Consider the following 41,471-nt stretch of genomic DNA (forward strand, 5'->3'; position numbering starts at 1 on the left):
TGGTGGGCCCAGCTGGACTCGAACCAGCGACCAAGGGATTATGAGTCCCCTGCTCTAACCAACTGAGCTATAGGCCCTTTATAGCGGTTTGCCTTGCCAGAAACAAAGCGGGCGCCATTATACCGTTGAGGCATGGCGCCCGCTACTGTGGGGTTGGGTTTATCCGTTACCCTGGTCGTCGATAAAGCCGCGCAGGTGGTCAGACCGTGACGGGTGACGCAGTTTGCGCAGGGCCTTGGCTTCGATCTGACGGATCCGCTCCCGGGTGACGTCGAACTGTTTGCCGACTTCTTCCAGGGTATGGTCGGTATTCATCTCGATACCGAAGCGCATGCGCAGTACCTTGGACTCCCGTGCGGTCAGGCCGGCGAGGACAGAGCGGGTGGCCTCCCGCAGGCCTTCGGCGGTGGCGGAATCCACGGGCGAAAGGGCCTGGATGTCCTCGATGAAATCCCCCAGATGACTGTCTTCGTCATCGCCGATGGGGGTTTCCATGGAGATCGGCTCCTTGGCGATTTTCAGCACCTTGCGGATCTTGTCTTCCGGCATCTCCATGCGCTCACCAAGCTCTTCCGGGGTGGGCTCGCGGCCCATCTCCTGCAGCATCTGGCGGGAGATGCGGTTGAGCTTGTTGATGGTCTCGATCATGTGGACCGGAATCCGGATAGTGCGGGCCTGGTCCGCGATGGAGCGGGTGATGGCCTGCCGGATCCACCAGGTGGCGTAGGTGGAGAACTTGTAGCCGCGGCGGTATTCGAACTTGTCCACCGCTTTCATCAGGCCAATGTTGCCTTCCTGGATCAGGTCCAGGAACTGCAGGCCCCGGTTGGTGTACTTCTTGGCGATGGAGATAACCAGACGCAGGTTGGCCTCGACCATTTCCTTCTTCGCGCGACGGGCCTTGGCTTCACCGATGGATACCCGACGGTTGATTTCCTTGATGTCGGGGATGGCCAGGTCCACTTCGCTCTGCACGTTGGCGATACGCTTCTGCAGGCGCACGATTTCGTCCAGTCGCTCATTTATGGCTGCCGCGTAGGGCTTCTTGGAGCGGGCGATCTTCGGTGCCCATTCCAGATTGGTTTCATTGCCGGGGAAGGACTTGATGAATTCCTTGCGGTCCATGCGGCATTCACGCACACAGATCCGCATGATGGCGCGTTCGTTCTCGCGGACCACTTCGTTGGTGGACCGAACCACGTTGACCAGCTCATCAAAGGCCTTGTTGGCCAGCTTGAACGGAGCAAACACCTGGCCCAGCTCGTTGAGGGCTTCCTGTGTTTTCTTGTGGGCGCGACCGTGTTTTTCGAGGTTCTCTTCGGCAGCCGCCAGCTTTTCCCGCAGCAACTCGAAACGCAGCCGGGTTTCCTCGGGGTCCGGGCCGCTTTCCTTCTCTTCTTCGGAGCTGTCGTCATCATCGTCCGACGAGGTGTCGTCATCGGAGGAAGTGTCCGTGGTGTCTTCGCCCATGAAAGGCTCGGCGTCATCCGGGTCCAGGAAGCCGGAGACGATGTCGCTGATGCGGCCTTCATTCTCGATAATGCGGTCGTATGCCTGGATCACGGTGCCAGCGGTGCCGGGGAAGTGGGCGATCGCGGCCATCACATCGCGGATACCTTCCTCGATGCGCTTGGCGATAACGATTTCCCCTTCACGGGTCAGCAGCTCAACGGTACCCATCTCACGCATGTACATGCGTACCGGGTCGGTAGTGCGGCCAGCGTCGGATTCCACGGCAGCCAGGGCGGCCGCCGCTTCAGCAGCGGCGGCTTCATCAGCAGTGGAGTCGCCTTCGGTCATGAGCAGGGTGTCAGCGTCGGGGGTTTCCTCGCTGACCTGGATGCCCATGTCGTTAATCATGCGGATAATGTCTTCTACCTGATCCGGATCCGCGATATCCTCAGGCAGGTGGTCGTTGACCTCGGCGTAAGTCAGGTAACCTTGCTCTTTTCCTCGGGCAATGAGGTCTTTCAAACGGGATTTCTGAGAATTGCCTGACATAGACACCCTGTGAACTTGATGGTAAAAAGGAAAAAAGTTAAACAACCATTATAGCGGTCACGCCAGATGACTGCCACCGAATGGTTAGATGGTGATCAGTGGTCGTGGTTTCAAGTAGGCCCTGAAAAAATCCTTTGCTTCCAATCTTTTCTCACCAAACCTCCTGATTCTTTGAGCGTTCTGATCCGGTTTATCCGTGTTTCCCCTGATGGGATGATAATGACGCCTTGAGCTGTTGGCGTTCTTCCGGGCTCAGGTCCGCAAAGTTGAGCTCCCGGGCTTTTTCCGCCAGTGCCCTCAGGCGCTGTTTCTGTCTCGCCTCGTCATTGGGCGCCAGCAGTGCCCGTGCGCTTTTCAGTGCCTCCTGCCGTCCTGGCAGATGTTCGATGCCGTCGAACAGTGAACGGAATCTGGCCTGGTCCTCCGGCGAGCGCGCCAGCATCTGGTAGACTTGCCTGCGTGTGCGCAGCCCGTGCTGGTCGAGCCATGCGGCAAAGGTGGCGGCCTTGTCCAGTTGCCGGTCCTGGCGACACAGGTCCTTGAGCTCGGTGGCCATCTCCGGGGCGTCCAGCATTGCCAGGCACAGCATATGGTTCTTGCTGAGCCGTACTGGCACGCGCTCGGACGGCGTCGCTGGTGTAGCCGCAGAGCCGGCGCCCCGGTTGCTGCTATTGCGCTTGCTGTTGTTGTTCTGCCATGGGGCACGGGGTGGCCGGCACAATCGCAGCATTTCGTGCCACATGGCATCCCGCAGGCTGCCCCGGGGCATACGGCTCAGCAGCGGTTCAACCCTGGAGCGCAGCTCCCCCTGGTTCTCCGGCAGGCTCAGGTCCAGCCCCTCCTGCATCCGGTCAAACAGGTAGCGGGACAGGGGGCGGGCCTGCTGTATGCGCTTCTCGAAGGCCTCGGCCCCTTCCTTGCGGACCAGCGTGTCCGGGTCCTCGCCCTCCGGCAGCATCAGGAACTGCAGGTGAATGCCGTCTTCCAGCAACTCCAGGGCATTCTCCATGGCCCGGTCTGCAGCCCGGTGGCCGGCGGTATCGCCGTCAAAGCAGAACACCAGGTGCCGGGTCTGCTTGAGCAGGGCCGCAAGGCTGTCCTGATTGGTGGCGGTGCCCATGGCGGCAACGGCACAGTGAATGCCGAACTGGGCCAGGGCGATGACATCCATGTAGCCTTCCACCACCAGCAGTTTGTCGATGCGCCGCAAGGCCTGCCGGGCTTCGAACAGGCCGTAGATTTCCCGGCTCTTGTGGAAGGCGTCGGATTCCGGCGAGTTGATGTACTTGGCCTTGTCATCCCCCAGGGTGCGCCCGCCGAACGCCACCGTACGGCCTCGGGTATTGCGGATGGGGAACATGACCCGGTTGCGGAACAGGTCCCTTGGCCGCCCGTAGCGGTCAGAAACGGTGCCGGTTTCGATCAGTGGCTTGCGAAGCTCCTCGCTGGCCGCATTGTACAGGGCTGTGCCGGCCCCCGGCGCAAAGCCGAGCTGGTAAAGCTCAATAATAGCGTCGTCAAGACCCCTGGCAGCCAGGTACTCCCGGGCCAGCTGACCCTCGGTGCTGGCCAGCCGGTTGCGATAGAACTCGCGGGCATAGTCCAGGGCATCGGTCAGGGTGCGGCTCTGCCGGATCTGCTGGCTGGCGACCTTGTCGTAAGGCACTTCCAGGCCGGCACGGCGGGCCAGCTCCTCAACCGCGGCGGTAAAGTCCAGCCCCTCGAATTCCCGCACAAAGCTGATGGCATCGCCATGAGCGCCGCATCCGAAACAGTGATAGAACCCCTTGTCTGGCCGGACATTGAACGATGGGGTTTTCTCGTCATGGAAAGGGCAGCGCGCCTTGTAGTTGGCGCCGGCTTTCTTGAGGGTGATGCGGGAGCCGATGAGCTCGGCGAGGTCCGTCCTGTCCAGCAGGTTTTCAATGAATTGCTGGGGGATCAGTCCGCTCATGCCCACTCCCTAACCTGTGCTCCGGGCAGGATCGCCCGCAGCCACAGCAAAAAATGCCGTCGGAGCGATGCCCCGACGGCATTGGTATCACGCTGGCCTGTCAGTATGAGGCTGACAGACTCCTCGCGCCATGAACAGGTTCAAAACCCTGCGGAGCAGGATTCCGCTCTGTTCTCAGTACAGGCGCTCGAACTTGCGCTGTTCCCGCTGAAGCTTCTTGAGATGACGCTTGACAGCAGCGGCAGCCTTACGCTTGCGAACAGCCGTGGGCTTCTCATAGTGCTCACGACGACGTACTTCGGAGAGTACGCCTGCTTTCTCGCAGGAGCGCTTGAAACGACGCAGCGCTACATCAAACGGTTCATTCTCTTTCACTTTAACAGCTGGCATTAAAAATCACCTACCTTGAATTCGGTTTGAAATATTGGACAAATTTCGGCCAGTCCTATTTAAGGCCGGCAATGATAGCGCCAGTGGCCATCGATCGTCAATTGTCTGGTGAAACTATCGACAGTGTTTCTGATAGAATGCCGCCAATTTCAACAGACACCTGATCCGAGGTACCCGCCCCATGCTGATTCTGGGTATTGAAACCTCCTGCGATGAAACCGGCGTAGCCCTCTACGACAGCGAGCGGGGGCTACTGGCGGACGCGCTGTTCAGCCAGACTGACATGCATGCCGACTATGGTGGCGTGGTGCCGGAGCTGGCTTCACGCGATCATGTCCGCAAACTGCTGCCGCTCTGTGACGAGGTGCTGGCCCGGGCCGGTTGTGGGCGTGCCGATATCACGGGAATTGCCTACACGGCGGGACCCGGACTGGTCGGCGCGCTGATGGTGGGGGGCTCGGTAGCCCATGCCCTGGGGCTGGCGCTGGATATTCCGGTGCTTGGGGTCCATCACATGGAGGGGCACTTGCTTGCGCCCATGCTGGAGGACAACCCGCCTGAGTTTCCGTTCGTGGCGCTGCTGGTGTCCGGCGGACATACCCAGCTGGTAAAGGTGTCCGGCATCGGAGAATACGAATTGCTTGGCGAGTCGGTAGACGATGCCGCTGGTGAGGCGTTCGACAAGGCCGCCAAGATGCTGGGTCTGGACTATCCGGGCGGACCCAGGGTAGCTGCGCTGGCAGAGCAGGGGCGCGAGGGGGTTTATCGTTTCCCCAGGCCGATGACCGACAGGCCGGGTCTGGAATTCAGTTTCAGCGGTCTTAAAACCTACACCCTCAACACGGTGACGGCAGAGCAGGAAGCCGGCAACTGGACGGAACAGGCCCGCGCCGATATTGCCCTGGCCTTTGAAAGTGCCGTGGTGGATACCCTGGTCATCAAGTGCCGGCGGGCACTGCAGGCGGCGGGCTGTGACCGACTGGTCATGGCGGGGGGCGTCAGCGCCAACCGGCGGCTGCGGGCCGCACTGGAAGCCATGGCTGGCAAGCAGGGGGCATTGGTATTCTACGCGCGCCCCGAGTTCTGTACCGATAATGGCGCCATGATTGCCTACGCGGGCTGTCAGCGATTGCTGGCGGGTCAGAGGGATGGCGACCGGATTGTGGCAAAGCCTCGCTGGCCCATGGATACACTGCCAGGGCTTTCGGAAGAGTGTCTCGACGGGCTTGCGGGTCAGGCCTTATAGCCGGCTAGAAGCGGCTTTCCCGCCCCTGGGCCAGCCGGATCAGGTTATTGCGGTGACGGATGACGATAACAATCGCGAGCAGGCCGAACAGGGGCAGGGTTTCCGGTTCGAACAGGGCGCTGATGACCGGCCCTGAGCCAATCGCGATCACCGAGGCCAGGGCCGAGATGCGCCAGCGCCACATGATCACCAGCCAGATCACGGCCAGCAGGGTGGTGGTAAGCGGCGCCAGTACGAGGCCGCAGCCCAGGGCGGTGGCGACGCCCTTGCCCCCCTGGAACCGGTACCAGACCGGAACCATGTGGCCGGTGACGGCGCACAGGGCCACCATGGCCTGGGCGAACACAGAGAACCCGTAGTAACCGGCCAGCCAGACCGGGATCGCCCCCTTGAGGGCGTCCAGGACCAGGGTAAGTCCGGCCGGTATGGGTCCGCCACTGCGATACACATTGGTGGCGCCGGGGTTGCGGGAGCCCAGAGCCCGGGGATCGGTCAGGCCGGAGAAACGGCAGACAGGAATGGCAAACAGGATCGAACCGGCTGCATAGGCAAGCCCGCACAGGGCAATAAGCAGAAGGGGCTGGCTGGTGGCATCCATGATCGGGACAGGTCCTGTACGCGGTGTTTGAGTCGGAGTCACCGACCTTAGCCCGTTGTTGTCGGTGGTTCAATCAGCAAATAGGCGATGGTGGAGTGGCGCCGTGAATGACAGCGTATTGATCGAAGGCCTGGCCGTGGAAACGGTCATCGGTGTTTATGAGTGGGAGCGGGAGATCCACCAGGAGCTGCGTGTTGACCTGGAGATGGCGTGGGACAACCAGCCGGCTGCCGCCTCAGATGATGTTGCACAGGCGCTGGATTATGCGGCGGTGAGTGATCATGTCCGGGATTTTTTTGAGTCTTGCCAGCCAGCGCTGCTGGAAACCGCCGCAGAACAGCTCGCCGGCTCAATCATGTCGACGTTCTCCGTGCCCGGGGTGAGGCTAACCCTGTGGAAGCCCGGCGCCGTACCTGCTGCCCGTCAGGTGGGCGTGAGAATCCAGCGGGGCCGCTGGTGATGGCGGCTCGGGTACAGGTCTTTATCGGTGTTGGCAGTAACATCGACCGGCACCGTCATATCCGCGCTGGGCTCGAGGCCCTGTCAGAGACCTTCGGGAAGCTGGATGTGTCGCCGGTCTATGAGAGCGAAGCGGTCGGCTTCGACGGTTCGCCGTTCTTCAATCTGGTGGTGGGTGTCCAGACGGACAAGTCCGTCGCGGAACTGAGTCAATGCCTGAAGGCCATCGAACTGGCCAACGGTCGCCGGCCGGACGCCCGCCGGTTCAGTCCGCGGACGCTGGATCTGGATATCCTGACCTATGGTGATCTGGACCAGGACACGGACGGGGTGGAGCTCCCGCGTCCGGAGATTCTTTACAACGCCTTTGTATTGCGCCCACTGGCGGAGCTGGCCGGCGACCATCGCCACCCGGTGGACGGTCGAACCTACGACGAATTGTGGCAGCTCTACGACCGTGACCAGAAGCTCTGGCCAGCGGACTTCTGCTGGCCAGGGTGACGACGGTCCGGGCTACTCACCCCTGAACAGGCGCATCAGGCCCGCCGTGGAACTGTCCAGTTCCTCCGCGCGAATACCCTCGCCCAGCTGTTGCAGAATGGGTTTTCCCAGTTGTTTGCCCAGCTCCACGCCCCACTGGTCGAAGGAGTTGAGGTTCCAGATCACCCCCTGGACAAACGTGCGGTGCTCGTAAAGCGCCACCAGGGCACCCAGTACTTCCGGTGTGGCCTTCCTGAATACCAGGGTATTGGAGGGCTTGTTGCCGGGAATGACCTTGTGGGGTGCCAACTGGTCCACTTCGTCAGGCGACAGCCCCTGGCTCTCCAGTTCCTGGCGTGCTTCAGCCTCTGTCTTGCCCTGCATCAGGGCCTGGGTCTGGGCCAGACAGTTGGCGAACAGGGTGGCGTGATGCCTGGCCACCGGGTTATGGCTTTCCAGGGGAATAATGAAGTCCGCCGGTGACAGCACCGTACCCTGGTGCAGTAGCTGGTGGTAGGCGTGCTGCCCGTTGGCGCCGACGCCACCCCAGATCACCGGGCCGGTGCGATAGTCCACCGGTTCACCGTTGCGGTCCACCTGTTTACCGTTGCTCTCCATGTCCAGCTGCTGGAGATGGGCGGGGAGCTCCTTCAGGTATTCGTCATAGGTCAGGATGGCGTGGTTATCGGCATTCCAGAAATTCACGTACCAGATACCCAGCATGGCCATGACCACCGGCATGTTTTCCTGCAGCGGGGCCTCGCGGAAATGGTCATCCATGGCCCGGGCGCCGGCGAGGATGCGTCGGAAGTTGTCCATGCCCAGGGTCAATGCGATGGGAAGGCCAATGGCGGACCACAGGGAATAGCGGCCGCCGACCCAGTCCCACATGGGGAACACCGCCTCCGGGGCTATGCCGAAGTCGTGGGCTGCATCGGCATTGGCGGTAACCGCCACAAAGTGCCTGGCGAGGTCTGCCTCGGTGGCACCGGCGTCGAGCAACCACTGGCGGGCCAGCCGGCTGTTCTCCAGGGTCTCCTGGGTGCCAAACGACTTGGACTGTACCAGGAACAGGGTGGTCTCCGGCCGCACGCTGGCCAGTACTTCGCTGACATCGGTGCCGTCAATATTGGCCACGTAGTGACAGCGGATACCCTCACGGGTGTAGGGTTTGAGTGCCTCGGTCATCATCCGGGGACCAAGGTAGGAGCCGCCAATGCCGATGGAAACCACGTCGGTCAGGTGGTCGCCCCGGTAGCCGGTGCGCTCGCCCCCGTGCACCTGCGCCACAAAGGCTTCCATGCGGTCCAGGGTAGCGTGGACTTCCGGTACGATATTGATGCCGTCGACCCGGATATCCCGGTCCGAGGCCGCTCGCAGGGCGGTATGCAGCGCCGGCCGGTGCTCGGTGTTATTGATGGCCTGGCCGGTAAACATCGCTTCCCGGGCTTTCGGCAGCTGGCAGGCGTTTGCCAGGGCTGCGAGCAGTTCCGGGGTGGTGCGATCGATGCGGTTCTTTGAATAGTCCAGCTGCAGACCGGCAGCGGACAGGGAAAAGCGATGGAAACGCTCCGGGTCGTCCCGGAACAGCGTCCGCATGTGGACCTCGTCCAGTCGGGCCTGGTGTTCACGCAGGGCCTGCCATTCCGGTGTCCGGGTCAGGGGGGAACGTACCTGTACCATCTTGCATCCTTTCTTGGGGGTTAGCGTTCGATTGAGAGGTTATCAATCAATCGGGTTGTTCCCAGGAATGCAGCCGCCAGCAGGGTAAGCTGGCGGTCTCCGGGTGAAGCCGGTTTCAGGGTAAGGCTGTTAACGATATTGAAATAGTCGGGGCGGAAACCCTCCGCGGTCAGGGTTTCCCGGGCGGCCGCTTCCAGTGCGGCATAGTCATCACTGCCACCGAGCAGTGCGGCGCCGGTTTCCGACAGTATCCGGTGCAGGGCCGGTGCCTTCTGTCGTTCCGGGTCGGACAGGTAGCCATTACGGGAACTCATGGCCAGACCGTCGTCCTCGCGGATCGTGGGCAGGCCGATAACGTCCACCGGGATGAACAGGTCGCGCACCATCTTGCGGATAACCGCCAGCTGCTGGTAGTCCTTTTCACCGAACACGGCCACGTCGGGCTGGACCATATTGAACAGCATGGACACTACCGTGGCTACGCCCTCGAAGTGACCGGGCCGGCTGGCGCCGCAATGGCCTTCGCTGACTTCCGGAACGATTACCCGGGTCTGGCGGGCAAGGCCATCCGGATAAACCTCGTTGAGGGGCGGGGCAAACAGCAGGGTGTTGCCCTCGGCCTCCAGCTTGCGCTGGTCGTCAGCCAGGGTGCGGGGGTAGGCGTCCAGGTCCTCGCCGGCGCCGAACTGCATCGGGTTGACGAAGATGCTGGTGACCACAACGTCGGCCGCTTCGTGGGCACGGCGCACCAGGGCCAGGTGACCCTCATGCAGGTTGCCCATGGTGGGCACCAGGCCTACTCGCTTGCCCTGAGTGCGGTAGCTGCGGATGACGGCGCGCAGTTCCTTGATGGTATGTACGGTACGCATTACTTGAACGTATGCTCCTGGCCGGGGAAGGTGCGGTCACGGACCGCCTGCACATAGGCCTTGATGGCGCCGGGAATGCTGCCACCCTCTGCCAGGAAATTCTTCACGAACTTGGCCTTGCGGCCTTCCGGAATGCCCAGCATGTCGTGGAGTACCAGCACCTGGCCATCGGTGTCCTTACCGGCGCCGATGCCGATCACCGGCGCCTGTACCGCCTGGGTAATACGGGCTGCCAGTGGCGCCGGTACGCACTCCAGGAGAATGACATCAGCGCCGGCTGCGACCAGGTCACTGGCGTGCTCAATCATCAGTTCCGCCTGCTTCTCGTCCCGGCCCTGAACCTTGTAGCCACCGAACTTGTTGACGAACTGCGGGGTCAGGCCCAAGTGGGCGCAGACCGGAACACCCCGCTCACTGAGGGCAGTGATGGTGTCTTTCATCCAGTCGGTGCCCTCCAGTTTGACCATATGGGCGCCGGCCCGCATCAGCTCGGCGGCGTTATCCAGCGCGTCGGGAACTGTGCCATAGGTCATGAACGGCATGTCGGCCATGATCAGGGCGCCCCGGTTACCGGCTGCCACGCAGCGGGTGTGGTAGCACATTTCCTCGAGGGTGACGGGAAGGGTGCTGTCGTTACCCTGCAGAACCATGCCAAGGGAATCGCCAATAAGAATGGCGTCCACGCCTGCTTCGCTGACCACCTGGGCGAATGCGGCGTCATAGGCCGTGAGGACGGCGAAGGCCTCACCTTTTTCCTTATAGTCACGAAGGGTATTGATGGTTACCGCCATAACAGTGATGCCTTTGCTGTGATGGGTGGACCGGGGCTGTCGGCAGGATTGCCTGAAGCCATCCGGGACATGCAGGTTTGCTGTCAAGGTTAATGCGGGTGAGGTGGCGTGGCAAGGCCGGCAGTGGCTGACGGCTCCAGTCGTTTCAGACCGTTATCGGTGCATTCTGCAAGCAGCTGGCGGCAGGTTCGGCCATCCGGCAGGGTGACCCCCTGATCGATGTCCAGCATGGGGCGCAGCACGAAGTCCCGCTCCGGGATGCCCGGATGGGGTACTGTCAGCCTTTCAGTGGCGATAGTCTGGTCACCGTACAGCAGCAGGTCGAGGTCCAGGGTGCGGGGGCCCCAGTGGCGGAGCCGGACCCGGCCGTGGGCCTTCTCCAGTCGCTGCAGGTGGTCCAGCAGGACCGCCGGGGGAAGGCTGGTCTCCAGCAACACCACGCCGTTCACGAAGTCGGGCTGGTCCTGGGGACCCATGGGACGGCTTTGATAAAAGGGCGACTGCGCCAGCAGGGTGCTATCGGGCAGCGTGGCCAGGCCGGTGATCGCCCGGGCCAGCTGCTCCAGCGGGTCTTCCAGGTTGCTGCCCAAGCCGATCCAGGCGTGCACCCGCTCGCTCACGGGTTATTGCTCCTGGCCGCCGTCGGCCCTGACGGTTTACGGCGCCGCCGCTTCTTGCGTGGCCCCTGCTGGCCAAGCTGGCTGAGCATCTGTTCCCGGCCGCGATCGTCCGCCGCCTGGAAGTCGGTCCACCACTGGCCAAGGCCGGGCTCGATCTCGCCAGCCGCTTCGCGCACCAGCAGGAAGTCGTAGGCGGCCCGGAAGCGCGGGTGCTCCATAATGCCGTAGGCCCGCTTGCCCTGTCGGCGGGGCAGCCGCATCTGCAGCTCCCAGATCTCCTTCATGGGACCGGAGAAGCGCTTGGGGATGGACGTGGCCTGGATCTGCCGGCCGATAACCTTTCCGATGGACTGGTGCAGCGCCTGCTGAACCGGCTCGCCATTGTCCTGTCGCCGTTGCCATTCGGCCTGCAGGGCTGGCCAGAGCAGCGCGGCATACATGAAGTAGGGGGTGACCGACTTGCCCTGGTGAATCCGGGCGTCGGTATTCTGCAGTGCCCGCACAATCAGGTCGTCCGGTTGCCCGTTGTCGATGGCCTTCATGGTATCCGGGAACAGGGGGGCCAGCAGGCCGTATTGCTTCAGCAGGTACCAGGTGGCCTCGCCGTAACCGGCGGAGAACAGTTTCAGAACCTCTTCGAACAGCCGTGCTGGCGGTATATGGGTCAGTAGCGGGGCCAGTTCGCGGATCGGGGCCTCGGTGACCGGTTCGATGGTGAAGCCCAGCTTGGCGGCGAAGCGGACCGCCCGCAGCATGCGGACCGGGTCCTCCCGGTAGCGGGTTTCCGGATCACCGATCAGTCGCAGCTGGCGATTGTGCAGGTCATCGACACCGCCAGCGTAGTCGATAATGGTGAAGTCCCGAATGCAGTAGTACAGGGCGTTGACGGTGAAGTCCCGGCGCAGGGCGTCTTCTTCCTGGTTGCCGTAGACGTTGTCTCGCAACAACAAGCCGTGCTCGCTGGTCTTGCGGTCGTCATCGTCCTCGTCACTGTCGTCGCTGCTACCGGCGTTGCCACGGAAGGTGGTGACCTCGATGACTTCCCGGCCGAACAGTACGTGCACGATGCGGAACCGGCGGCCGATCAGGCGAGAGTTTCGGAACAGCTCGTGCACTTCTTCCGGCGTCGCATCAGTGGCAATATCGAAGTCCTTGGGGCGTTCACCCAGCAGGATATCCCGCACGCCACCGCCCACCAGGTAGGCCTCATAACCAGCATTATTTAGCCGGTTGAGTACTTTCTTGGCGGGCTCGCTGATCATCGACCGGGACACGTTGTGCTGGTCGCGGGGTATTTCCCGGCGCTGGTAGACCGGCGCCTGTGGTGGCCTGGACGGAAACAGGGCGCGTACTCTTTTCTGTATGTTTTTCAGCATTGAAATCCATGAACTGCTTGGGCCGCAGCCCGGATCCGGGGCCGGCCGTGATTTGACATTGCCAGCGAAGGCGTCATGTCTGTTGACGCCCGATACGGGCAGGAGGGAGAGTTTAACGGTTTGTGCAGGATTTGCCCATGCCGGTCAGGTTGCTGAAAACTTCGGCGCCAGAAAATCAAAAGGCGGGAACGCTGTAGCGAACCCGCCCGGGAAGAGTAGACGATCTGCATTGTTGTTGTTTTTAGCAATTTTTATTGTTGGCAGGCCAGTTGCCCGCTTGTGCCTCACAATGAGGCGGCAATCCTGCAAACGGAACGCTTTGAATACAGAGAGCGGTAGTGACTACACGATCACCGGTAGCAGTGGCAGTGGACGTCTGGAAGACGCTTCTTATCTACAACTGCGGCTCTCGCAAGCCAAGGCACCACTAAAAAGCTCAGCACCCAAAACACTCAGTTCGCTCACGCCCTGTTCTTGTTTTTGTTACCGGGCGCTTTTTCTGCAGCTTTTTGTTCTTGTTGTGGCGCTGCTTTGTCACATTGTTTTTGTTGTTGTGCGCTTAGGTTATTGCAGTGCTCGTGCCAGTTTTTGAAAATCCTTTAATAACAGAATGTTGAGAATTTTTAATGGGATTTGGGAATAAAAAATCCGCGGTTAGTGTTACTCATGTCTCGGTTTTCCAGTATGTCGTGTTTCGTGCGGTAACACCGGGTAACACTACACGTGTTACCGCCGTTGTTACCTCACCGGTAACACGGGTAGCGGGCAGGGTGTTACCGGATCAGGGGGGGCGTGGCGAGACGTGGCTGGGTGGGAAGTTAGGCGCGAGCATCAGCTCTTTTTGCGGGGGATGCCCAGGCGCTGCCGGCGTTCCCAAAGGGACTTGCGACTGATGCCCAGCTTCTGGGCCAGCTCGGTTTCACTCATGCGGTCCTGGTTCTCCAGCACAAAATGCTGGAAATAGTCTTCCAGTGACAGGTCACTGCCGGTATCGGCTTCCCGGGAGGGGGGCGGCGTCTGCTCGTTGTCACCTTCCACCAGGCTACTGGGAATGGCGTAGTCGTCGCCGGTTTCCATCTCCAGGTCCAGTTGCGCCGGGGTGATGATGTCGCCGTCAGCCAGGATCGAGGCCCGTTCAATGGCATTCTCAAGTTCCCTGACGTTACCCGGCCAGCGATGCCGCTCCAGGGCTTTCATGGCTTCCGGGCTGAGGCTGAGCGCCGGTTTGCCCATCCGCTCCGCCTGCCTGGCCAGAAAGCGGCTGGCCAGGCCCAGCACGTCACCCTTACGTTCGCGTAACGGTGGAATCCGGACCTGCATGACGTTGAGGCGATAGTAGAGGTCTTCCCGGAAGTCACCAGTGCGGGTCATCGCTTTCAGGTTCCGGTGGGTCGCGGCAATCATGCGGACATCGACCTTGCGGCTCTGGGTGGACCCTACCTTGCGTATTTCACCTTCCTGCAGTACCCGCAGCAACCGAGCCTGGGCCTCCGGAGGCAGTTCGCCGATCTCGTCCAGGAACAGGCTGCCGCCGTCAGCCGCCTCGATCAGGCCGGTGCGCCCGGAGACCGCGCCGGTAAAGGCACCTTTCTCGTGACCGAAAAGTTCAGACTCGATCAGACTTTCCGGGATGGCCGCGCAGTTGACGGAGATCAGTGGTTTCTCGGCCCGGGGTGAAAGCAGGTGCAGGGCCCGGGCGGCCAGTTCCTTACCGGTGCCGGATTCGCCCTGGATCAGTACGGTGGTTTCTGTGGGGGCCACCTTGCGAATCAGGGTGAATACCTGCTGCATGGCGTCACACTGGCCGAACATGATCTGGGCGGGGTCGCTTTCGCTGGCTTGATCACCGCCGGTATTGTCGTCGTCACCGGTTGTAACGGAGGCGCTTGCGGGCCGTTGCGCAAGGATGCTCTCTACTGCCGCGAGCATTTCATCATGATCAAAGGGCTTGGCGATGTATTCTACCGCCCCCTTTTTCATGGAATCGACCGCGGACCGCAGGGAGGCGTAACTGGTCATGATCAGTACCGGCACGCCGGGAGCGTGGCCGATAAGGCTGGTACCCGCTTCACCGGGCAGGCGCAGATCAGAGATGATCAGGTCAAAGGATGACAGTTCATAGTCGCCGGTCGCCGCTTCCACGGACTCTGCCACGGTAACGTCATAGCCGTTGTGCTGCAGCAGTTTGCGCAGGGCAGCGCGGATAATCTCTTCGTCTTCTACAATCAGTATGCGATGCATGGTTTCTGTCATGACCCTTGGTTATCCCCGTCCGTGCCCTCGTCTCCGGCGGCCTCGTAGGCCGGCAGTTTGAGGCGCACCAGCGTACCACGCCCACGGGACTTGTCGGCGGGGCTTTCCACATTGATGGTGCCGTAGTGTTCCTCAACGATGCTGTACACCAGCGACAGCCCCAGACCGGTACCCTGGCTGGCGCTCTTGGTGGTGTAGAAGGGCTCGAAGATATGATCGAGCTGTTCAGGGGGTATGCCTGTGCCCTCATCGGCGACCTCGATGATAGCGGAGTATTCCTCCCGGAATCCACCGACCCGGATGGTACCGCCTTCCGGCGAGGCGTCCCTGGCGTTGGCCAGCAGGTTGACGAATACCTGCACCAGTCGCTGCTCGTCACCCACTACCATCAGATCGTCGGGGCACTCGTTGAGGTAGTCAAGCCCGCGCCCCTTGTCACTCAGGGAGAGCAGGTTGATCGATTCGTCCACACAACGGCGTATCTGCACTGGCTCATAGCGGTTGGCCTGGGCATGGTTGCCCGTGCGGGCAAAGTTCATCAGTGACTGCAGGATGTTGGAAATGCGCCGGGTCTGCTGCTGAATCTGGTCCGCGGTTTCGAGGATATCGGGATTGTCGGTTTCCAGCTTGAGGTTCTGGGCCAGTGAGGAAATACCGGTCACCGGATTTCCCACTTCGTGGGCCACGCCCGCCGCCAGCCGGCCCACCGAGGCCAAGCGTTCGCTGTGCATCAGCTCGTCTTCCAGCAGCCGGGTCTCGGTCTGGTCTTCCACCAGGATGATGCTGCCACCCTCCGGGTGATCCGGCCCGGCCAGTGCAGCCTTGTGGAGGTTCAGCCAGTGGGGGCGTCCCCTCAGATCCAGTCGGTGTTTGTAGCGGCGCAGGTCCGGTCCGTGGACAAACTCGTCGAGCAGGTCCCTCCAATGGGAGGGCAGGGCCAGCAGGCGGGCCCCCACCACCTCGTCGGCGGAAATGCCGGTCAACTCGGCCATGGCCTGGTTCCACATCAGGATCTCGCCATCGTCGCCAACGGAACAGGCGGGGATGGGCAGGTTTTGCAGCGTCTGCCGGTAATGCCGGCGCAGGTTGTCCAGTTCACCTGCCAGGCCGGTCAGGCGATTCTCATACTCGCCCAGTGCACGCTCCACATACTGGATGTCCTGGGCGGTGCGGCTGCTGGCCATGGGCTTGAAGCTAAGGTGGCGCTGAACCAGGTCCTGGGCTACGGAGGGCCCCATCAGGCCCGAGAGATTGATCTCAATCTGGTCCCGCAGGCGTCGCAACTGATAGGGGCGATATTCCACGGGGGGCAGGTCCAGTTGCTCGAGGGCCCGGACCACTTCCCGTTTCGCCATATTGAACCCCAGCGGCTCCGCAAGCTGACGGACAAAGTCTGAAGAGGACGTTGCAATAAGTTCCCGGCGCTGGGGCCGGGAAAGTGCGCCAAGTGAACAGGCCTGGGCCGCGCTGGCCTCTTCCGGACTGGCGGGGCTGAGAATCGACACCAGGGTGAAGATGACGATGTTCACGCCCAGACTGATAAAGGTGAAGATGTGCCAGTTATCGTACTCCGGTGCCACAGGCAGTGCCGGCAGCCACGCCAGGGGATCGGCTGCGTGGGACAGGGGTAATACCAGTGTCAGCGCCCACAGGGCCAGGCCGGCGAGCAGCCCGCTGATAAGACCCTTGCGGTTGCCTTCCGGCCAGTAGATGACGCCCAGTGCTCCCGGCAGCAGTTGCAGCATGCCGGAAAGGGCCAGAATGCCCAGGGTGGACAGGTCCAGGTTACGGCCCATGGCCTCGTTGAAGACCAGGGCGGTGAGGATGATGACAGCAATCAGGATGCGCTTGGTCCACCGCAGCCACCGGTAGATATCGGACTGGTCCCTTGGCGTTCGCAGGGGCAGTACCACGTGGTTGAGGACCATGCCTGCGAGGGCCAGGGTACTGACAATCATCAGGCCGCTTGCCGCTGACAGTCCGGCAACATACATCAGCACGGTCAGCCAGGGTTTTTCCAGGGCCTGGGGGATGGTAACGGCATAGAAAGCGGGCTGGTCCCCGATCGGTATGGCCATGCCCCCCCAGAGAATCAGTGGTACCGGCAGGCCGAGCAGTAGCAGGTACAGGGGCAGGCCCCAGCTGGCCCGGGACAGTGCCCTGGGGCTCGGATTTTCGCTGAAGATCATGTGATACATATGGGGCAGTACCAGGGCGCCGGAGAACGACATCAGCATCAGGGCCCGCCAGCTGCCGTCCTCAATGCTGAGGGACAGCGCACTGACCCCGGAACCCGGCATGGCCAGCCAGTCTTCCAGGCCACCAAACCCGTCGAATACGGTAAACAGGATGGTTCCTCCCAGCAGGAGCAGGGCGGCCAGCTTGACCAGGGAATCAAACGCGATGGCAACCACCAGTCCCTGATGGCTGCCGGATGTCTGATCACGGCGGGCGCCGAACAGCATCGCGAACAGTACCACGATGAAACTGAACAGGGTGCTGATAGCGTGGGGAGAGGCGTCCGGGGCCAGCAGGCTCGCACTGGCCGCTACGGCCTTGATCTGCATGCTGAGCAGGGCCATCAGGGCGATGCCGGAGGTCAGTGTGACCAGGGTGCCGGCCCACTGGCTGCGATAACGGAACGCGAACAGGTCCGCCAGGGAGGTGAGCTGGTAGGCTCGGCCTATGCGCATGATGGGGTTCAGCAGGACAGGCGCCAGCAGGAAGGCGCCGCTGATGCCCAGGTAATAGGCCAGGAAACCGTAGCCGAATTCCGCCGCGACGCCGACCGCGCCGTAAACTGCCCAGGTACCGGCATAGACGCCGAGGCTGAGGGTATACACCAGTGGATGACGAACCCAGCGGCCGGGCAGGCGCCCTTTCTCGGTGGCGTGGGCAATACCGAAAAGTATCAGCAGATAACCCAGGCTGATGACCAGCAGTACCGGCAGGCTAAAACTCATTGGGATCCCGTCGCCATTCCAGCCAGACGCCAACGGCAATCAGGCTGCTCCAGAGCAGGTAGGGGGAGTACCAGGCGTTGCCCGGTGAGACCCACCAGTCCAGTATGTTGGGTGAAAATATGTAAACAGCCAGAACCAGCAGGAAAACCAGGCGATAGATATACATCGGGTGTTTATCCGGGCCGTCGATCCCGGGGGTTATACCACGGTGGGGGTGCGGCTGTCAGGTCAGGCACCTGCGGGACGAGCCGGTGGCAGGGTATCGGTGGTGTGATGGTGAGGAATGCTCGCCATGGACCAGTGCCCGAGCCCCCACTCGAGCACCGCCTGCGGGGGAGCATCGGCCAGTTCCGGCGGCGGCTGCTGCCCCAAGGTTTTCAGCGCCCGCCACAGGTTGCGCCCGGGTTGCCGGTCATCCAGGGCCGGCGCGTGGTTCTGTTTGCTGAGTTTCTGCCCCTGACTGTTCAGTACCACGGGAATATGGGCCCAACACGGTGGTGTCCCGCCGAGGGCATGGCATATCTGCCGTTGCTGGGCAGTGGTTTCCAGCAGGTCCGACCCCCGCACGACCTCAGTGATCTCCTGATCTATGTCATCCACAACCACCGCGAGCTGGTAGGCCACGAATCCCTCCTTGCGGATAATCACCGGATCGTCCACTTCCGCCCTTACCACCTGGCGCTGACTGCCCAGAATCCGGTCCTGCCAGCAGGCTTCCTCATCGTGCAGGGCGAAACGGATGGCCAGCGGCCGGTCTGAAGGTGGCGTGCCGCCATCGCGGCAGTGCCGGGGGTGACGACCCCCGTTGGCGGCCAGTTCCTTGCGTGAGCAGGCGCAGTAATAGGCGTGACCCTGTTCAATCAACTGGCTGGCGTAGTGACGGTAGACGTCCAGCCGGTCAGACTGGCAGCGCACATCGCCATCCGGGCGTAACTGGTGGCAGTGCAGGCTCTGCAGAATCTGGTCAGTGGCTTCAGGACTTTCCCGCAGCGGGTCAAGGTCTTCAATCCGGACAAGCCACGCCCCCTGCCCGCTGCGGGCCTCGAGATAGCTGGCCAGGGCCGTCACAAGCGAGCCGAAGTGCAGCGGGCCGGTGGGTGAGGGTGCGAAACGCCCGCGGTAAGTCGTGTCGGTCATGAAATCCATCAGGCGCGGGATGCCCGCGCCCGGATCAACAGCCGGTCAGATGCCGGTCTGGCGTTCGCGGATTTCCGCCAGGGTCTTGCAGTCGATGCAGAGGGTGGCGGTGGGGCGGGCTTCCAGGCGACGGATGCCGATTTCCACGCCACACTGATCGCAGAAGCCGTAGTCGTCCTTGTCGATGCGGTCGATGGTCTTGTCGATCTTCTTGATCAGCTTGCGCTCCCGGTCGCGGGTACGCAGTTCCAGGGAAAACTCTTCCTCCTGGGACGCCCGGTCACTCGGGTCGGCATAGTTGGCTGCATCTTCCTGCATGTGATGCATGGTGCGATCCACTTCCTCCATGAGCTCCTGGCGCCACTGCATCAACAGGTCGCGGAAGTGTTGCAGCATCTCAGGGCTCATGTATTCTTCACCCTTTTTGGCTTCGTAAGGGGTGAAGTTGGTAAAGCGCTCGCGTGCTTTCTCTGCGGTATTTGCCATGTAACCCGGCCTCTTATTGATACTCCAAAAGGACGCAGCTTTTCCGTGCTGTCCTGCGCCCGCCTGCATCAGGAGCTTCGCGGCTCCCCAGGAATCTGCGGAAAATAGCAGATCTGTTGCAGGGGCGCCAGCCTTGTTATGCGATCCTTGTTCAGCCTATCAACTGCCCCAGGAGACGTCATGGAATTTCCGGAAAATCTGATTGAAGGGCGCCTGGTCAAACGCTACAAGCGCTTTCTTGCCGATGTACGGCTGGCGAATGGCGAGATTGTGACAGCCCACTGTCCCAATACCGGCTCCATGCTGGGGTGCCAGCCGGACGACGCCCGGGTCTGGCTGAGCCCTGCGAGTAACCCGAAGCGTAAGCTGCGGTACACATGGGAACTGGTCGAGACTGAGCCGGGCGTGCTGGCGTGCGTCAACACCGGGCGTCCCAACATCCAGGCCCGGGAGGCCATTGAAGACGGGCGTATTGCTGCCCTGGCGGACTACCCTGTGGTAAGGCCGGAAGTGCGTTACGGCAGCGAAAACAGCCGGATCGACCTTCACCTTTCAGGAGATCCGGTAAGGCCCGACGCCTGGGTAGAGGTAAAGAACGTGACTCTGAGTGAAAATGGTATCGCCTGCTTTCCTGATGCCGTTACGCTCCGCGGCCAGAAACACCTGCGGGAACTGATGGCAATGGTAAAGGCCGGTGACCGGGCGGTGTTGCTCTTTTGCGTCAACCACACCGGGGCGAGGGAGGTACGGCCGGCGGATCATATCGATCCCGCCTATGGTGAGCTGTTGCGCTCGGCCGTGGAAGCAGGGGTGGAGGTCATGGCCTTGCAGGCGGACCTCGCCGGAGATCGTGGGCCCTCCGGCAGCCTGGCCCTGGTGAGGGAGCTGCCGGTGGTCCTGTAGTGAGGCCGAAGAGGGTTCCCATTAACGGATTATTGCAGGGCGGTCAGCCCGCGGAGGCCATACCGAAATGGGCCCGGATGCGCTGGGCCAGTTCGCCGGCAGCCAGTGCTTCATCGGTACGGATGTGAATGGTGTGGGTTTTTTCCACCTCCGAGAGCGGCTCTTCCCACTGTTTCTGTTGCTCCAGCAGGGTTTCATCGGCTTCCGAGGCATCACCTTGTCGGGCCCTTATCCATTCCCGGCGAATCGCTTCCGGGGCTTCGCAGTGGATGAGGGCAAACGGCAGGGCCAGGTTCTCTGCCACCGAATCCAGTAATTCCCGCTCGTTTTCCCGCAGGCAGGCGGCATCAACAATTACACCGAAGCCCGCCTGCAGCAGCTGGCGCGACAAGTCGGCCAGGCGGTGATAGGTCTGGCGGTTGGTCTCTTCACTATAAAGGTCCTGCCCTACGCCGGAGCCGGAACGATCCAGGGGACCCAGTCCGGCCATCCGCTTGCGCTCCACGTCGGAGCGCAAGCGGATCAGCCCGAGCTCGCTGGCCAGGGCATGGCTGACGGTGGACTTGCCGCTGGCGGACAAACCGGTAGTGGCCAGCAGGTAGGGGTTCGGGATTTCCGTGTAATGCTCGGCCAGGTTGGCGTAGTCCCGATACTTCTGCAGCAGGCCTTCTTTCTCGGCGTCCGACAGTCCGGGGTTGCCCCGGGTGAACAGGGCGATCTTGGCCCTGACCATGGCGCGATAGGCCTTGTAGAGCGGCAGCAGTTCGAGGCCGTCATAATCGCCCCGCCACTCCAGGTAGGCGTTCAGGGTATGGCTGGCGAGGGCGAATTCACGACGGGATTCCAGGTCCATCAGCAGGAAGGCCAGGTCGTTGATGACGTCGATCCAGCGAAAAGGCTCACTGAACTCAATGCAGTCGAAAACGGTAACCCGGTCCTCGTAAACGGTGATGTTGGCCAGGTGGAGGTCACCATGACATTCCCGCACGAAGCCATCGGCCCGGCGTTGGGCGATGATGTCCCGCTGACGGTCGAAGGTACTGCGGGTCCATTCCTCCAGGGCTGTGAGCTGGTCTTCCAGTGCCCGGTCCCCCTTCAGCAGCGGGCGGATCTGGTCAAAGTTTTCCTGCATCGCCGCAAAGACCGCATCCGGTGTGCCCAGTGGTTTGTCCTCCGGTACCGGCGGCAACGTATCGTGGAACCGGGCTACCTGCTCCGCCAGTTCGCTCAGCAGATCCGTAGACAGTTGTGCCCGTTCCTGCATGCCGTCAAACAGTTGATCCTGCCGGAACTGGCGCATGCGGATGGCATATTCGAAAGGCTCCCCGGCGCCATCAAGTTCTGGTTGCTCCGGGCTGCCGGTAATGGGGATCACGTCAAGGTAGAGCGCGGGGGCGAGGCGCTGGTTGAGGCGGACTTCCTCTTCGCAGAAGTGCCGGCGCTTCTCCAGGGTGGAGAAGTCCAGAAAGCCAAAATCCATGGGCTTCTTGATCTTGTAGGCGTAGTCACCGGTGAGGATGACCTGAGAGATATGGGTTTCCAGTACCTGGAAGCTGTCGACCGGGTGGTCGTAAAGGGCCGGATCCTGCAGGTTCTCGATCAGGTTTGTCGCCGGGGCGTCGCTCACGGTTTGCTCCTTGGTCGTTGGGGGCTGCACTATGATAGCGGGCGCATTACACAAATAACACACGGGCCGGATGACGCCGGCCGGTACGGTTTGGTTATAATCCCCGGATGCCAAAGAAATCACCCGCCAAACGAAAGAAGAACCAGCCCCGCAAGTCACGTCCTACGTTCAGGCAGCGCCTTTGGTCGCTGGGCTGGCGGCTGGGGCTGGTTGTGCTGGTGCTGCTGGCCGGCTGGATGGTGTACCTGGATGCCCTGGTCACCTCCCGTTTCGAGGGCCGGCGCTTCGAGGTACCCTCGCGGGTCTACGCCCGGCCCCTGGAACTGTATGACGGTGCAGCAGTCAGCGCCTCCTCGCTGCGGCAGGAGCTGGAGTTGGCGGGGTACCGCAGTGGCGACGGCAGCCGCCCGGGCACCTGGCAACAGAATGGAAGCCGTTTTCTGATCAGCACTCGGGGGTTCGGGTTCGCGGATGGCTCCGAGCCGCGCCGGCGGTTGTCACTCTCGGTATCCGGCGGCCGCGTGGCCGGGTTCCGGGTCCTTGAGGGTGATAATTCCCCGGTGGTGCGTCTGGAGCCTGCAGAAATTGGCGGCATCTACCCGGCCCACCGGGAAGACCGGGTTCTGGTCAGCCTGAATGATGCACCCCCCCTCTTCCAGGAGGCCCTGCTCACCACCGAGGACCGGGATTTCCATGATCATTTTGGCATCGCGCCCTTGTCCATCGGCCGGGCCATGTTGGCCAATATCAAGGCAGGTCGCGTTGTTCAGGGCGGCAGCACCCTGACCCAGCAGCTGGCCAAGAACCTCTACCTGTCCCGGGACCAGACCCTGATCCGCAAGGGCAACGAGGCATTAATGGCCCTGTTGCTGGAGTGGCATTACGACAAGCATGATATTCTGGAAACCTACCTTAACGAGGTGTACCTGGGACAGGCCGGCAACCGCAGCATTAACGGCTTCGGGCTGGCATCGCAGTTCTATTTCCGCAAACACTTCCGGGATCTGGAGTTACATGAGTCGGCGCTGCTGGTAGGCATGGTCAAGGGGCCAAGCTATTATGACCCGCGCCGCCACCCGGACCGGGCGCTGACCCGGAGGAACCTGGTCATTGACCTGCTGGAAGACGCCGGGTCGGTAGAGCCTGCGGTGGCGGAAAAGGCGCGCTCCGCCCCCCTGGATGTGGCTGCCAGGCCTTCCTGGTCCGAAAACCGCTATCCGGCATTTATTGACCTGGTGAGACGCCACCTGGCCCGGGACTATCGCGAGGAGGACTTGCAGAGCGAGGGGCTGAGGATCTTTACCACACTGCATCCGGCGATTCAGGAGCAGGCCGGGCGGATCACCCGGGAGACCCTTGATCAGCTGGACCAGAGTGCCTCTGATACCCGGCTGGAAGCGGCAATGGTGGTCACCTCCCGTGACAGCGGGGAGGTGCTGGCCCTGGTTGGGGGGCGGGAGGCCGGCTTTGCCGGTTTCAACCGGGCCCTGGATGCCCGGCGCCCGATCGGCTCATTGGTCAAACCCTTCGTTTATCTGACCGCGCTCTCCCAGCCTGAGCGTTATACCCTGATTACGCCGGTAAAGGATTCCGGGCTAGCTCTGGAGTTCGAAAACGGCCAGCGCTGGGAGCCCCGTAACTTTGACCGCGAGCAACGGGGCGAGGTGCCGCTGCACCAGGCCCTGTCCCGCTCCTGGAACCTGCCCACCGTCCGGGTGGGGCTGGATGTGGGTGTGCCTGCCGTCACCAGGACCCTGCAAGACTTCGGTGTCACCTCGGATATCAACCGTTACCCGTCAATGCTGCTGGGGTCGGTTACCATGGAGCCGGTGGCCCTGGCCCAGGCCTATCAGGGCCTCGCTACCTCCGGGTTCAATATGCCGCTGCGAACGATTCGTGACGTAACTGACGCCAGGGGTGAGGCGTTAAGTCGCTACAAGCTCGAAGTGAATCAGGTGGCAGACCCTGCAGCAGTCCACCTGGTGCAATACGCCATGCAGGAGGTCATGCGCGAAGGCACTGGTCGCTCCGCCTACCGCACCATTCCTGAAAACCTGGGCCTGGCTGGCAAGACCGGCACCACTGACGACGGCCGCGACAGCTGGTTCGCCGGGTTCAGTGGCGACCTGCTGGCAGTGACCTGGGTAGGACGTGACGATAACGGACCGACTTCCCTGACCGGGGCCACCGGGGCCCTGCCGGTCTGGACAAGGTTTATGGCAGCTGTACCCCAGCACAGTTTCTCGCCGGTTGTGCCGGATGGCGTACAGTACCACTGGGTGAACAGCGAAAAGGGTGTACTCACCGATGAACACTGCGAGAATGCCCGTCTGATACCGTTTATCGTCGGAAGCGAGCCACAAACCTTCGAGGGTTGTGGCGGAGATTTCTCAAGACGCCTGCGTGGCTGGTTTGAAGGATTGTTCCAATGAGTCAGAGTCTACGGAAGTTGATGCTCCTCAGTGCCCTGTCGGTCGGCCTTGTCGGTTGTGCATCGGATATCTACGCACCCCCCGGTGGCGGTGACCGCACGCCCCAGCCGGCACCGCAACCGCCGACGGTGGAGGAGGGTGAAGAGCCGGATTCCCCCAGGTTATCGGAGCAGCCACAGGAAGAGAGGGAAAAAGAGCGCACGCCGTCGCCGGGCTACCAGGAACAGGGAGATGACCTTTCGTCAGCCGCTGCCAGCCTGATCGAGCGGGCGGATACCCTGATGGCCGAGGGCAACCCTGAAGCAGCGCTCAGCCAGCTGGAACGGGCCCAGCGGATTTCCCCCCGTTCGGCCCAGGTCTACTTCAAGTTGGCAGAAGCCTATGCCCGCACGGACAACCTTGGGGCGGCCGAACAGTTCACCATGAAAGGGTTGTCGCTGGCCGGTTCCAATACCAGTCTGCAGAAAGCCGGCTGGGAGCTGCTGGCCAGTATCCGGCACGAAAGGGGCAATGTGGCCGGTGCCGAGCAGGCTGAGCGGCGGGCCAGTCAGCTGTAAACGAAAAAGCCCCTGCGGGGCAGGGGCTGGCACACCAGGTCTTATTGATTGGCCTTACTCACTGGGAATGGTCGTCGCGGTGGTGGTTTCACCTGCCTCAATAGTTACCTGCTGAGTACCGACGAAGGTAAGATCATCAGACGCTTCATTGTCGTCAATCTGGCAACTGTAGCTGACCGTGTATTCTCCTGCCGGTAGGAACGCAGCTGTGTAGCTGTAGAGCGAGTCCGCGGCGTCCTGGTTGATCGGCACAACAACCAGTGGTTGGGTTTCTGCTTCGTCGCCGGTCAGAGTGACGTTCAGGTCAGTCAGGTTTTCCTCGGTGACTGTTCCCGTATAAACGTAGGCGGCCCCCTCATAGTTGCAGCCCAACGTCTCATCCTGATTTAGCGTGGCGTAGTCCACTTCGCCAACCAGCGTGCCTACTTCACTGTTGTCTACCAACCGCAGAACAGGTTTGAGAAGGTATTGATCCTGGCCGGGTGGGTAAACCAGCGATTTGCGTACGTCAAAGTCGATGGTGAAACTTACCTCTCCACCTGCCGGCACGACGAACCCGGATGTTTGAAGGCCTCTCTGGTCGCCGGACGGAACTCGGAGATTTTCCATACCGCCTTCATCCGTCAGAACACTGAACTCAGACTGCTCGCCGAGTTGCAGTCTCATCCAGCTATAATCTCCCGCTGGCACATCTTCAGAAGTGACCAGGGCTTCCACTGCGCCGCCTTGAAGGTCCAGCAGGTTGAGGTTTGCGGGTTCTTCCAGTGTGAAGGTAACCCTCTCACCATCATCAGGTTGAAGGACAAGGCCGGTCACAACGATATTGACCTCGCTGACGCCATCGACGGGCGCGTCAGTCAATCCGACCGACATCGAACCTGTTGAAGCTGTGGAGTCACTGCCACTGCTACTGTCACCACCACAGGCGGCAACAGCCGCCGCCAGCGCGGTAACACCAAACGTCTTGATCAGCGCATACTTCATGAAACCTCCCTCGGGGATGAACCCGTTGTTTGAATCCTGGTTGGCTATGGCGTGCGGTTCCCCTCGCCGGGAAATCCGCGTACCTCCAGATACAACGCTGGCATTGTGGGCAGGGTTCCAGTGGGTTGTGTTACAGGTTGTACAGGGAGCCAGGCTTCTCCCTGACGGCCGGGTTCAACGCACTGGGTGCCTTTTTCTGGTATAAAGCGCGTTCAAACACGCATCCACAGGTTGCAATCGTGGCGTTGATCCCTATCCGACGTTCCCGGGCCCGAAAATTTGAAGACTGTGTCCGGCCCTGGCTGGATGGCATGTACCGGTTTGCCTATCGACTGACGGGTCAGCGGGAAGACGCGGAGGACCTGGTCCAGGATGTATTGACGAAACTGTTCCCGCGGGCCGGGGAGTTGTACGCGGTTGAGCGGCCGGGCGCCTGGCTTAACCAGGTTCTCTACCGCCACTTCATTGACCTGACGCGCAAGCGCGGTCGCCAGGCCGATCGCCCCGCTTCCGCCCTCATGTCTGAGGATGCCAGCCGTGATTTCCTGGACAGCCTGGTGGACAGTGGTGTCGATCCGGAGGGCCAGCTGGAAACAACCCGGTTGCAACAGGCGGTGGCCACGGCGCTGGACAGCCTGCCGCCAGACCAGCGCACGCTGCTGGTGCTGCACGAAGTGGACGGCTGGCGCCAGGAAGATATTGCGGAGGTTCTGGGTATCGCGGAGGGCACCGTCAAGTCTCGACTGCACCGTTGCCGGGTCAGTCTGAGGAAAAACATGGCCACGGAGCTGGAACCTTTTATTCAGGGCCGACGTGTTGGTAAATGAGGTGATGGAAATGACAAGCTGCCAGCAGAGCCATGAATTGATTGACCAGTATGTGACCGGCGCCATTGCTCCGGCCGACGCACTTGCCCTTGAGCGTCACCTGGCCGGCTGTCCGCCGTGTGCTCGTCGTTTACGGTGGCATCAGCGCATTACCGATGAACTCGCAAACCAGGCCCCTGTGCCCGAGCCGTCCGCGGATTTCGAGGCCAGGGTGCTTGCAGCTGCCACCGGGCGTGTTAACCCGCATGCCCGCCGTCGCTGGCTGGCTCCGGTAGCGGGAAGCGCCGTGGCAGCGGCGCTGGTGTTGGGGGTGGCTCTGGGTGCGGGTATCTGGACCGGCGCCCCGGGCACCCCGGAGCAGGCGTCCAGCGATGAGTGGGTTGTGCCCCCGGTGCCGCGTGAGCAGACCGTCAAACTGGCCTTCACTTCCGGCTCCGAGCTGGACAATGTCAGCCTTACGCTGGAGTTGCCGGCCCATGTGGAACTGGCCCGCTTTCCCGGCCATCAGACGTTGACCTGGCAGGTAGACCTGAAGCCCGGGGATAACGTGATTGCGTTGCCGCTGCGCATTGCCTACCCGGAGGCAGGCGAAATAATCGCCCGCCTGGATGACGGTCGCAATACCAGGACATTTCGTGCCGCTATACCCGGCATCGGCAAGTCAGAGGAATCAGAACGGGGGCCTTCATCATGAGCAGGATTCTGCGAACACCGTCCGTCGCTTTCGTGCTGGCGACGATTGGTGTGGTGGCCCCCGGCAGTCTGCTGGCCCAGGGGAATGATGATCTGGATGTCACCATGCGTATGGTGGTTGACGATGCGGAGCTGAAGGACCGGGTTATTCAGGAACTCCAGCTGCCCGAGACCCCGGCCGGAGCACTGCCGGAAAATAGTGAAGCGCGCCCGGACCGGGCGGGAGATCTCCGCGAGCAAGGGCGCGACCTTGGGCGTCAGATCTCGGAAGAGGCCAGGGGGCGGCGCGAGGAGCGCTCTCCTGTCGGCCGTGGAAACGCGCCTGAATTTCCGCCCGCCGACCTACCGGGCCGGGGGCGCAATGATCGCCCGACACCCGGCATGCAGCCTGACGACCGGCCAGGTTCCGGTCGCGAACCGGGCGGGCGTCCCTGACCAGCGCCAGGCCATTCGCTGGCAGGCTTTCTGTTCGCTGACGGCGTCGTTTTTCGCAGGCCCGGCTCTTGGGCCCGCCTGCCACCCTGCTATACTCTCGCCTGACCCTACTCCATCGATTCTCATTTCCGAGCCGGGAGATCTGTTTGTCGCGTCTGCTTTTACTGCTCCTGACCGGCCCGCTGCTGATGGCGGCTTTGCCGTCTCTTGCAGCGCCGGGTGATACCTCGGCCACAGATGCCCGGCAGTTGCTGCAGGAAGGTGTCGTCGCGTTTGAACGGGGAGAGCTGGCACAGGCCCGCCGCCTGTTGGAGCAGGCCCGGGAAAGTGGCCTGGAGTCCAGTGCCCTCTACTACAATCTGGGCGTGCTCTATTACCGGACCGGTGACTACCAGCGTTCGCGGCAGGCATTCCGTCAGCTGCTGGGCACCGAACATGAGGATCTGGCGGGCTACAACCTTGGATTGGTCGCTCTGGCGGATGGTGATGAGAACACAGCCCGGGTGTGGTTCGGGCAGGTGCTCGATACCGCAGGGCAGGAGAAACTTCGTCGCCTGGCTGGGCGGCAGTTGCAGATCCTGAACCATAGCCAGTCCCCGGCGCCAGCACAGTGGCTGGGGCTGGCTGCCCTGAGCGGCGGTTACGAAAGCAACCTCGCCCTGAGGCCCGACAGTGTGGCATCGGACCTGTCTGATAGCTTCACGGATGTATTACTGGCAGGCCGTGGCCCTGTGATAACGCTCGGAGCGACCGGAAGTTCTGCAGAGGAAGTCCAGCTCTCGGCCAGCGTGTTCCGGCGTCACTACCATACTGAACGCGACTTTATTACGGATGCCGCCCAGCTCGGCGTGTCCTGGGTCTCCCGGAATGCGGCGGAGCGTTATGAGATTGGTGTGGAACAGCGTTTTTTCCGGGAGGGAGGCGATTCCCGGGAGCTTCATACCTCGTTGGTACTCGAATACCAGCAGGATGGCTGTGCCGACGACTATCTGGGTGGGCGGTGTCAGCTTGCCCTGGAGGCCTCATACGTTCGCCCGTTTGATGGGTTCGAGCTGTATGAGGGTATGCGCTACGAAGCAGTGGCAAGCTACCAGCACCGCTGGGCCCGGTGGCAGGCCGCCGGGAGCCTGGGGCTGGAATTCAACCGGCGTGAGGACCTTGCCGGTGACGGGCAGTTCGCCAGCCTGTCACCCCGGCGCCAGGAGCTTGGCCTGGAACTGAGCTACCTGGGCTGGTCTGCCTGGACCGTGGGTGGTGCACTGGGCTACCGCTACAGTGATTACCCGGACCCCTATCAGATTGCGCCGGACACCGGCTGGGAGTCAGGGCGTCGGGTGGATCACCGCTACACCGCCGAGCTGACAGCGGAGTATTTCCTGGCACGGAGCTGGTCGGTTGTGGCATCAGCCAGCCATCACAGCAACGACAGCTCATTGCAGCAATATGACTACGATAACGAGGTTTATCGTCTGGGCATTGACTACCTGTTCTAGCCGGCCCGACCGGGGAGCTGCCGGACTGTTGCACGCTCCCCGTTCAGGACTCACAAGGTGGCCATGACCTTTTTTGCTGCCGCAACGGTGGCTTCGATATCCTCATCGCTCAGGGCCGCACTGGTAAAGCCGGCCTCGAAGGCGGACGGTGCCAGGTAAACGCCTTCTTTCAGCATCCCCTGGAAAAACGCCTTGAAACGCTCGACGTCACAGTTCATGACCTGGTCAAACCGCGTGACCTCGGGCTCGTCTGTGAAGAACAGGCCGAACATGGCGCCGGCGCTTTGCACCGTCAGCGGGATGCCAGTTTCGTCGGCTGCTTTTTTCAGGCCCTTGCACAGGGTTCGGGTTTTCTCCGCCAGCCTGTCATGGAACCCGTCCTCTGAAATCAGATTCAGGGTGGTCAGCCCGGCAGTCATCGCCAGCGGGTTGCCGGACAGGGTGCCTGCCTGGTAGACGGGGCCGAGCGGCGAGATGTGTTCCATGATCGCCCGCTTGCCGCCAAAGGCGCCTACTGGCAGGCCACCGCCAATGACCTTGCCGAGGGCGGTCAGGTCCGGGGTGATGCCGTAATGGCCCTGGGCACCGCCGAGCGACACCCGGAAGCCGGTCATCACCTCATCAAAGATCAATACCGTACCATGCTGGTCGCACACCTCCCGCAGAGACTCCAGGAACCCCGGTACCGGCGGAATGCAGTTCATGTTACCTGCCACCGGCTCCACGATAATCGCGGCCACCTGGTCTCCGATCTCCTCGAATGTTTTGCGAACACCCTCGATGTCGTTGTACGTAAGCGTAATGGTATGTTCCGCCAGGCTGGCGGGAATGCCCGGTGAGTTGGGTACGCCCAGCGTCAGGGCGCCGGAGCCTGCCTTGACCAGCAGGGAGTCCACGTGGCCGTGATAGCAGCCTTCAAACTTCACGATCTTGTCCCGGCCAGTATAGCCCCGGGCCAGGCGAATGGCGCTCATGGTGGCTTCGGTACCACTGTTGACCATGCGTACCAGTTCGATGGACGGCACCAGCTCGCAGACCTTTTTGGCCATTTCAGTTTCGATGGCCGTTGGCGCACCGTAGCCTACGCCCAGCTCGATCTGCACATGCAGCGCCTGTTTGATGTGTTCGTTGGAGTGGCCAACGATCATCGGGCCCCAGGAACCCACATAGTCGATATAGCGACGGTCGTCCTCGTCGTACAGGTAGGCTCCCTCGGCATGCTTGAAAAAGATAGGGGTCCCGCCCACGCCCTTGAAGGCGCGCACTGGGGAGTTTACGCCGCCGGGAATGTATTTCTGGGCCTGCTCGAACAGGGTTTCGGAATGGCTCATGTCTGCGGCTCCTTGATGGTCGCCAGGAAGGTTTGGGAGTCCGGTCATGACTCGGTAAAGGCAGACCGCAATCCTATCAGAGTTTGAAAAGGGGGTGGTGTTCCACGAAAAGCCGGGTAAACGCCCGGGCGCGGGCTTCGGCCTGACCGGGGCCGCCGGCGAACAGCCCGCCGATCACCGCCAGCATGTCGGCACCGGCACGCACCAGCGCGGCGCCGTTGTCGACGGTGATGCCCCCAATGGCGGTACGGGGCAGCCCCAGGGCTGCCACTTCGCCGAGTATTGAAGGGCTGGCCGGCGGCGCCCCGGGTTTGGTGCCGGAATTGAAGAACCGGCCGAAGGCCAGGTAGTCCGCCCCCTGGGCGGCCCCTGTTTCGGCCAACTCCAGATCCCCATGGCAGGTTACCCCGATTATGGCTTCTGGCCCCAGCAGCTCTCGGGCGGCTTCAACGGAACCATCCGTCTGACCGATATGCACACCATCGGCGCCGCACTGGAGTGCCAGCCCGGGGTCATCATTGATAATCAGCGGCACGCCCAGCTGGCGGCACAGCCTGGCCAACGCTGAAGCCTGCCGGCGCCTAGCACTGCCCTCGAGGTGCTTTTCCCGGTACTGGACCAGGGTTGCTCCGCCCCGGATGGCAGCGGCGACGCCTTGCAGCAGTTGCTCATCATCCGGCAGCCACTGACTGTCCGTGATCGCGTAGAGCCCCGGGCGAAGGCCTTTGGCAAAAACAGGTCCGGTCATCCGTTTGCGGTCCACGGAGCTCCACGGTCCGGCACCGGTTGTCCGTGACCCACCGCCAGGGCCTGGTTGATGGCGGTACTGACAAAACGCTGTGCCTGTTCGATGGCGTCCTCCAGACACAGTCCCGTCGCCCGGCCGGCGGCAATCGCCGCTGCCAGGGTGCACCCGGTGCCGTGGTATTCCCCGCCGACCCGTTCGATCTGCCAGGAGCTGTCTGCCTGGTTGTGTCGGTACAGTGTGTTGGTAATGACCTGTCCGGTGCCATGCCCCCCGGTCGCCAGAACCCCCCGGCACCCTTCATCCAGCAATTTCCGGGCGCTGCTGCCCTCATCTTCAAAGCCGCCCAGCTGCATCAGTTCGATACCGTTGGGAGTGATGACCTCGGCACGGTGGAATAAACGGTGTCGCATGGCCCCAAGCAGCTCATCGTCGGCGAGATCTCCACCGCCCGCGGCCTTGATCACGGGGTCCAGCACCAGGGGCAGGTCAGGGTGGCGTTCCAGGAAGTCGGCCACCACATTAACCACAGCGGCATTGCCCATGGCGCCGGTCTTTACCGCATCGATGCGGCAATCGGCAGCCAGGTGATCCAGTTGCTGGCGAACCAGGTCCGCCTCTACCGGCGCCGCATTATAGACATTACGGGTGTCCTGCACGGTCAGACAGCTGAGTATCGGCAGCGGGTGGACGCCCAGAGCGGTGGCGGCCTGGATATCCGCCTGCACGCCGGCACCACCGGACGGGTCCAGTCCAGAAATAATCAGCAACTGGGGGCGTTGATGAAGTTTGATGGTGAGCCTCCTCAGAAAGGTTTGACGACAGCCAGGATAACCACGACGACCAGTACCAGCACCGGCAGTTCATTGAACCAGCGGTAGAAGACATGGCTACGCTGGTTAAGGTCGTCCCGGAATACCTTGACCAGATGACCGCAATAGAAGTGATAGACGATCAGCAGTGCCACCAGTAACAGCTTGGCGTGCAGCCAGCCCTGGCTGAAATAGCCGGATACATTGTAACTCAGCAGCCAGACCCCGAAGACCACGGTGGCCACCATGGAGGGTGTGGTAATGCCTCGGTACAGCTTGCGTTCCATGACCTTGAACCGGTCCCGGCCGGGCTGGTCCTCGCAGGCGGCATGGTATACGAAGAGTCTCGGCAGGTAGAAAATGCCGGCGAACCAGCAAACCAGGGAAATAATGTGCAGGGCTTTAACCCAAAGCATGGTCAACTCCGTCGGTATTGGTAATAGCTCTCGATATCGGACTTGAGCACGATACCGTATATACGCTGGATCATCGGTGCGACATGACGTTGCACGTAAAGTGCCTCGGCCTGACTGGATTCGAACTGGTCCAGGGCTTCCTCCAGGGTCGCCTGGTACTGGATAGGTGCGATATCGCGGCGGTTGGCCGGCATTTCCATAAGGTCGATGACCTCGGGCAGCGGTTTGTCCTCTTCGGCCTGCCGGTTCTTCAGATGTTCCAGGAAACGTGCCAGATCCACCGATGGCAGCAGGGCAGTGGGACCATTGCTGCCCTCCACCACCAGCCATTTGGGCTCGCTTTTCAGAAGTTCCCGGGCTGCATCATGGGTGATTTCCCGATCAGTCCGGGTCACGCTCCGGTCCATGATGGCCCCCACTGAAACCCGCCGCAACGCCTGGATGATGGGCGAGTTCTGATAGCTCAGTCCCTGATTCTGGAGCATCGTCAGGAAAATGGAACGCTTGGCGAAGACCTCGCTGGTCACCAGGGTCGCCGTTGTGATGACCAACATGCCCGGCAGGATAATGTTGGGATTTCGGGTCAACTCGATCAGCGCCATCAGCGCCGCCAGTGGCGCCTGGAGTACCGCCCCCATCATCGCCCCCATGCCGAGCATGGCATAGAAACCCACCGAGGACGCCAGGTCCGGCGCCACCATGGCGCCTACCATGCCCATGGCGGCCCCCAAAGTCGCACCCATGAAAATCGTCGGGCCGATAATGCTGCTGGGCATGCCCAGACCCACCGTGAGAGCGGTAATCAGCACTTTGGCGAGGCCGGCGCCCAGCAGGATCCAGAACGGCAGTTCACCGTGGATGGCCAGAGACACCGTGTCATAGCCGATGCCCATCACCTCCGGTATGAGCGCGGCAAACGGCATCATCAGAACGCCCGCGATAATAACCCGCAAGAGAATCGGACGGTGATTGAACCGGTTCGCCCAGGACAGGATATGGATAAAACTGGCCGCGGCAATGGCGATGATCACGGCCACCGCGAGAATCCAGGGAATCTCCAGCAGGGAGTTCAGGGTCAGCGCCGGTACCGAGAATGCCGGCTCGCCGCCGTAAACTGCCTGGGTCACAATGGCAGCGCTGACCGCAGCCAGTATTATCGGAGTAAAGCCGGCAATGGTGTACTCCATCATCACCACTTCCATGGCGAAGATGACGCCCGAGATGGGTGTGTTGAATGAGGCGGAGATCGCGGCTGCGCAACCGCAGGCCACCAGGGTGCGAATGCTGTTGTTGGGCAGGCGCATCCACTGGCCCATCAGGCTGGATACCGCAGCGCCAAGGTGGACGGCCGGCCCTTCGCGACCGGCAGACTGGCCGGTCAGCAGTGTGCCAACCCCTACTGCAAACTGAACCAGCGCACTGCGAAAAGTGATGTACCCCTGGTGGTAGTTCAGGCGCTCCATCACATGAACCACCCCGACCTTGCGGTCACGGGATGCCAGCCAGTGCAGCAGCAGGCCCAGCAGAATCGCACCTGTCAGAGGCAGCAGTGTGCGGACAACGATGGTCAGGTCTTCGTAGTTTTCTGCATCGTTTCCTGGCAGAAACCAGCCGAGGGGAAACTCGATGGCAAACCGGAACAACAGAATAACGCCTCCGGTAAATACACCGGAGAGCAGGCCCAGCAGGGCCAGTTGCGGTAGTGCGTCGACCCCGGACAGCCGCCGGCGGAATCCGGGTATCAGCCTGTCGCTCAGTTTTTTTCTCAGTCCGTTCATTACGCCCCTGGATTGCCGCACAACGCTGATTCAGCAAGTTACGAAGCATTGTAACCAGCCCTGTCCCCGCTGCAATAAGACACTGGTTTATCATGGTAGACTACGGCCTCCATTAAGGTATGCCTTCCGTGTCCCGACCTTTCGGTGGGGAGGCATGCACTGTCAGATTTACAGGCCGAGCAGGAGAGACGGGTGATAAAAGCAGGTATTGTCGGCGGAACAGGGTATACCGGGGTCGAGCTTCTGAGGATTCTGGCCACGCATCCGGAGGTGGAGGTGTCTTGCATCACCTCCCGATCGGAGGCCGGCATGGCCGTCGCTGATATGTACACTAACCTTCGTGGTTACTACGACCTTACCTTTACCGAACCCGACGTAGAGGTATTGGCCAGCTGTGACCTGGTCTTTTTCGCAACACCCCATGGTGTTGCCATGCGCATGGCCCCCGAGCTTCTGGCCCGGGGTGTCAGGATTGTGGACTTGTCCGCAGATTTCCGTATTCGCGACCTGGATGTCTGGGCCCGCTGGTATGGTATGCCCCACGAAACGGCTGAATGGGCGGCGAAGGCCGTCTACGGTCTGCCGGAGATTGCCCGTGACGCTATCCGTAGTGCCAGGCTGGTAGCCAATCCCGGCTGTTATCCAACGGCGGTCCAGCTCGGCTTCCTGCCATTGCTGGAAAATGGCCTTGTGCGCACCGGCCACCTGGTCGCCGATGCCAAGTCCGGCGCCAGCGGTGCAGGGCGCCAGGGTAAGATCGGCATGCTGCACGGCGAGGTGGGTGAGAGCTTCAAGGCCTACGGCGCCTCCGGACACCGTCACCTGCCGGAGATTCGTCAGGGGCTTGAACAGATGGCTGGCGGCGCCGTGGGTATCAGCTTTGTGCCTCACCTGGTGCCGATGATCCGGGGTATCGAGGCGACGCTCTATGCCGAACTGAATGATCCTGCGGACTTTGACCGCCTGCAGGTACTGTTTGAAGAACGCTACGCGGATGAGCCCTTTGTTGACGTGATGCCGTTCGGCAGCCACCCGGAGACTCGAAGCGTAAGAGGTGAAAACAGCTGTCGCATGGCCCTGCACCGGCAGGAGGAGAGCCCGGTGGTCATCGTGACGTCGGTGATCGATAACCTGGTCAAGGGGGCAGCAGGCCAGGCGGTTCAGAACATGAACATCATGTTTGACCTGGATGAGCGTGCCGGCCTTCGGGCTCCGGCACTGCTCCCCTGATGGTGCTGGCGCCTTGAGTGAGTCACGGGATCCCCGGGAAGAGTTTGTCATTGTTCCCCGGCGCCGGCACCCCGGGCCGTACCGGGTCGTCGGAGTGTTGGTGCTGTGCGCCCTTTGTGGACTCGTCGGCTACGGTGTTGGCTGGTCCCAGGGGGGGCATCGCATCGCTGATGTGGTCCAGACCCGGCCGTCCCTGGCAAAGGAGTTGGCAGAGGTTTCAGCGGAGTATGACCGGGTGCGCCAGCGAATGGTCCAGCTGGACCGTGCCAGCGCCATCGACGAGCAGGCTCTGAAAACAGCGAGAAACACCATTGCGGAGCTGGAAGGACAGCTGGCTTCACTGGAGGCAGACCTGACCTTCTACCGTAATATCATGGCACCTTCCGAAGCGAGCAAGGGATTGCAGGTGGACCAGCTGAGCCTGCGGCAGGTCCGTGGTGAAGGTCAGTATGGGTTCAAGCTGGTATTGACCCAGGTGGGTGACAACAAAAGCTACATTTCGGGCGTGGTCGCAGTGAATATCATAGGAGAGCGTAATGGCGAACAGGAAGTCATCCCTCTGCGAGACCTTTCCGGAGACGTGGAGGAGCTGGGTGTGCGCTTCCGTTTCCGGTATTTCCAGGATGTGGAAGGAACGCTGACCTTGCCAGATGATTTTGATCCCTATGAAATCCAGGTGGTTGCCAAGGCTGAAGGGAGCAAGGCCTCCCAGGCTGAGCGAACCTTTGAATGGCGGCAACTCACGAGGAACTGAGCATGTTGAGCAGAAAAAAGCAGAAAGGCAGGCGCCCCCAGGGTCGGTTCGATACTCTGATCTCGGCAAAGACCCGGGTGGAGGGCAACATCCGTTTCACTGGTGGGCTGCACGTGGATGGCCGGGTGCAGGGCAGCATTATTGCTGATGATGAGTCCGGGGCCGCACTGATTCGCCTGTCCGAATGCGGCGAAGTGGAAGGAGATATTGTTGCCCCCAACATTATAATCAACGGCACTGTGAAAGGTGACGTTTTTGCCCGGGAGCACCTTGAACTGGCGCCAAAGGCTGCCATAACAGGTAATGTGTATTATAACCTGGTCGAAATGGCGGCCGGCGCCTCCGTTAATGGCAGCATGGTCCACAGCCGGGATACCGACATGCAGCCCCGGCCGGAACTGCCTGCCGCACCGGACAAGCAGAAGCCGGTCGATTTGCAGGGGAATGACCTGCCGAATGACAGCCCGGGTGAGCCTGGTGCCAATCCAATGGATGAGCGGAAGTCAGCCGGTCAGAACGGAGAATAGTTGATCAATTTGGTCGGGAATACCATAATGGCATCATTCCACGATGTCAGGAGGCAGAATTGAGCGTAGTTCAGGAACAGATAGCCGTTCCCCTGTTTTTCAGCGACAGTGCGGTCGCCAAGGTGAAAGAGCTCGTAGAAGAGGAAGGCAATCCTGACCTCAGGTTACGGGTATTCGTCACGGGTGGTGGCTGTTCCGGCTTCCAGTACGGTTTCTCCTTTGACGACAGTCAGCAGGAGGATGACACCGCTATCGAGCGCGATGGCGTGACGCTGCTGGTAGACCCCATGAGCTACCAGTATCTGGTGGGTGCGACGATTGATTATCAGGAAGGTCTGCAGGGCTCACAATTCGTGGTCCAGAACCCCAACGCCACCTCGACCTGTGGCTGCGGCTCTTCGTTTTCTATCTAGTGCCATCCGGAGTGGTCCGGTAATTCAGGCCGGGTAGATCCCCCCCAGAACCCGCGGCCCGCTGGCACCCGTAACCGCGGGCACATTGCCTGCCAGTCCTTCCATGGTCTGCCTGGCCAGCCAGGCAAAGGCGGCGGCCTCAACCCATTGCGGGTCAATTCCAAGTTCAGAGGTCGTGCTGACCGAGGCACCATCGGGCTCAAGCAGGGCCCGTAACCGATTCATCAACGCCACATTTTTTGCACCACCACCGCAGACATAGACCGCTAACGGGCGGGCTTCGGGTAGCTGGCGAACAATGGTGAGGGCGGTCAGTTCCAGTAACGTGCGCTGGACGTCTGCCGGATCAGTGTCCGGGCAGTCGCGCAGCTTTGCATCCAGCCAGGCGGCGTTGAACCGTTCCTTGCCGGTACTTTTGGGTACGGGCCGGTGAAAGTAGGGCTCCTCGAGACACTGCTCCAGAAGGAGAGGTTGCAGCTGTCCAGTGGCTGCCCAGTCGCCGTTACGGTCAAATGCCTCACCCAGGTGGCGCTGGACCCAGCTGTCCATCAGACCATTACCCGGTCCTGTATCAAACCCGCCTCCTGCAGATGCACTGCCAGCGGGTAGCCAGCTTATGTTCGCGATACCCCCGATGTTCACCAGCGCCCGGTTCTGGGTGGCCGAGCCAAAAATGGCGTGATGAAATGCCGGTACCAGGGGGGCTCCCTGTCCGCCGACGGCCATATCCCGTCGTCTCAGGTCCGCGACCGTGGTGATACCCGTACGTTCGGCAATAATGTTCGGATCGCCCAGTTGCAGGGTAAAGGGGTTGGCGCCGTCAGGGACATGGCGGATAGTCTGGCCGTGGCTGCCGATTGCCCTGATCGGGCCTTTGCGCGGAGATTTGCTGATCAGCGAGTTGGCGGCAGTGGCAAAGAGTTCACCAAGCGCGCGGTCACAGTGGCCAAGATCATCCGGGGAGCCGCAGTTCTGGCTGAGGTTTGTCAGGGTCTGGACAAGAGGCTCGGGAATCGCTTGAGTATGGGTTGCAATCAGTGAAGCGCCACCGGCGCTGGTCAGGTCCACCAGCGCGGCGTCGATACCGTCCATGCTGGTGCCTGACATCAGGCCGATGTAGAGGGCCACGGCTTACTGGTCCCGGTCGGAAACGGCTTCCTGGGCCATGGCGATCTGCCGGAAACCTTCTCCCAGGGTGTTCAGCTGGGCAATCTGCTGCTGGGTCGCAGCCTTGAAGCGTGCCATTTCGCTTTCAGGTACCGGGTTGGCCTCTGGCAGATCAACCGTGCGGGAGTTGCGGGCGGTGCCATTGACCCGGAATTCATAATGCAGGTGTGGACCGGTTACCATACCGGATGAACCGACGTAGCCAATCGTCTGCCCCTGCTTCACTCGCGAGCCGTTCCTGATGCCCTTGCCAATCCGGCTCATGTGCGCGTAGAGCGTGGTGATGTTGTCGCCGTGGGCCAGCACCACGGTACGGCCATAACCTCCCTTGGTACCGGCGAAAGACACCCGGCCGTCGCCGGCAGCCTTGATCGGCGTGCCTGGAGGTGCGGCGTAATCTGTGCCCTCATGGGGCCGGACCACATCCAGTACCGGATGGCGGCGCTGGAGGTTGAACGGCGACGAAACCCGGGCGTTGATGGGCGTGCGCAGGAAAGCCTTGCGCATGCTGTTTCCATCGGGGGTGTAGTAGTCGCTGTCACCGTTGGCGTCTGTATAATGAAGGGCGACCACTTCACGTCCCCGGTTGACGAAGCGTGCAGCGACAATCCTGCCGTTATCGATCTTTTCGTCCTCCAGGTACCGCTCTTCGTAAATCACTTCGAAGCTGTCGCCTTTGCGGACGTCGTAGACAAAATCAATATCCCAGCCGAAGATGCCGGCCATATCCATGGTAATGCGGTCGTCGAGCCCGGCTTCTTTGCCGGCAAGGTAAAGTGACCCCTGGATTTCGCCGGAAGCAAACGCCAGCCGCGATTCCGGCTCGGCTGTCACGGTTTCCCCTTCAAATCCGTCATCGGTGCGGGAGATTACCAGTGACTCGAGGCGGTTCCGGTCCAGCCTCACCTTGACCAGCTCACCCTCGTCATCGGTGGCGAAGGCAATCGTTTCACCAACATAGAGGTGCTGAAGCTTGTCGGCTTCGCCTTTGCCATGAATCACGGACAGCATCAGGCGGTCGTTGAAGCCGGCACGCTTGAACATGGAGGAAAGGGTGTCGCCCTGCTTTACCTCGAGCTCATTCCACTCCAGTGCCGGCTCGGCCGGCTCAGCGGAAGTTGCGGTATTCGAGTCTTCTGCGGCAACCTGGGGTTCCTCGCTGGTCTCTGGTGGTATTGAGGTATCGGCCCGTTGCGACTCGGAGGGTTCTTCCGGGGCGGATGAGTCTGGCTGCCCTTTCTTTTCGGGCAGTTGCAGGTCTGATGCCGGCTGGCCCGGTTTGTCCAGGTCCAGGTTGATGGTCATTCGTTTGGCTTCGACATCAGCGCTGGGGCTGAATACCAGTGCTGCGCCTACCACGAGACTGATGCCGGCGGCGGCAATGAGATGGGGTTTGGGGAACGTCTTGATCACGTCGAAAACCTGTATTTTTATCGCTACGTCGGTAGCTTGTATGATCTGATTCAAGTTCTTGCTCAAGTATAGAGCAAGCAGAATCGTATAAAAAGCGCTCGTCGTCACAGCGAAAAGCAGTGTAACGGCAGATTTTCCCGATTCGGCTGATATAATCCGCGACTCCTTTTCCGTGTCCGGGTAGCCGGTGACGCACTAAATGTATCAGGGTTTGCGGTTACGCTCAGCTTACTTTTGTTGAGGTCTGTAACGGGAGCGCCCGTTTTTGCTATGGGGTTCGAGGATTATGGCATCGATAGAGGAAGCGCTGGCGGTCATCAAGCGTGGTGTGGATGAGCTGATTCCCGAAGAGGCGTTGGTCGAAAAGCTGAAGCAGGGGCGCCCGCTACGCATCAAGGCAGGGTTCGATCCTACCGCGCCGGACCTTCACCTCGGGCATACCGTGTTGATCAACAAGCTGCGGCAGTTCCAGGACCTGGGGCACGAGGTCATCTTTCTTATCGGTGACTTTACCGGAATGATCGGTGATCCCACTGGCAAGAGTGCCACCCGGCCTCCCTTGACGGAAGAACAGGTGCGGCAAAATGCCATCACCTATAAGGAGCAGGTGTTCCGGATTCTCGACCCGGAGAAGACCACTGTGGTCTTTAATTCGGAATGGATGAGCAAGATGACAGCTGCTGACATGATCCGCCTGGCCGGTCAGTACACCGTGGCGCGGATGCTGGAGCGGGATGATTTCGACAAGCGTTACCGGGCGGAGCAGCCCATCGCTATCCATGAGTTCCTCTATCCGCTGGTGCAGGGCTATGACTCGGTGGCCCTCAGGGCAGATGTGGAACTGGGCGGAACCGATCAGAAGTTCAATCTGTTGATGGGGCGTATCCTGCAGAAGCACTATGGCCAGGAGCCCCAGGTGATTCTCACCATGCCCATCCTGGAGGGGCTGGATGGTGTCCAGAAGATGTCCAAGTCACTGGGTAACTATGTTGGTGTCAGCGATTCCCCCGGCGAGATGTATACCAAGCTGCTGTCCATTCCCGATGAGTTGCTGTGGCGGTACTTTGAGTTGCTGAGTTTCCGTCCGCTTGCTGAGGTGGCTGAGTATCGCAAGGCCGTGGAGGCAGGCGAGAACCCTCAGGAGTTCAAGAAGATCCTGGCGGAAGAAATTATCACCCGGTTCCATGATGCGGAGGCGGCGGCCAATGCCCACAAGTCTGCCGGCAACCGGGTAGCGCTTGGCGCCATTCCCGAGAACGTACCGGAGGTCGAGGTATCCCTTGATGGTCAGGAAAGTTTGCCGGTATCGGCGGTGTTGCGCCTGGCGGGCCTGGTGAAGAATGGCGCCGCTGCCAGGGATGTCCTCGGTCGGGGTGCTGTCTATATTGACGGTCAGCAGCTTGGGGATACCGCTCGCCAGTTCACCAGGGGTGATAATGTGGTGATCCAGGCCGGCAAGAAGAAAATTGCCCGCATTCTGGTTACGGATTGAGCGATCCTGAGGAAAAACAAACTTTTTTCAAAAAGGACGTTGACAGAAAACGGTGGGGCTGTAGAATGCGCCCCACTTCGACAGGGAACGCCGGCGACGGCGGGAACGGAAGCCGAAGTAAGCGGTTGTAAGTTTT

39 protein-coding genes and 1 tRNA gene are annotated in these 41,471 nt (G+C 61.2%); 16 read left to right on the forward strand and 24 right to left on the reverse strand.

Features of this window, described 5'->3' with window-relative positions; translation table 11 throughout:
• The 4 genes from ACESMZ_RS15260 to rpsU all read right to left on the reverse strand — a co-directional run bounded on the left by ACESMZ_RS15260 (nt 1) and on the right by rpsU (nt 4,345).
• Nucleotides 1–77, reverse strand: a tRNA-Ile gene (locus ACESMZ_RS15260).
• Nucleotides 78–159: 82 nt separating this feature from the next.
• Complete coding sequence (rpoD, locus tag ACESMZ_RS15265; RefSeq protein ID WP_372957986.1) at nt 160–2,001, reverse strand: RNA polymerase sigma factor RpoD; 1,842 nt, start codon at nt 1,999–2,001, stop codon at nt 160–162.
• A 190-nt stretch (nt 2,002–2,191) separates the two neighbouring features.
• On the reverse strand, nt 2,192–3,955 hold the full coding sequence (gene dnaG, locus ACESMZ_RS15270) for a DNA primase (protein ID WP_372957985.1): 1,764 nt from the start codon (nt 3,953–3,955) through the stop codon (nt 2,192–2,194).
• 174 nt (nt 3,956–4,129) lie between these two features.
• The gene (gene rpsU / locus ACESMZ_RS15275) at nt 4,130–4,345 is read right to left on the reverse strand and encodes a 30S ribosomal protein S21 (protein WP_007153483.1); all 216 of its coding nucleotides are present in this window, start codon (nt 4,343–4,345) and stop codon (nt 4,130–4,132) included.
• Between the two features lie 181 nt (nt 4,346–4,526).
• Between rpsU and tsaD the strand changes: the two genes are divergently transcribed.
• Nucleotides 4,527–5,591 carry a tRNA (adenosine(37)-N6)-threonylcarbamoyltransferase complex transferase subunit TsaD gene (gene tsaD / locus ACESMZ_RS15280; protein ID WP_372957984.1) on the forward strand — a complete coding sequence of 355 codons (1,065 nt, stop codon included), beginning with the start codon at nt 4,527–4,529 and terminating at the stop codon, nt 5,589–5,591.
• Nucleotides 5,592–5,595: 4 nt separating this feature from the next.
• On the opposite strand, the gene plsY is transcribed toward tsaD, so the two are convergent.
• Nucleotides 5,596–6,189 (reverse strand): glycerol-3-phosphate 1-O-acyltransferase PlsY, encoded by a 594-nt coding sequence (plsY, locus tag ACESMZ_RS15285; protein ID WP_372957983.1) that lies wholly within the window; start codon nt 6,187–6,189, stop codon nt 5,596–5,598.
• A gap of 103 nt (nt 6,190–6,292) precedes the next feature.
• Here plsY and folB point away from each other — a divergent pair, with 103 nt between their 5' ends.
• Entirely contained in the window at nt 6,293–6,649 is a 357-nt protein-coding gene (folB, locus tag ACESMZ_RS15290) for a dihydroneopterin aldolase (protein WP_372957982.1), read from the forward strand.
• Nucleotides 6,649–7,149 carry a 2-amino-4-hydroxy-6-hydroxymethyldihydropteridine diphosphokinase gene (gene folK, locus ACESMZ_RS15295; protein WP_372957981.1) on the forward strand — a complete coding sequence of 167 codons (501 nt, stop codon included), beginning with the start codon at nt 6,649–6,651 and terminating at the stop codon, nt 7,147–7,149. The genes folB and folK (ACESMZ_RS15295) overlap by 1 nt, the downstream gene beginning before the upstream one ends.
• Before the next feature lie 12 nt (nt 7,150–7,161).
• Here folK (ACESMZ_RS15295) and pgi read toward each other — a convergent pair whose 3' ends face one another.
• The 5 genes from pgi to pcnB form a co-directional block, all read right to left on the reverse strand.
• Nucleotides 7,162–8,811 (reverse strand): glucose-6-phosphate isomerase, encoded by a 1,650-nt coding sequence (gene pgi / locus ACESMZ_RS15300; RefSeq protein ID WP_372957980.1) that lies wholly within the window; start codon nt 8,809–8,811, stop codon nt 7,162–7,164.
• Between the two features lie 20 nt (nt 8,812–8,831).
• Nucleotides 8,832–9,680 (reverse strand): pantoate--beta-alanine ligase, encoded by an 849-nt coding sequence (panC, locus tag ACESMZ_RS15305; RefSeq protein WP_372957979.1) that lies wholly within the window; start codon nt 9,678–9,680, stop codon nt 8,832–8,834.
• Nucleotides 9,680–10,471 carry a 3-methyl-2-oxobutanoate hydroxymethyltransferase gene (gene panB / locus ACESMZ_RS15310; RefSeq protein ID WP_372957978.1) on the reverse strand — a complete coding sequence of 264 codons (792 nt, stop codon included), beginning with the start codon at nt 10,469–10,471 and terminating at the stop codon, nt 9,680–9,682. Before panB ends, panC begins: the two co-directional genes overlap by 1 nt.
• A gap of 89 nt (nt 10,472–10,560) precedes the next feature.
• A complete protein-coding gene (folK, locus tag ACESMZ_RS15315; protein ID WP_372957977.1) occupies nt 10,561–11,091 on the reverse strand; it encodes a 2-amino-4-hydroxy-6-hydroxymethyldihydropteridine diphosphokinase in 531 nt (176 codons plus the stop codon).
• On the reverse strand, nt 11,088–12,467 hold the full coding sequence (gene pcnB, locus ACESMZ_RS15320) for a polynucleotide adenylyltransferase PcnB (protein ID WP_372957976.1): 1,380 nt from the start codon (nt 12,465–12,467) through the stop codon (nt 11,088–11,090). The genes folK (ACESMZ_RS15315) and pcnB overlap by 4 nt, the downstream gene beginning before the upstream one ends.
• Between pcnB and ACESMZ_RS15325 the strand changes: the two genes are divergently transcribed.
• The gene (locus ACESMZ_RS15325; protein ID WP_372957975.1) at nt 12,454–13,059 is read left to right on the forward strand and encodes a hypothetical protein; all 606 of its coding nucleotides are present in this window, start codon (nt 12,454–12,456) and stop codon (nt 13,057–13,059) included. The two genes, pcnB and ACESMZ_RS15325, sit on opposite strands and share 14 nt — an antisense overlap.
• A 239-nt stretch (nt 13,060–13,298) precedes the next feature.
• On the opposite strand, the gene ACESMZ_RS15330 is transcribed toward ACESMZ_RS15325, so the two are convergent.
• From ACESMZ_RS15330 to dksA, 5 genes are all read right to left on the reverse strand, one after another.
• Nucleotides 13,299–14,708: a sigma-54-dependent transcriptional regulator gene (locus tag ACESMZ_RS15330; RefSeq protein ID WP_372958003.1), complete on the reverse strand. Its 1,410-nt coding sequence runs from the start codon at nt 14,706–14,708 to the stop codon at nt 13,299–13,301.
• Between the two features lie 8 nt (nt 14,709–14,716).
• Nucleotides 14,717–17,683, reverse strand: a complete 2,967-nt coding sequence (locus ACESMZ_RS15335; protein ID WP_372957974.1) for an ATP-binding protein — start codon at nt 17,681–17,683, stop codon at nt 14,717–14,719.
• Nucleotides 17,673–17,849, reverse strand: a complete 177-nt coding sequence (locus ACESMZ_RS15340; protein WP_177186087.1) for a hypothetical protein — start codon at nt 17,847–17,849, stop codon at nt 17,673–17,675. Before ACESMZ_RS15340 ends, ACESMZ_RS15335 begins: the two co-directional genes overlap by 11 nt.
• A 62-nt stretch (nt 17,850–17,911) precedes the next feature.
• Nucleotides 17,912–18,820 carry a tRNA glutamyl-Q(34) synthetase GluQRS gene (gluQRS, locus tag ACESMZ_RS15345; RefSeq protein WP_372957973.1) on the reverse strand — a complete coding sequence of 303 codons (909 nt, stop codon included), beginning with the start codon at nt 18,818–18,820 and terminating at the stop codon, nt 17,912–17,914.
• 45 nt (nt 18,821–18,865) lie between these two features.
• Nucleotides 18,866–19,306, reverse strand: a complete 441-nt coding sequence (gene dksA / locus ACESMZ_RS15350) for an RNA polymerase-binding protein DksA (protein ID WP_372957972.1) — start codon at nt 19,304–19,306, stop codon at nt 18,866–18,868.
• Nucleotides 19,307–19,486: 180 nt separating this feature from the next.
• On the opposite strand from dksA, the gene sfsA reads away from it, so the two are divergent.
• A complete protein-coding gene (gene sfsA / locus ACESMZ_RS15355; protein WP_372957971.1) occupies nt 19,487–20,209 on the forward strand; it encodes a DNA/RNA nuclease SfsA in 723 nt (240 codons plus the stop codon).
• Between the two features lie 43 nt (nt 20,210–20,252).
• Here the strand turns inward: sfsA and ACESMZ_RS15360 are convergent, their stop codons facing one another.
• A complete protein-coding gene (locus ACESMZ_RS15360; protein WP_372957970.1) occupies nt 20,253–21,836 on the reverse strand; it encodes an AAA family ATPase in 1,584 nt (527 codons plus the stop codon).
• Between the two features lie 107 nt (nt 21,837–21,943).
• On the opposite strand from ACESMZ_RS15360, the gene mrcB reads away from it, so the two are divergent.
• Both mrcB and ACESMZ_RS15370 read left to right on the forward strand, forming a co-directional pair.
• Nucleotides 21,944–24,268, forward strand: a complete 2,325-nt coding sequence (mrcB, locus tag ACESMZ_RS15365; RefSeq protein WP_372957969.1) for a penicillin-binding protein 1B — start codon at nt 21,944–21,946, stop codon at nt 24,266–24,268.
• Complete coding sequence (locus ACESMZ_RS15370) at nt 24,265–24,825, forward strand: tetratricopeptide repeat protein (RefSeq protein WP_372957968.1); 561 nt, start codon at nt 24,265–24,267, stop codon at nt 24,823–24,825. Before mrcB ends, ACESMZ_RS15370 begins: the two co-directional genes overlap by 4 nt.
• A gap of 54 nt (nt 24,826–24,879) precedes the next feature.
• Here the strand turns inward: ACESMZ_RS15370 and ACESMZ_RS15375 are convergent, their stop codons facing one another.
• Entirely contained in the window at nt 24,880–25,809 is a 930-nt protein-coding gene (locus tag ACESMZ_RS15375) for a DUF4382 domain-containing protein (RefSeq protein WP_372957967.1), read from the reverse strand.
• 239 nt (nt 25,810–26,048) lie between these two features.
• On the opposite strand from ACESMZ_RS15375, the gene ACESMZ_RS15380 reads away from it, so the two are divergent.
• The 4 genes from ACESMZ_RS15380 to ACESMZ_RS15395 all read left to right on the forward strand — a co-directional run bounded on the left by ACESMZ_RS15380 (nt 26,049) and on the right by ACESMZ_RS15395 (nt 29,257).
• Nucleotides 26,049–26,636: an RNA polymerase sigma factor gene (locus ACESMZ_RS15380; RefSeq protein ID WP_372972903.1), complete on the forward strand. Its 588-nt coding sequence runs from the start codon at nt 26,049–26,051 to the stop codon at nt 26,634–26,636.
• A 10-nt stretch (nt 26,637–26,646) separates the two neighbouring features.
• Entirely contained in the window at nt 26,647–27,330 is a 684-nt protein-coding gene (locus ACESMZ_RS15385; RefSeq protein ID WP_372972904.1) for an anti-sigma factor family protein, read from the forward strand.
• Entirely contained in the window at nt 27,327–27,764 is a 438-nt protein-coding gene (locus ACESMZ_RS15390; protein WP_372957965.1) for a hypothetical protein, read from the forward strand. Before ACESMZ_RS15385 ends, ACESMZ_RS15390 begins: the two co-directional genes overlap by 4 nt.
• Nucleotides 27,765–27,910: 146 nt before the next feature.
• Entirely contained in the window at nt 27,911–29,257 is a 1,347-nt protein-coding gene (locus tag ACESMZ_RS15395) for a tetratricopeptide repeat protein (RefSeq protein WP_372972905.1), read from the forward strand.
• A 50-nt stretch (nt 29,258–29,307) separates the two neighbouring features.
• Here ACESMZ_RS15395 and hemL read toward each other — a convergent pair whose 3' ends face one another.
• The 5 genes from hemL to ACESMZ_RS15420 form a co-directional block, all read right to left on the reverse strand.
• Nucleotides 29,308–30,588 carry a glutamate-1-semialdehyde 2,1-aminomutase gene (gene hemL, locus ACESMZ_RS15400; protein WP_372957963.1) on the reverse strand — a complete coding sequence of 427 codons (1,281 nt, stop codon included), beginning with the start codon at nt 30,586–30,588 and terminating at the stop codon, nt 29,308–29,310.
• Between the two features lie 76 nt (nt 30,589–30,664).
• Nucleotides 30,665–31,336, reverse strand: coding sequence for a thiamine phosphate synthase (gene thiE / locus ACESMZ_RS15405; RefSeq protein WP_372957962.1), 672 nt, complete (start codon nt 31,334–31,336; stop codon nt 30,665–30,667).
• Nucleotides 31,333–32,100: a hydroxymethylpyrimidine/phosphomethylpyrimidine kinase gene (locus tag ACESMZ_RS15410; protein WP_372958002.1), complete on the reverse strand. Its 768-nt coding sequence runs from the start codon at nt 32,098–32,100 to the stop codon at nt 31,333–31,335. Before ACESMZ_RS15410 ends, thiE begins: the two co-directional genes overlap by 4 nt.
• Nucleotides 32,101–32,138: 38 nt before the next feature.
• A complete protein-coding gene (gene hemJ / locus ACESMZ_RS15415; protein WP_372957961.1) occupies nt 32,139–32,567 on the reverse strand; it encodes a protoporphyrinogen oxidase HemJ in 429 nt (142 codons plus the stop codon).
• A complete protein-coding gene (locus tag ACESMZ_RS15420) occupies nt 32,564–34,339 on the reverse strand; it encodes a chloride channel protein (RefSeq protein WP_372957960.1) in 1,776 nt (591 codons plus the stop codon). The genes hemJ and ACESMZ_RS15420 overlap by 4 nt, the downstream gene beginning before the upstream one ends.
• Before the next feature lie 192 nt (nt 34,340–34,531).
• On the opposite strand from ACESMZ_RS15420, the gene argC reads away from it, so the two are divergent.
• Genes argC through erpA form a run of 4 tightly spaced genes read left to right on the forward strand, consistent with a single transcriptional unit; the run spans nt 34,532 to nt 37,263 of the window.
• Nucleotides 34,532–35,569 carry an N-acetyl-gamma-glutamyl-phosphate reductase gene (gene argC, locus ACESMZ_RS15425; RefSeq protein ID WP_372957959.1) on the forward strand — a complete coding sequence of 346 codons (1,038 nt, stop codon included), beginning with the start codon at nt 34,532–34,534 and terminating at the stop codon, nt 35,567–35,569.
• A 13-nt stretch (nt 35,570–35,582) separates the two neighbouring features.
• Nucleotides 35,583–36,323 (forward strand): DUF6776 family protein, encoded by a 741-nt coding sequence (locus ACESMZ_RS15430; protein ID WP_372957958.1) that lies wholly within the window; start codon nt 35,583–35,585, stop codon nt 36,321–36,323.
• Nucleotides 36,324–36,325: 2 nt separating this feature from the next.
• A complete protein-coding gene (locus tag ACESMZ_RS15435) occupies nt 36,326–36,850 on the forward strand; it encodes a polymer-forming cytoskeletal protein (RefSeq protein ID WP_372957957.1) in 525 nt (174 codons plus the stop codon).
• A 59-nt stretch (nt 36,851–36,909) separates the two neighbouring features.
• Nucleotides 36,910–37,263, forward strand: coding sequence for an iron-sulfur cluster insertion protein ErpA (gene erpA / locus ACESMZ_RS15440; protein WP_372957956.1), 354 nt, complete (start codon nt 36,910–36,912; stop codon nt 37,261–37,263).
• Between the two features lie 24 nt (nt 37,264–37,287).
• Here the strand turns inward: erpA and ACESMZ_RS15445 are convergent, their stop codons facing one another.
• Nucleotides 37,288–38,391, reverse strand: coding sequence for an anhydro-N-acetylmuramic acid kinase (locus ACESMZ_RS15445; protein WP_372957955.1), 1,104 nt, complete (start codon nt 38,389–38,391; stop codon nt 37,288–37,290).
• Nucleotides 38,392–38,394: 3 nt separating this feature from the next.
• Complete coding sequence (locus ACESMZ_RS15450) at nt 38,395–39,843, reverse strand: OapA family protein (protein WP_372957954.1); 1,449 nt, start codon at nt 39,841–39,843, stop codon at nt 38,395–38,397.
• 286 nt (nt 39,844–40,129) lie between these two features.
• Here ACESMZ_RS15450 and tyrS point away from each other — a divergent pair, with 286 nt between their 5' ends.
• Nucleotides 40,130–41,335: a tyrosine--tRNA ligase gene (tyrS, locus tag ACESMZ_RS15455; protein WP_372957953.1), complete on the forward strand. Its 1,206-nt coding sequence runs from the start codon at nt 40,130–40,132 to the stop codon at nt 41,333–41,335.
• Nucleotides 41,336–41,471 lie beyond the last annotated feature (136 nt).

This window comes from Marinobacter sp. (genome assembly GCF_041690615.1).
Taxonomy (GTDB): domain Bacteria; phylum Pseudomonadota; class Gammaproteobacteria; order Pseudomonadales; family Oleiphilaceae; genus Marinobacter.

What these genes read in the sequence shown, in the direction of transcription:
- rpoD (WP_372957986.1), bottom strand. Translation starts at nt 2,001, where the DNA reads ATGTCAGGCAATTCTCAGAAATCCCGTTTGAAAGACCTCATTGCCCGA.
- dnaG (WP_372957985.1), bottom strand. Translation starts at nt 3,955, where the DNA reads ATGAGCGGACTGATCCCCCAGCAATTCATTGAAAACCTGCTGGACAGG.
- rpsU (WP_007153483.1), bottom strand. Translation starts at nt 4,345, where the DNA reads ATGCCAGCTGTTAAAGTGAAAGAGAATGAACCGTTTGATGTAGCGCTG.
- tsaD (WP_372957984.1), top strand. Translation starts at nt 4,527, where the DNA reads ATGCTGATTCTGGGTATTGAAACCTCCTGCGATGAAACCGGCGTAGCC.
- plsY (WP_372957983.1), bottom strand. Translation starts at nt 6,189, where the DNA reads ATGGATGCCACCAGCCAGCCCCTTCTGCTTATTGCCCTGTGCGGGCTT.
- folK (WP_372957981.1), top strand. Translation starts at nt 6,649, where the DNA reads ATGGCGGCTCGGGTACAGGTCTTTATCGGTGTTGGCAGTAACATCGAC.
- pgi (WP_372957980.1), bottom strand. Translation starts at nt 8,811, where the DNA reads ATGGTACAGGTACGTTCCCCCCTGACCCGGACACCGGAATGGCAGGCC.
- panC (WP_372957979.1), bottom strand. Translation starts at nt 9,680, where the DNA reads ATGCGTACCGTACATACCATCAAGGAACTGCGCGCCGTCATCCGCAGC.
- panB (WP_372957978.1), bottom strand. Translation starts at nt 10,471, where the DNA reads ATGGCGGTAACCATCAATACCCTTCGTGACTATAAGGAAAAAGGTGAG.
- ACESMZ_RS15325 (WP_372957975.1), top strand. Translation starts at nt 12,454, where the DNA reads ATGTTTTTCAGCATTGAAATCCATGAACTGCTTGGGCCGCAGCCCGGA.
- pcnB (WP_372957976.1), bottom strand. Translation starts at nt 12,467, where the DNA reads ATGCTGAAAAACATACAGAAAAGAGTACGCGCCCTGTTTCCGTCCAGG.
- ACESMZ_RS15330 (WP_372958003.1), bottom strand. Translation starts at nt 14,708, where the DNA reads ATGCATCGCATACTGATTGTAGAAGACGAAGAGATTATCCGCGCTGCC.
- ACESMZ_RS15335 (WP_372957974.1), bottom strand. Translation starts at nt 17,683, where the DNA reads ATGAGTTTTAGCCTGCCGGTACTGCTGGTCATCAGCCTGGGTTATCTG.
- ACESMZ_RS15340 (WP_177186087.1), bottom strand. Translation starts at nt 17,849, where the DNA reads ATGTATATCTATCGCCTGGTTTTCCTGCTGGTTCTGGCTGTTTACATA.
- gluQRS (WP_372957973.1), bottom strand. Translation starts at nt 18,820, where the DNA reads ATGACCGACACGACTTACCGCGGGCGTTTCGCACCCTCACCCACCGGC.
- dksA (WP_372957972.1), bottom strand. Translation starts at nt 19,306, where the DNA reads ATGGCAAATACCGCAGAGAAAGCACGCGAGCGCTTTACCAACTTCACC.
- sfsA (WP_372957971.1), top strand. Translation starts at nt 19,487, where the DNA reads ATGGAATTTCCGGAAAATCTGATTGAAGGGCGCCTGGTCAAACGCTAC.
- mrcB (WP_372957969.1), top strand. Translation starts at nt 21,944, where the DNA reads ATGCCAAAGAAATCACCCGCCAAACGAAAGAAGAACCAGCCCCGCAAG.
- ACESMZ_RS15370 (WP_372957968.1), top strand. Translation starts at nt 24,265, where the DNA reads ATGAGTCAGAGTCTACGGAAGTTGATGCTCCTCAGTGCCCTGTCGGTC.
- ACESMZ_RS15375 (WP_372957967.1), bottom strand. Translation starts at nt 25,809, where the DNA reads ATGAAGTATGCGCTGATCAAGACGTTTGGTGTTACCGCGCTGGCGGCG.
- ACESMZ_RS15385 (WP_372972904.1), top strand. Translation starts at nt 26,647, where the DNA reads ATGACAAGCTGCCAGCAGAGCCATGAATTGATTGACCAGTATGTGACC.
- ACESMZ_RS15390 (WP_372957965.1), top strand. Translation starts at nt 27,327, where the DNA reads ATGAGCAGGATTCTGCGAACACCGTCCGTCGCTTTCGTGCTGGCGACG.
- hemL (WP_372957963.1), bottom strand. Translation starts at nt 30,588, where the DNA reads ATGAGCCATTCCGAAACCCTGTTCGAGCAGGCCCAGAAATACATTCCC.
- thiE (WP_372957962.1), bottom strand. Translation starts at nt 31,336, where the DNA reads ATGACCGGACCTGTTTTTGCCAAAGGCCTTCGCCCGGGGCTCTACGCG.
- ACESMZ_RS15420 (WP_372957960.1), bottom strand. Translation starts at nt 34,339, where the DNA reads ATGAACGGACTGAGAAAAAAACTGAGCGACAGGCTGATACCCGGATTC.
- ACESMZ_RS15435 (WP_372957957.1), top strand. Translation starts at nt 36,326, where the DNA reads ATGTTGAGCAGAAAAAAGCAGAAAGGCAGGCGCCCCCAGGGTCGGTTC.
- tyrS (WP_372957953.1), top strand. Translation starts at nt 40,130, where the DNA reads ATGGCATCGATAGAGGAAGCGCTGGCGGTCATCAAGCGTGGTGTGGAT.